The organism is Streptomyces sp. NPDC000410 (genome assembly GCF_040300305.1).
Taxonomy (GTDB): domain Bacteria; phylum Actinomycetota; class Actinomycetes; order Streptomycetales; family Streptomycetaceae; genus Streptomyces.
The window spans coordinates 115344-170949 of sequence record NZ_JBEPDM010000011.1 but is presented as its reverse complement, the minus strand read 5'-3'; the positions used below and the strand labels follow the sequence as shown (position 1 = coordinate 170949).

General features: G+C 70.7%; 50 protein-coding genes and 3 pseudogenes (1 of these 53 running past the window's edge). 30 read left to right on the top strand and 23 right to left on the bottom strand.

The annotated features are described in order from the left end of the window. Positions 1 to 165: 165 nt before the first annotated feature. From ABT342_RS15595 to ABT342_RS15580, 4 genes are all read right to left on the bottom strand, one after another. Positions 166 to 888 carry a 3'-5' exonuclease gene (locus ABT342_RS15595; protein WP_351572814.1) on the bottom strand — a complete coding sequence of 241 codons (723 nt, stop codon included), beginning with the start codon at positions 886 to 888 and terminating at the stop codon, positions 166 to 168. A 56-nt stretch (positions 889 to 944) separates the two neighbouring features. Continuing rightward, entirely contained in the window at positions 945 to 2189 is a 1245-nt protein-coding gene (locus ABT342_RS15590; RefSeq protein WP_351572811.1) for a DUF5919 domain-containing protein, read from the bottom strand. Positions 2190 to 2291: 102 nt separating this feature from the next. After that, positions 2292 to 3590: a copper amine oxidase gene (locus ABT342_RS15585; RefSeq protein ID WP_351572808.1), complete on the bottom strand. Its 1299-nt coding sequence runs from the start codon at positions 3588 to 3590 to the stop codon at positions 2292 to 2294. A gap of 37 nt (positions 3591 to 3627) precedes the next feature. Beyond that, positions 3628 to 4455 carry a TrbL/VirB6 family protein gene (locus ABT342_RS15580; protein ID WP_351572805.1) on the bottom strand — a complete coding sequence of 276 codons (828 nt, stop codon included), beginning with the start codon at positions 4453 to 4455 and terminating at the stop codon, positions 3628 to 3630. 128 nt (positions 4456 to 4583) lie between these two features. Here ABT342_RS15580 and glgX point away from each other — a divergent pair, with 128 nt between their 5' ends. Beyond that, a complete protein-coding gene (gene glgX, locus ABT342_RS15575; protein ID WP_351572803.1) occupies positions 4584 to 6704 on the top strand; it encodes a glycogen debranching protein GlgX in 2121 nt (706 codons plus the stop codon). A 136-nt stretch (positions 6705 to 6840) separates the two neighbouring features. Further along, positions 6841 to 9174, top strand: coding sequence for a malto-oligosyltrehalose synthase (gene treY / locus ABT342_RS15570; RefSeq protein WP_351572800.1), 2334 nt, complete (start codon positions 6841 to 6843; stop codon positions 9172 to 9174). Here the strand turns inward: treY and ABT342_RS15565 are convergent. Continuing rightward, positions 9171 to 10085, bottom strand: coding sequence for a LysR family transcriptional regulator (locus tag ABT342_RS15565; RefSeq protein ID WP_351572837.1), 915 nt, complete (start codon positions 10083 to 10085; stop codon positions 9171 to 9173). The genes treY and ABT342_RS15565 overlap by 4 nt on opposite strands. 107 nt (positions 10086 to 10192) lie before the next feature. On the opposite strand from ABT342_RS15565, the gene lpdA reads away from it, so the two are divergent. After that, a complete protein-coding gene (gene lpdA / locus ABT342_RS15560) occupies positions 10193 to 11611 on the top strand; it encodes a dihydrolipoyl dehydrogenase (RefSeq protein WP_351572797.1) in 1419 nt (472 codons plus the stop codon). A gap of 46 nt (positions 11612 to 11657) precedes the next feature. Here lpdA and ABT342_RS15555 read toward each other — a convergent pair. Then, positions 11658 to 12251 (bottom strand): annotated as a pseudogene (locus tag ABT342_RS15555) (MMPL family transporter); the annotation flags it as partial. A 465-nt stretch (positions 12252 to 12716) separates the two neighbouring features. Next, complete coding sequence (locus ABT342_RS15550) at positions 12717 to 13265, bottom strand: DUF1707 and FHA domain-containing protein (protein ID WP_351572794.1); 549 nt, start codon at positions 13263 to 13265, stop codon at positions 12717 to 12719. A 269-nt stretch (positions 13266 to 13534) separates the two neighbouring features. On the opposite strand from ABT342_RS15550, the gene ABT342_RS15545 reads away from it, so the two are divergent. Both ABT342_RS15545 and ABT342_RS15540 read left to right on the top strand, forming a co-directional pair. Next, positions 13535 to 14419 carry a GNAT family N-acetyltransferase gene (locus tag ABT342_RS15545; protein ID WP_351572791.1) on the top strand — a complete coding sequence of 295 codons (885 nt, stop codon included), beginning with the start codon at positions 13535 to 13537 and terminating at the stop codon, positions 14417 to 14419. A gap of 91 nt (positions 14420 to 14510) precedes the next feature. Then, entirely contained in the window at positions 14511 to 15737 is a 1227-nt protein-coding gene (locus ABT342_RS15540; RefSeq protein WP_351572788.1) for an MFS transporter, read from the top strand. Here the strand turns inward: ABT342_RS15540 and ABT342_RS15535 are convergent. Next, the gene (locus tag ABT342_RS15535) at positions 15726 to 17165 is read right to left on the bottom strand and encodes a GH1 family beta-glucosidase (protein ID WP_351572785.1); all 1440 of its coding nucleotides are present in this window, start codon (positions 17163 to 17165) and stop codon (positions 15726 to 15728) included. The two genes, ABT342_RS15540 and ABT342_RS15535, sit on opposite strands and share 12 nt — an antisense overlap. A gap of 102 nt (positions 17166 to 17267) precedes the next feature. On the opposite strand from ABT342_RS15535, the gene treZ reads away from it, so the two are divergent. Continuing rightward, on the top strand, positions 17268 to 19019 hold the full coding sequence (gene treZ / locus ABT342_RS15530; protein ID WP_351572782.1) for a malto-oligosyltrehalose trehalohydrolase: 1752 nt from the start codon (positions 17268 to 17270) through the stop codon (positions 19017 to 19019). Between the two features lie 67 nt (positions 19020 to 19086). On the opposite strand, the gene ABT342_RS15525 is transcribed toward treZ, so the two are convergent. Together ABT342_RS15525 and ABT342_RS15520 are read right to left on the bottom strand one after the other, a co-directional pair. Continuing rightward, the gene (locus tag ABT342_RS15525) at positions 19087 to 20208 is read right to left on the bottom strand and encodes a M24 family metallopeptidase (protein WP_351572834.1); all 1122 of its coding nucleotides are present in this window, start codon (positions 20206 to 20208) and stop codon (positions 19087 to 19089) included. 25 nt (positions 20209 to 20233) lie between these two features. Beyond that, on the bottom strand, positions 20234 to 21184 hold the full coding sequence (locus ABT342_RS15520; RefSeq protein ID WP_351572779.1) for a DUF1444 domain-containing protein: 951 nt from the start codon (positions 21182 to 21184) through the stop codon (positions 20234 to 20236). Between the two features lie 205 nt (positions 21185 to 21389). Here ABT342_RS15520 and nadE point away from each other — a divergent pair, with 205 nt between their 5' ends. Then, a complete protein-coding gene (gene nadE / locus ABT342_RS15515) occupies positions 21390 to 22220 on the top strand; it encodes an NAD(+) synthase (RefSeq protein ID WP_351572776.1) in 831 nt (276 codons plus the stop codon). Between the two features lie 18 nt (positions 22221 to 22238). On the opposite strand, the gene ABT342_RS15510 is transcribed toward nadE, so the two are convergent. Next, a complete protein-coding gene (locus ABT342_RS15510) occupies positions 22239 to 22862 on the bottom strand; it encodes a nucleoside/nucleotide kinase family protein (protein ID WP_351572831.1) in 624 nt (207 codons plus the stop codon). Between the two features lie 213 nt (positions 22863 to 23075). Between ABT342_RS15510 and ABT342_RS15505 the strand changes: the two genes are divergently transcribed. From ABT342_RS15505 to ABT342_RS15430, 16 genes and pseudogenes are all read left to right on the top strand, one after another. After that, positions 23076 to 23282 (top strand): hypothetical protein, encoded by a 207-nt coding sequence (locus ABT342_RS15505; RefSeq protein ID WP_351572773.1) that lies wholly within the window; start codon positions 23076 to 23078, stop codon positions 23280 to 23282. 516 nt (positions 23283 to 23798) lie between these two features. Further along, the gene (locus tag ABT342_RS15500; protein WP_351572770.1) at positions 23799 to 23984 is read left to right on the top strand and encodes a hypothetical protein; all 186 of its coding nucleotides are present in this window, start codon (positions 23799 to 23801) and stop codon (positions 23982 to 23984) included. A 2-nt stretch (positions 23985 to 23986) separates the two neighbouring features. Next, entirely contained in the window at positions 23987 to 24835 is an 849-nt protein-coding gene (locus ABT342_RS15495) for an immunity 49 family protein (RefSeq protein WP_351572767.1), read from the top strand. 323 nt (positions 24836 to 25158) lie between these two features. Further along, a complete protein-coding gene (locus tag ABT342_RS15490; protein ID WP_351572765.1) occupies positions 25159 to 25491 on the top strand; it encodes a hypothetical protein in 333 nt (110 codons plus the stop codon). Positions 25492 to 25502: 11 nt separating this feature from the next. Next, positions 25503 to 25811: a pore-forming ESAT-6 family protein gene (locus tag ABT342_RS15485; RefSeq protein ID WP_351572762.1), complete on the top strand. Its 309-nt coding sequence runs from the start codon at positions 25503 to 25505 to the stop codon at positions 25809 to 25811. Between the two features lie 52 nt (positions 25812 to 25863). Beyond that, on the top strand, positions 25864 to 26277 hold the full coding sequence (locus tag ABT342_RS15480; protein ID WP_351572759.1) for a DUF6507 family protein: 414 nt from the start codon (positions 25864 to 25866) through the stop codon (positions 26275 to 26277). Then, positions 26274 to 29435, top strand: coding sequence for a hypothetical protein (locus ABT342_RS15475; protein ID WP_351572756.1), 3162 nt, complete (start codon positions 26274 to 26276; stop codon positions 29433 to 29435). The genes ABT342_RS15480 and ABT342_RS15475 overlap by 4 nt, the downstream gene beginning before the upstream one ends. After that, positions 29432 to 30211: a hypothetical protein gene (locus tag ABT342_RS15470; protein ID WP_351572753.1), complete on the top strand. Its 780-nt coding sequence runs from the start codon at positions 29432 to 29434 to the stop codon at positions 30209 to 30211. The genes ABT342_RS15475 and ABT342_RS15470 overlap by 4 nt, the downstream gene beginning before the upstream one ends. Before the next feature lie 91 nt (positions 30212 to 30302). Further along, entirely contained in the window at positions 30303 to 31163 is an 861-nt protein-coding gene (locus ABT342_RS15465; protein ID WP_351572750.1) for an immunity 49 family protein, read from the top strand. Between the two features lie 12 nt (positions 31164 to 31175). Then, positions 31176 to 31343 (top strand): annotated as a pseudogene (locus tag ABT342_RS15460) (hypothetical protein); the annotation flags it as partial. A 118-nt stretch (positions 31344 to 31461) separates the two neighbouring features. Beyond that, positions 31462 to 31833: a toxin-antitoxin system YwqK family antitoxin gene (locus ABT342_RS15455; protein ID WP_351572744.1), complete on the top strand. Its 372-nt coding sequence runs from the start codon at positions 31462 to 31464 to the stop codon at positions 31831 to 31833. Positions 31834 to 31944: 111 nt separating this feature from the next. Then, a complete protein-coding gene (locus ABT342_RS15450; protein WP_351572741.1) occupies positions 31945 to 32193 on the top strand; it encodes a hypothetical protein in 249 nt (82 codons plus the stop codon). Between the two features lie 40 nt (positions 32194 to 32233). Further along, a complete protein-coding gene (eccD, locus tag ABT342_RS15445) occupies positions 32234 to 33553 on the top strand; it encodes a type VII secretion integral membrane protein EccD (RefSeq protein WP_351572738.1) in 1320 nt (439 codons plus the stop codon). 24 nt (positions 33554 to 33577) lie between these two features. Beyond that, on the top strand, positions 33578 to 34633 hold the full coding sequence (locus ABT342_RS15440) for a MinD/ParA family ATP-binding protein (protein WP_351572735.1): 1056 nt from the start codon (positions 33578 to 33580) through the stop codon (positions 34631 to 34633). Continuing rightward, a complete protein-coding gene (gene eccCb / locus ABT342_RS15435) occupies positions 34630 to 38628 on the top strand; it encodes a type VII secretion protein EccCb (protein ID WP_351572732.1) in 3999 nt (1332 codons plus the stop codon). Before ABT342_RS15440 ends, eccCb begins: the two co-directional genes overlap by 4 nt. Beyond that, entirely contained in the window at positions 38625 to 39902 is a 1278-nt protein-coding gene (locus ABT342_RS15430; protein ID WP_502965538.1) for a DUF6177 family protein, read from the top strand. The genes eccCb and ABT342_RS15430 overlap by 4 nt, the downstream gene beginning before the upstream one ends. Here the strand turns inward: ABT342_RS15430 and ABT342_RS15425 are convergent. Further along, positions 39903 to 40343 (bottom strand): annotated as a pseudogene (locus ABT342_RS15425) (ATP-binding protein); the annotation flags it as partial. Between the two features lie 158 nt (positions 40344 to 40501). Between ABT342_RS15425 and ABT342_RS15420 the strand changes: the two are divergent. Both ABT342_RS15420 and ABT342_RS15415 read left to right on the top strand, forming a co-directional pair. Then, on the top strand, positions 40502 to 41323 hold the full coding sequence (locus ABT342_RS15420) for a helix-turn-helix domain-containing protein (protein ID WP_351572726.1): 822 nt from the start codon (positions 40502 to 40504) through the stop codon (positions 41321 to 41323). Next, positions 41320 to 41565: a DUF397 domain-containing protein gene (locus ABT342_RS15415; RefSeq protein WP_351572723.1), complete on the top strand. Its 246-nt coding sequence runs from the start codon at positions 41320 to 41322 to the stop codon at positions 41563 to 41565. Before ABT342_RS15420 ends, ABT342_RS15415 begins: the two co-directional genes overlap by 4 nt. Positions 41566 to 41647: 82 nt before the next feature. Here the strand turns inward: ABT342_RS15415 and ABT342_RS15410 are convergent, their stop codons facing one another. Beyond that, positions 41648 to 42202: a winged helix-turn-helix transcriptional regulator gene (locus ABT342_RS15410; protein ID WP_351572720.1), complete on the bottom strand. Its 555-nt coding sequence runs from the start codon at positions 42200 to 42202 to the stop codon at positions 41648 to 41650. 92 nt (positions 42203 to 42294) lie between these two features. On the opposite strand from ABT342_RS15410, the gene ABT342_RS15405 reads away from it, so the two are divergent. Next, entirely contained in the window at positions 42295 to 43059 is a 765-nt protein-coding gene (locus ABT342_RS15405; protein ID WP_351572717.1) for a class I SAM-dependent methyltransferase, read from the top strand. A gap of 24 nt (positions 43060 to 43083) precedes the next feature. Here the strand turns inward: ABT342_RS15405 and msrB are convergent, their stop codons facing one another. Beyond that, positions 43084 to 43491, bottom strand: a complete 408-nt coding sequence (gene msrB, locus ABT342_RS15400; RefSeq protein ID WP_351572715.1) for a peptide-methionine (R)-S-oxide reductase MsrB — start codon at positions 43489 to 43491, stop codon at positions 43084 to 43086. Positions 43492 to 43504: 13 nt separating this feature from the next. Next, positions 43505 to 44899 carry a UDP-N-acetylmuramate--L-alanine ligase gene (gene murC / locus ABT342_RS15395; RefSeq protein WP_351572712.1) on the bottom strand — a complete coding sequence of 465 codons (1395 nt, stop codon included), beginning with the start codon at positions 44897 to 44899 and terminating at the stop codon, positions 43505 to 43507. A 109-nt stretch (positions 44900 to 45008) separates the two neighbouring features. Between murC and ABT342_RS15390 the strand changes: the two genes are divergently transcribed. Next, positions 45009 to 46244: a hypothetical protein gene (locus ABT342_RS15390; protein WP_351572710.1), complete on the top strand. Its 1236-nt coding sequence runs from the start codon at positions 45009 to 45011 to the stop codon at positions 46242 to 46244. 15 nt (positions 46245 to 46259) lie between these two features. Here ABT342_RS15390 and ABT342_RS15385 read toward each other — a convergent pair whose 3' ends face one another. Both ABT342_RS15385 and ABT342_RS15380 read right to left on the bottom strand, forming a co-directional pair. Next, positions 46260 to 46730, bottom strand: coding sequence for an indole-3-glycerol phosphate synthase (locus ABT342_RS15385; protein ID WP_351572707.1), 471 nt, complete (start codon positions 46728 to 46730; stop codon positions 46260 to 46262). Between the two features lie 106 nt (positions 46731 to 46836). Continuing rightward, positions 46837 to 47637 carry a pyrimidine reductase family protein gene (locus tag ABT342_RS15380; RefSeq protein ID WP_351572704.1) on the bottom strand — a complete coding sequence of 267 codons (801 nt, stop codon included), beginning with the start codon at positions 47635 to 47637 and terminating at the stop codon, positions 46837 to 46839. Positions 47638 to 47665: 28 nt separating this feature from the next. Here ABT342_RS15380 and zapE point away from each other — a divergent pair, with 28 nt between their 5' ends. Both zapE and ABT342_RS15370 read left to right on the top strand, forming a co-directional pair. Then, a complete protein-coding gene (gene zapE, locus ABT342_RS15375; RefSeq protein WP_351572701.1) occupies positions 47666 to 48754 on the top strand; it encodes a cell division protein ZapE in 1089 nt (362 codons plus the stop codon). A gap of 80 nt (positions 48755 to 48834) precedes the next feature. Continuing rightward, a complete protein-coding gene (locus ABT342_RS15370; RefSeq protein ID WP_351572698.1) occupies positions 48835 to 49260 on the top strand; it encodes an OsmC family protein in 426 nt (141 codons plus the stop codon). Between the two features lie 177 nt (positions 49261 to 49437). On the opposite strand, the gene ABT342_RS15365 is transcribed toward ABT342_RS15370, so the two are convergent. Further along, on the bottom strand, positions 49438 to 50565 hold the full coding sequence (locus ABT342_RS15365) for a S1 family peptidase (protein ID WP_351572695.1): 1128 nt from the start codon (positions 50563 to 50565) through the stop codon (positions 49438 to 49440). 170 nt (positions 50566 to 50735) lie between these two features. Here ABT342_RS15365 and ABT342_RS15360 point away from each other — a divergent pair, with 170 nt between their 5' ends. Beyond that, a complete protein-coding gene (locus ABT342_RS15360) occupies positions 50736 to 51638 on the top strand; it encodes a polysaccharide deacetylase family protein (RefSeq protein WP_351572692.1) in 903 nt (300 codons plus the stop codon). Positions 51639 to 51647: 9 nt separating this feature from the next. Here the strand turns inward: ABT342_RS15360 and ABT342_RS15355 are convergent, their stop codons facing one another. From ABT342_RS15355 to ABT342_RS15335, 5 genes are all read right to left on the bottom strand, one after another. Continuing rightward, a complete protein-coding gene (locus tag ABT342_RS15355; RefSeq protein ID WP_351572689.1) occupies positions 51648 to 52703 on the bottom strand; it encodes a MerR family transcriptional regulator in 1056 nt (351 codons plus the stop codon). Positions 52704 to 52706: 3 nt separating this feature from the next. Continuing rightward, positions 52707 to 53378 (bottom strand): HEAT repeat domain-containing protein, encoded by a 672-nt coding sequence (locus tag ABT342_RS15350; RefSeq protein WP_351572686.1) that lies wholly within the window; start codon positions 53376 to 53378, stop codon positions 52707 to 52709. Between the two features lie 73 nt (positions 53379 to 53451). Beyond that, positions 53452 to 53883, bottom strand: coding sequence for a GNAT family N-acetyltransferase (locus ABT342_RS15345; protein ID WP_351572683.1), 432 nt, complete (start codon positions 53881 to 53883; stop codon positions 53452 to 53454). 74 nt (positions 53884 to 53957) lie between these two features. Then, the gene (locus ABT342_RS15340) at positions 53958 to 54578 is read right to left on the bottom strand and encodes an SMI1/KNR4 family protein (protein WP_351572680.1); all 621 of its coding nucleotides are present in this window, start codon (positions 54576 to 54578) and stop codon (positions 53958 to 53960) included. A gap of 82 nt (positions 54579 to 54660) precedes the next feature. Continuing rightward, positions 54661 to 55606 carry the 3' portion of an ATP-binding cassette domain-containing protein gene (locus ABT342_RS15335; protein ID WP_351572677.1) on the bottom strand. 650 nt of this gene lie beyond the right edge of the window, so only the last 946 of its 1596 coding nucleotides appear in the window; the start codon falls outside the window, past its right edge; it ends in the stop codon at positions 54661 to 54663.

The window sequence follows — 55606 nt, the reverse complement described above, 5'->3', positions numbered from 1 at the left end:
CCACCCCCCAGGCCATGCGTTCGACAGGGGGAGAAAGTCATGCCAACTCCGGAGGCCGGGCGCCCCATTGCGGGACCACCAAGAAGGTAATGGGGAGAGCCCCCGCAACGGGGGCTGGGGCGGAGCCCCGGTTATCGGGAAGGGGCGGGGTGGGGGGAAACCCCGTCAGCGAACCGCCGCAAGCCGCTCGCGCACCGGCCACACCGGGTCCACCACCGCGTCCGCCTCCCCCTTGCGGCGCAGGAAGTCCTGGAAGTCCGCCGCCCATTCCGCGTACCAGCGCACCTGGCGGGTGTGCAGCTCGACCGGGGTGAGGGCCGCCACGGACGCGTGGCGGTCCGCTATCGCGCGGGCCACGCGGACCGCCGCCAGCGCGTCCGCGAGCGCCTCGTGGGCCGCGTCCAGCACGACCCCGTACTCCGCGCAGACCGCCTCCAGCGTGCGCTTGCCCCGCCGGTAGCGGTCGACCGCGCGGTCTATCGTGTACGGATCGACGACCGGGCCGATCCCCGGGGTGCCCAGCCGGTCGGACAGCGACGGCAGCCCGTGCCGGTCCAGCTCGGCCGAAAGAAGCGTCAGATCGAAGGCCGCGTTGTACGCCACGACCGGGGCGCCGCGGGTCCAGTAGTCCACCAGGGTCGCGGCGATCTCGTCGGCCACCTCGCGCGCCGGGCGGCCCTCCGCCGCCGCCCGCTCGCTGCTGATGCCGTGGATCGCGGACGCCTGCGCCGGGATGCGGATCCCCGGGTCGGCCAGCCATTCCCGCGTCCGGACGGGCTCTCCGTCCTTCACCTCGACGACCGCCGCCGTCACGATCCGCGCCTCCAGCGGCTCCGTCCCGGTCGTCTCCAGGTCGAATCCGATCAGCGGCTCATGGTGCCACGCCATGTGGTCCCCCCCTCGTCAGTGGTACTGACGAAAACTCTCGCACGGGGCACTGACAGTCAGGACACCGGGCGCGAGTCCGCCCACACCGACTCGAACTCCTCGCGGTAGGTCTGGAACAGGCCGTGCTCCGTGTCCTGCCCCGACCGCACCACCGACCGGCTCCCGCCCCGCAGCACCAGCACCGGCGCCTCCATGCCGCGTGCCCGGCGCAGATACGACTGCACGACCGCGACCCCGTCCGGCCCGTCCCCGTCGACCAGATAGGCCGTGAACCGGGGTGTCTCGTCGAAGACGTGGATCTCGAAGGCGCCCGGATCGCGCAGCTTCGAGCGCACCCGTCGCATATGGAGGATGTTCATCTCCACCGAGCGGCTCAATTCGCCCTTCTTCAGGCCGAGTTCCCGCTCACGCCGCTTGACCGCGCTGCTCGCCGGGTTGAGGAAGAGCAGCCGCACCCGGGCCCCGGATTCCGCCAGCCGGACGAGCCGCCGGCCGGAGAAGTTCTGCACCAGCAGATTCAGGCCTATGCCGATGGCGTCGAGCCGCCGGGCCCCGCCGAAGAGGTCCTCGGCGGGCAGCTGTCGCTGCAGCCGGACCCGGTCGGGATGGACGGAGACCACGTCCGCGTACCGGTCCCCCACCAGGTCCTCGACCGCGTCGACGGGCAGCCGGTCCGCCGACGGCACCCCGGCGCCGCTGCCGAGGATCTCCAGCAGCCGGGCCGCGGCCCGTTCCGCCTGGGCGAGCACCGCCTCGTTGAGCGCCCGGTTGCGGGAGACCACGTTGCGCGCGACCTCCAGCTCGTCCAGCGCCAGCTCCACCTCGCGCCGGTCGTCGAAGTACGGCTCGAAGCACGGCCAGTGCTGGACCATCAGCTCCCGCAGCTGCGGGAGGGTGAGGAAGCTGAGGACGTTGTCGTCGGCGGGGTCCAGCAGATAGCCCTTGCGGCGGCTGACCTCGCGCACCGCGACGGCGCGCTGCACCCACTCCTGGCCGGCCGGGCCGGCCGCCGCGACGACCCAGTCGTCGCCGTGCATGGGTTCGTAGATGGGCCGGAGCACCGCGGCCACGACGGCCCGCAGCCGCTGCTCGACCAGGTTCAGCCAGATGTAGGCCCGCCCGGCCCGCTGCGCGCGCGTACGCACTTCGCTCCAGGCGTCCGCGCTCCAGTCCAGCTCCGGCCCTATCTGCGATCCCGTGTCCACCGGCCGCGCGAGGGAGACCGCGCCGGGCGGGACGTCGGTGGAGTCCCCCTCGTGACTCGCGTCACCCGGAGGTAGCTCCAGCCCACCCGAGCTCACCGCGCCGCACCGCCTTCTGCTCCAGGACGCCCGTCTTCAACGATCAAGGAAGGGTACTCCGGGAGCGGGAGGCGGTGCAGCCGGATCGACAGGCTCCTTTCCTCAACTCCCCAACGCGGGTGCTCCGTTCTGTCCGGCGAGATCGGCCGGAGTGAGCGGATTCATAGCGGTTACGTCCCTGGGCGCGAGCTGGAAGCCCTGCCAGTGGACCGGCATCGGCTGCTGGTCCTCGTCCCGGGCGACGTGGTGGAAGCCGATGTTGACCCACACGACGGGGTTGGTCAGCGCCTCGCCGTTGACCCATTTGTCGACGCTGTCGGGGGCGCCCCGCCCGCAGTTGAGGGTGTTGTTGCTGGCGAACTGTTCGCAGGCGCGGTTCTGGGTGACGTAGATGTCGTGCCGGGTGAAGCCGCGCCCCGCGTGCTTGGCGGAGGGGCCCGGCACGATCTCGTACGAACGCTTGTGCCCGTCCTTGTTCTTGCCGGTCGCGCTCACCACCCGCCACCAGCGCATCGCCTTCGCGTCCCCGGCCAGCTCCCGGGTGACCGGCGTGACGGTGGTCCTCGTCTTCGGGCTGCCGTTGCCGGTGGGCGGGGTGACCGCCGAGTCGTACTGCTCGACGCGGTCCTTGGGGCTGCCGTCGAGGCCGAAGTTCAGCCGCCAGAAGACGTTGTGGCTGTGGCTGGTCGCGTAGTCCTTGGCGCCCTTGCCGATCGGCCAGCCGCGCCCGTCGCCCGCGTCGTAGTCGCCCGGCGAGAGACTGCCGGTGGCCCCGACGTTGGCGGATATGGTGCCGTCGGAGGCGAACCGCCACTCGGTGATGTACTCGTACCAGCCGACCTTGTTGACGGTGTAGACGAGCAGATCCTTGCCCTGGGCCTGCCAGACCTTGGTGCCCTCGTCGTTCGCCATCCGGTAGGCGTGGCCGCGCGAGCGCGTGGTCACGCAGAGGCCGTCGACCTGTCCGACGTCGGGGACCTTGACCTTCTTGATCGTGCCGCCGGGGCATTCGGTGGGCTTGAGCTTCTGTAGGCCGTAGCCGAAGCCGAAGCCGGTGAGGTCGTCGTACTCGGCCTGCCCGTCGTCGTACGGCACGTGCACCTGCGCCAGCTTGGCGCTGGTCAGGACCTGGATCGGGCGGGGCTCGCCCTTGGGCCGGTAGCCGACGTCGCCCAGGACGAGCCCGGCGGAGCTGTCGTAGCGCCAGCACATGCGCCAGGTGGTGCCGCCGTCCAGGGTCGCGGTGATGAGGTACTGCGTGCTGCAGGGCGGGGCCGGCGGGGGCGGCACCCGTGGTGCGGCGGTCACCGCGGGCGCGGCGCCGCCCAGCAGTACGGCGGCGGCGAGCACGGCCACCGCCCTACGGGCACGCGGGAATCGGCTCTTGTCGCTCTTGTTCATGTGGAGAAGAACTCCTCGGAACGTATGCGGGACGAAGTCAGGCGGAAGGCGCACGGGCGACGGTGCGGGCGCTCAGGTCGACGACCAGGTCCCGGGTGTCGATCCACGGCCCATTGGTGATCTTGGTGATGACGTGCACACAGCGGTGCACGCCGCAGGCGCCGAGTTCCCGCGGAACCCGCTCCTGGCGGTCCTCGCGGTAGACGAAGCCGCTCAGGGTGAGCGGCTCGGGCGAGGTGAGCTGCTTGCCGGTGGCGTCCTTGTAGTCCGCCTTGAGACCGGCGCCGAGCGGGCTCGCCAGGATCAGTTCGGCCGCCTCGCGCAGCTCCGCGCGGTGCGGGGACGGCTGTACGCCCTGCTGGGCGCCGCTGCGCTCCACCTTTCCCGTGGTGAGGTTGACGGTCGCGGTGACGAGCTCGTCGCGCTTGTAGTCGTAGTACGAGACGACGGCGCGGCGCGGCGGTGCGGCAAGGCCCGCCTCGGACGGCTCGGGTTCGGCCAGATCGGTGGTCAGCCGCTGCGGTCCCCGGCCGCCGGCAGCGTCCCGGGCCTCGCGCGCGGCCGGGGCCGTCGCCAGCTGTTCGGCGCGTTTCAGCTCGTCGTCGGTGAGCGGGTCTCGGCCGATGCCCTTCTCGCCCTCGTCGGCGGCGGCCTCGACGGTGCCCGGTTCAGGTGCCCCCTGAGCCCCCTGCGCCCCCTGGCCCGCCCGGCCCGCCTCCTGCCGCGCGGCCGCGCCGCCCGCCGGGCCGTCCTGCGCCCCTGCCGCGCCCGGCAGGGTGATTCCGACCATCACGGCGGTCCCCGTCACCGCAATGGCCGTGCCCGCCACCACCTTCCCCAGGTGGCGGCGCACTAATGTGCGCACATTTACCCCCTCTTAGCTGTGGTCACCCGGTAAGACGGGGGTACGTCCTAGGAGGTTGCCCTTCTTTCGGGGAGGATCTGTCCGAAGAGCCCCCCTGTAGCCGGATCAGAAGTGGAAGAGTCTTATCTATGCAGGTCTGGCCGGGACAGGCGTATCCACTCGGTGCCACGTACGACGGCGCCGGGACCAACTTCGCGGTCTTCTCGGAGGCCGCCCACCGCATCGAGCTGTGTCTGCTGCACGACGACGGCTCGGAGACGGCGGTGGAGCTGCGCGAGACGGACGCGTTCGTGCGGCACGCGTATCTGCCGGGGGTGATGCCGGGACAGCGGTACGGATTCAGGGTGCACGGCCCGTACGAGCCGCAGCGCGGGCAGCGGTGCAATTCCGCCAAGCTGCTCCTCGATCCCTACGCGCGGGCGATGAGCGGCCGGATCGCCTGGGGCGAGGCGGTGTACGGGTACCACTTCGGCAGACCGGACTCGCGCAACGACCTCGACTCGGCCCCGCACACGATGGCCTCCGTCGTCGTCAATCCGTACTTCGACTGGGGCGACGACCGCCCGCCCCGCACCGACTACCACCGCACGGTGATCTACGAGGCCCATGTGAAGGGCCTGACGATGCTGCATCCGGCGCTGCCGGAGGAGCTGCGCGGGACGTACGCGGGCCTCGCCCATCCGGCGGTGATCTCGCACCTGACGGAACTGGGCGTCACGGCGGTCGAGTTGATGCCGGTGCACCAGTTCGTGAACGACCATCGGCTGGCGGACACGGGCCTGGCCAACTACTGGGGCTACAACACGATCGGCTTCTTCGCCCCGCACAACGGCTACGCGTCCTGGGGAGACCGGGGACAGCAGGTCCTGGAGTTCAAGTCGGCGGTCCGCGCCCTGCACCAGGCGGGCATCGAGGTGATCCTCGACGTCGTCTACAACCACACGGCTGAGGGCAATCACCTCGGCCCGACGCTGTCCTTCCGCGGCCTCGACAACGGCTCGTACTACCGGCTCTCCGAGGACCGCCGCTACTACACGGACACCACCGGCACCGGCAATTCCCTGCTGATGCGCTCCCCGCACGTGCTCCAGCTGATCATGGACTCGCTGCGGTACTGGGTGACGGAGATGCACGTCGACGGCTTCCGCTTCGACCTCGCGGCGACGCTGGCCCGGCAGTTCCACGAGGTGGACCGGCTGTCGTCGTTCTTCGACCTCGTGCAGCAGGATCCGGTGGTCAGCCAGGTGAAGCTGATCGCGGAGCCGTGGGACGTCGGTGAGGGCGGCTACCAGGTGGGGAACTTCCCGCCGCTGTGGACCGAGTGGAACGGCATGTACCGCGACACCGTACGGGACCTGTGGCGGGGCGAGCCGCGCACGCTCGCGGAGTTCGCGTCCCGGCTGACGGGCTCGTCCGACCTCTACCAGGACGACGGGCGCCGCCCGCTCGCCTCGGTCAACTTCGTCACCTGCCACGACGGCTTCACGCTGCGCGATCTCGTCTCGTACAACGAGAAGCACAACGAGGCCAACGGCGAGGGCAACCGGGACGGCGAGAGCCACAACCGGTCGTGGAACTGCGGGGCGGAGGGCGATACGGACGACCCCGACGTGCTGGAGCTGCGCGGCCGGCAGACGCGCAACTTCATCGCGACCCTGATGCTGTCCCAGGGCGTGCCGATGCTCAGCCACGGCGACGAGTTCGGCCGTACGCAGCGGGGCAACAACAACGCGTACTGCCAGGACGGCGAGCTGTCCTGGGTGCACTGGCCGCGGTCGACCGAGGACGAGCCCGGATCGCTGCTGGAGTTCACCCGGGCGATGGTGTGGCTGCGCCGCGACCATCAGGTGTTCCGGCGGAGGCGCTTCTTCCACGGCCGCCCGGTGGAGGGGACGCACGACGAGCTGTCCGACATCGCCTGGTTCACGCCCGAGGGCGAGGGGATGACGCAGCGGGACTGGCAGGCGGCGCACGCCCAGGCCCTGACGGTGTTCCTGAACGGGAACGCGATCTCGGAGCCCGGGCCCCGGGGGGAGCGGATCTCCGACGACTCGTTCCTGCTGATGTTCAACGCGAGCGCGGACGAGCTGGACTTCGCGGTGCCGGTGAACCACGGCAGACAGTGGCAGGTGGTGGTGGACACGGCACACCCGGAGGGGGTGCCGCCGGGCCAGGGGCCCAAGGTGGCGGCCGGGGACCGGGTGCGGATGATCGGGCGGAGCCTGGTGGTGCTGCGAAGGCCGGCGTAGCCGGAGCGCGGGGGGCGCGTGCGGGCCCCGGCGGGCGCGGTCGGATTCGTCACACCAGGTGAACATGCGCCGGTCCGGCCATACCGTCGCATGAGCCGATGACAGAGATGCCCGGGATCCGGGTACGTACGTGTCCATGACGCCCACCGCCACGTACCGGCTCCAGCTCCAGCCGGACTTCCCGTTCCAGGCCGCCGAGGCAGCGGTGCCGTACCTGGCCGGCCTCGGGGTCTCCCATCTGCATCTGTCGCCCGTGCTGGAGGCGGTGCCCGGTTCGGCGCACGGCTACGACGTCGTCGACCACGCGCGCGTACGGGCGGAGCTGGGCGGCGAGGAGGGGTTGCGGGCGCTGGCCCGTACGGCGCGGGAGCACGGTCTCGGGCTGGTGCTGGACATCGTCCCGAATCACATGGCGGCGGCGCCCCGGTACAACCGCGCGCTGTGGGAGGTACTGCGGGAGGGACCGGACTCGCCGTTCGCACGGTGGTTCGACATCGATTGGGATGCCGGGGGCGGCAGGATCCTGCTGCCGGTGCTGGGCGGGCGGATCGGGGACGAGCTCGGCGCGCTGCGGGTGGAGGGGCAGGTGCTGCACTACGGGGAACAGATGTTCCCGGTGCGGGAGGGCACCGAGGGGCTGCCGCTGCCGGACCTGCTGGACGCGCAGTGGTACCGGCTCGGCTGGTGGCGGCTCGCCCGTACCGAGCTCAACTACCGCCGGTTCTTCACCATCTCGGAGCTCATCGGCGTACGGGTGGAGGACCCGGAGGTCTTCGCCGCCACCCACGCCAAGATCGTGGAGCTGGTACGGGACGGCGTCGTCGACGGGCTGCGCATCGACCATCCGGACGGGCTCGCCGACCCGGAGGAGTATCTGCACCGGCTGAACGAGGCGACGGGCGGCTGCTGGACGGTGGTGGAGAAGATCCTCACCCGCGAGGAGCGGCTGCCGCCCGCGTGGCCGGTCGCCGGGACGACCGGTTACGACGCTCTGCACCGGATCGACGGGCTGTTCACCGATCCGGACGGCGCCGAGGAACTCCTGCGCCAGTACCGGGACTTCGTCTCGCCCGCCGGGGACCGGGGCGGCTTCTGGGGCGCGACGGTGCGGCGCGCCGAGTACAAGGTCGTCACGCATGAGCTGGCCGCCGAGACCGAGGCGCTCGCCCGGATCGCGGAGGGGGTGTGCGCCGGGGATCTCACGGTGCGCGACTGTGCGCCGTGGGCGCTGCGTGCCGCGATCCGGGAGCTGCTGGTGCGGGTGCCGGTGTACCGGCCGTACCGGGTCGGCGGCGAGGCCGTGCTCACGCAGGACGCGGCACAGCGGGCGAAGGCGGTGTTCTCCGTGCCCGAGGAGGCGGCGGCGGTGGACGTGATCCGCGATCTGGCGCTCGGTCTCGGCCGGTGCGGCGACGGCACTCGGCAGGCGGCCTTCCGGGCGCGGTTCGCACAGACCTCGTCCGCGCTGCGCGCCAAGTCGGTGGAGGACACGGCCTACTACCGCTATACGCCGCTGATCTCGGCGAACGAGGTGGGCGGCGATCCGGAGCGGCCCGCGGTGAGCCCGGAGGAGTTCCACGCGTACTGTGCGCGCCTCGCGCGGGACTGGCCGGCCACCGGAACGGTGCTGTCGACGCACGACACGAAGCGCAGCGCGGACGTCCGGGCCAGGATCGCGGTGCTGTCCGAGTGCCCGGAGCGGTGGGCGCGGGTGCTGACGGGGCTGGCGTGGGCTCCGGCGCCCGATCACCATCTGGCGTGGCTCGCGTGGCAGACGGCCTTCGGTCTCGGGTCCGCGGACCCGGAGCGGCTCGGGCCCGCACTCCTCAAGTCGGTGCGGGAGGCGGGGCTGCACACCAGCTGGACCGAGCCGGATCCGGGGTACGAGCGGGCGGTGGACGACTTCGTGGCGGCGGGGCTGTGCGGGCCGCCGATGCGCACGGTGGAGCTCTTCGCGGGCGAACTCGCGGAGTACGTGCGGACCAACGCGCTCGGCGCGGCGCTGGTGCAGCTGACGATGCCCGGCGTGCCGGAGCTGTACCAGGGCACCGAGCGCGCGTACCTGGCGCTCGTCGACCCGGACAACCGGGACCCGTTCCGGGAGGGGCCGCCGGACGAGAAGACGGACCTCACCCGCGCGGCCCTGCACGTGCGCCGACGGCGCCCCGAGCTGTTCGGCGAGTCGTCGACGTACACCCCCGTGCCGGCGTCCGGCCCGGCCGCCGGGCACTGTCTGGCCTTCTGCCGCTCGGGCGAGGTGATCACGGCGGTGACGCGGCTGTCGCTGCGCCTGGACGAGGAGGGCGGCTGGGCGGGGACGTCGCTGCCCCTTCCGGCCGGGCGGTGGGTGGACCTCCTGTCCCCCACCCCGGCACGCGAGTTCACGGGCGGCGCCGAGGTGCCCCTCTCGGAGCTGCTGGCCGACCGGCCGGTGGCGTTGCTGGAGCGGGTGGCGCCGGACACGCCCTAGCAGTCGGCGTACGCCCTCGGCGCAGGCGTGGCGGATTCGGGTGTCCCGTACGGCAGGGAGCTGCGCAGCAGGTCGGTGAAGACCTCCGCCGCGCCCGTCATCGGGACGCGGGAGAAGACCGTGAGGGCCCGCCGCCACGGCGGGTCGACGTGCAGGACCACGCAGTCCTCGCCGACCGCGCCGGTGACGATGTGCGCGGGGGCGGTGGCCACGCCGACACCGGCCGCCGCCATGCGGACCGCCGTGGAGGTGTGCTCCGTCCGCACGGCCGTACGGGGTGAGAAGCCCGCCTGTCCGCAGGCCCAGTCCAGGAAACGCCGGCCGTGGACGAGGGGCTCCATGGCACACCGGATCCAGGTGTGGTCGGAGAGTTCCTCCAGGCGGACCGTGGAGCGGCCCGCGAGGCGGTCGTCGAAGGGGACGACGAGGACGATCTCCTCGTCGCCGACCCGCAGTACCGGGCCGGACCAGCGCTCGGGCGGGGGGCCGACGGCGAGGTCGGCCGTGCCGCGCTCCAGGGCCTCCTCCAGCGCCTCGGTGGTGGCGTACTCGTGCAGGACGAGCTCGACGCCGGGGTGGGCCCGGTGCCAGCGGGCGAAGACGTCGGGGAGGATGCCAACGGCGATGGCGTGGACGGTCGCGATGTGCAGCTCGCCGCCCTCCGCTCCGGCCGCGGCGCGGGCCGCCCGCTGGGCCTGCGCGGCGCTGCGTACGGCGAGTTCGGCGTGGGGCAGGAAGGCGCGGCCCATCGGGGTGAGCCGCACGCCCCGCGTCATCCGCTCCAGCAGGTCCCCGCCCACCGATTTCTCCAGGGCCTTGATCTGGTGGGAGAGCGCGGGCTGGGTGACGTGGAGCAGCTCGGCGGCGCGCGTGAACGACGAGTGCTCGACGACCGTGAGGAAGTACTCCATCTGTCGCAGGCTGCCCATGAAATCCGTCCCCCCCATAAACGCTGTGCATCAGATCCACAAGAACATTGCCTTGGACTCATGGCAAGGCCCGGGTGGAGGCTGGGTCCATGATCGAAACACAGGCACAGGACACCGACATCATCGTGATCGGCGGCGGCACCGGCGGCTACTCCACCGCCCTGCGCGCCGCGGCCCTCGGCCTGCGGGTCGTGCTCGCCGAGCGGGACAAGGTGGGCGGCACCTGCCTGCACCGCGGCTGCATCCCCAGCAAGGCGATGCTGCACGCCGCCGAACTGGTCGACGGGATCGCGGAGGCGCGTGAGCGCTGGGGGGTGAAGGCGACGCTGGACTCGGTGGACTGGTCCGCGCTGGTGGCGACCCGGGACGACATCGTCTCCCGTAACCACAAGGGGGTCGAGGGGCATCTCTCCCACGCGGGCGTCACCGTCGCCCGGGGCAGCGCCCGGCTGACCGGCCCGCGCACGGTCGTCATCGAGGGGTACGGGCAGGTCACGGCCCGCCGGGGCATCGTCCTGGCGACCGGCTCGCGGCCCCGGATGCTGCCGGGACTCACAGCCGACGGCCGGCGCGTCGTCACCAGCGACGACGCCCTGTTCGCGCCGGGACTTCCGCAGTCGGTGCTGGTGCTGGGCGGGGGCGCGATCGGGGTCGAGTACGCCTCGTTCCACCGTTCCATGGGCACCCAGGTGACCCTGGTCGAGGCCGCCGACCGGCTCGTGCCGCTCGAAGACGTCGACGTGTCACGGCACTTGACCCGGGGCCTGAAGAAGCGCGGCATCGACGTACAGGTGGGTGCGCTGCTCACGGAGACGGAGCTGCTGGACGACGGGATAAGGGCCACCGTGCGGACCGCGCGCGGCGAGACGCGGACGGTGGAGGCCGAACGGCTTCTGGTCGCGGTGGGCCGGGTGCCCGTGACCGACGGCCTGGGGCTGGAGAACGCCGGTCTGGCCACCGACGAGCGCGGCTATGTCGCGCCCGCGGACTGGGACCGGCTGGAGACCGCCGTGCCCGGCATACACGTGGTGGGCGATCTGCTGCCGCCGCCGTCGCTCGGGCTGGCGCACGCCTCGTTCGCGGAGGGCCTGTTGGTGGCGGAGACCCTGGCCGGTGTGCCGTCCGTACCGGTGGACTACGCGGCCGTCCCCCGGGTCACGTACTCCTCGCCGCAGACCGCGTCCGTCGGGCTGAGCGAGGCGGAGGCCCGCAACCGCGGCCATGAGGTGGCGGTCAACACCATGCCGCTGACGGCTGTCGCCAAGGGCATGGTGCACGGCCAGGGCGGGGTGGTGAAGGTCGTCGCGCAGGAGGGCGGCCAGGTCCTCGGCGTCCATCTCGTCGGGCCGAACGTCTCGGAGATGATCGCCGAGAGCCAGCTGATCGTCGGGTGGGACGCGGAGCCGTCCGATGTGGCCCGGCACGTCCACGCCCACCCGACGCTGTCAGAGGCGGTGGGCGAGACGTTCCTGACGCTGGCCGGCCGGGGGCTCCACCAGCAGGGGTGAGGGCCCTTCGACGGGACGTGCGGCGGGCCGCACCGGCCACCAGCCCGGCCAGGGACAGCGCGACGGCGAGGCCGGAGTCGACGACCGCCCGCCCCGAGGTCGCGGCGGCCAGCTCGACCGCCGCCGCGTGGCCGATCGTCCCTCCCGAGCGCTCGCGCTCCTCCCTGGCCCGCTTCAGGTAGAAGAGCGAGTAGTCGACGCCGACGGCCATGCCCAGCATGAAGATCACGCTGAGCGCCGCGCCGCCCGCGTCGGGGAAGGCCCAGGACGCCAGCCCGTACAGGCCCACCGCGCCCGCGAACGCCGTCAGCGCCAGCAGCACCGGGATCCCGGCGGCGAGCACCGCGCCGAAGACGACGAACAGGATCACGAACGTCACCGGCAGGCTGATCATCTCGGTGCGCTGAAGGTCCTGCCCCTGCTTGTCGTTGACCGCGGTGGAGATCGACGCGCTGCCGGTCTGCTCGATGCGCAGGTCCTTGTGAGCGGCGCGCACGGCGGCGGTCTGCTCAAGGAGCGCGTCGACGTCCTCCTTGGCGGTCTCCTTGTCGCCGCGCAGGGTGACGGTGACGAGGAGCGCGTCGCCGTTCTTCGACGCCACCGGCTCGGCCACCGACACGACGGCCGGCAGCCGCTTCATCCGCTGCCCGATCTCGCGGGCGGCGGGACGGGGGTCCGTGCCCTCGATGAGGACCTTCTCCACGGGCACCGGGGTGAGCCCGCTGCCTGCGGCCATCGCCTCGGCCCGCCCGGCCTCCCCCACCCAGAAGTCCTCGAACGTCCCCTTGTTGGTGCCGACGGCCATGCCCGCGCCGACGCACATGACGACGAACAGCAGCCATCCGACAATGGCGCGTCCCGGGTGCCGGGCACCCCATCGCGCCGTACGAACGGTGACGGGTCCTCTGCCCGGCATGCGGGCACCTCCCTGCGACGGCTGACCTCCGATGACAGTGATCAGCGTCCCGCCGGAGGCCACTCCCGGTCACTGGTGCCGGGCACCGTATCGACAGGGGGGTTAGCCCCACCATGCCTACGGCAGAGAGGAACCGGCAGAGAGGAACCGGCAGGCAGGAACCCCACCACGCGTGCGGGAGGGGCAGGTTCAGCGTGCGGCGAGGCGGAAGTTCATCCGACCGAAGCTCACCATGTCGCCGGCCTGGACCACGACCGAACCGGTCACCCGGTGGCCGTTGACCGTGGTGCCGTTGGTCGAGCCGAGATCGCGCAGCACCCACAGGCCGTCCCGCAGGGCCAGTTCGGCGTGCAGGCGCGAGACCGTGTCATGGCTGAGCCGCAGTCCGTTGGACGGGTCCCGGCCGATGCGCAGGGGGTGCGGTCCGGGCTCGGGCAGCAGCAGCGGGGGCAGCTTCTCGGCCCGCCAGGCGCGGCCGAGGCGCACGGTGAAGGCGGACATCCGGCCGACCGCTCCGAAGAGCTTCTTCGAGAGACGGCCCTCGGTCCGCAGATCGGCGGTGAGCGCCCGCAGTTCATCGGGGCGGCGGGCGGCCAGCGCCAGCTCCATGCGCCGCAGAAACGTGTCGTGCGACAACTGACCCTGGGCGGCACCCTCTCTGAGCACCCCGAGCACACGGTCCCGCTCCGCGTCGGACAGCCGCGCGGGATAGGTCTGGGACTCGAAAGAGGACGTCACAGAGCTGATTGTCCTTCCGGGAAGCCCAAGGTGTCCAGATGAGAGCGGAAGGACCGATCAAGATCACTTCCGAAATCCCCTGGACGCCCGCCGCAGGAGCCGCTTAGTGTGATCAAGACGCCCGTGACCGACGGAAGGAGGCGAGTGCAGTGCAGACCACACGATTCCCGCGCTCCCGCCCCATCCGCCCGGCGTTCACTGTCTGAGGCTGGCTCAGACCGTCTGACCGGGAGCGCACCACCTCAGTATCTTTCCCGGAGGACATCCTCATGACCGATCTGGTCATCCGCGCGCTCAGCGAGAGCGACGCACATCTCTTCGACACCCTGCCCGACCCCCTCGGCGTCGGCCGCGCACTGGCCCGCGCCACGCACCGCCCCGAGTGGAAGCGGGTGGCCCTGCGCGACGGCAAGGTCGTCGCACGGGGCGCCTGGTGGGGCGGGCCCGACGACACCTCACCCGTCAACCTCAACTGGTTCGACGTCGCCGACGGCGAGGAGGACGCGGGCGCCGAGCTGCTGCGCACCTCCCCGTTCCAGGTCGAGTACGAACTGATCCTGCCCGCCGGCTGGCGCGAGGACCCGGTGACCCTGGCCGCCGGTGAGGCGCGGCTGCGCGTCGCGAAGGCGGCCGGGATGGAGGTGCTCGTGGAGCGCTTCCAGTACCGGTGGACGCCGGAGTGCGGCCTTCCGGAGCAGCCCGGACGGCTTGAGTTCCGGCCGGAGCCCGACGACGCCGTGATCTTCGACGTCATGCGCCGTGTCCATACGGGGACGCTGGACGCGCACGCGCTGCGCGCCATCGCCGAGGGCGGTCTCGATCAGGCGGCCCAGGAGGAGATGGACTTCTTCCACTGGTGCCCGTCGCCGCGCGAGTGGTGGCAGCTGGCGTACACGCCGGACGGCGAGCTGGTCGGCCTGCACATCCCGGCGCACAACCCGTCGGGGCCGTGCGTCGGCTACATCGGGGTCGTACCGGAGCAGCGCGGCCACGGCTACGCGTACGACCTGCTCGTCGAGTGCACGCGCTTCCTGGCCGAGCACGGCGCGGAGTTCATCGCGGGTGCCACGGACCAGACCAACGTCCCGATGGCGGCGAACTTCGCGAAGGCCGGACATCCGGTGGTGCAGGAGCGGATCCATCTGACCGTCTGATCCGTTGATCGGGCGTATCGATCAGGTGTATTGATCGGGCGCGAGGGTGTCCGTAGGCTCCGGGCACCCCCGAGCTGATGGCGAGCCGCCGATGACCACGCAACAGCTGCGATCCGAGCCTCAGGTCCGCGTCGGCGGTGGCTGGATATCAGGCCTCGTGCTGGCCAACCTCGGTCTGTACATGGCCTTCCTCACCCCGATCCAGGTGCTGCTCGCGGAGCAGATCGACGCGATCGACCCGTCGGGCAAGGAGATCGCGCTCGGCTGGGCCACCGGTGTCGGCGCGCTCGTCGCCGTCGTCGTCAACCCCCTGGCGGGTGCCCTGTCGGACCGTACGGGCAGCCGCTTCGGCCGCCGCCACCCGTGGATCCTGGGCGGGGCGGCGGCCGGGGCGGCGGGGCTCGCGGTGACGTCGGCGCAGTCCACGATCGTGGGGGTGACCCTCGGCTGGGCTCTGGCGCAGGTCGGGCTGAACGCGATGCTCGCGGGCGCCAACGCCGTCGTCCCCGACCAGGTGCCCGTGCACCAGCGGGCGGCCGTCTCCGGCTGGATCGGGATCCCGCAGACGCTGGGGCTGGTCGTCGGCGCGGTGCTGGTGACGATGGTGGTGACGGGCACGGCGGCCGGATATCTGCTGCTGGCGGCCCTCGTGGTGGCGGCGGCACTGCCGTTCGTCGTCCTCACCCGCGACGCACCGGTGCCGCGCGAGGCACGGCGGCCGGTCCGCCTCACGGACATGTGGGTGAGCCCGCGCGCGTATCCGGACTTCGGCTGGGCGTGGCTGACCCGGTTCCTGGTGATGCTCGGCAATGCCATCGGCACGCTCTACCTGCTGTATTTCCTCAAGGACGCGGTGGGTTACGCGCATCCGGACGAGGGCGTGCTGATCCTGACGCTGCTCTACACGGCCGGGTTCGTGGTGACGGCGATCGGCGGCGGGGTCGTGTCGGACCGCTGGGGGCGGCGCAAGGCGCTGGTGTCGGTGAGTTCGGTGGTGATGGGCGGGGCGTCGCTGCTGCTGGCGTTGTGGCCCACCTGGCCGGTGGCGACGGGCGCGGCGCTGCTGCTGGGTCTCGGTTTCGGGGTGTACATCGCGGTGGACCAGGCGCTCGTCACCCAGGTGCTGCCGAGCGCCGGGGACCGTGCCAAGGACCTGGGGGTCATCAACATCGCCAATTCGGCGCCCCAGGTCCTCGGTCCGGCGCTGGCAGCGCCGATCGTGGCGTACGCGGGCGGGTATGCCGGGCTGTACCTCACCTCCACGGTGGTGACGGTTCTCGGCGGGGTGCTGGTGTGGCGGATCCGTTCAGTGCCGTGATGCGCGCTGGGCGCGGATCACGTCCCGGTACCAGGCGTAGGACGCCTTCGGCGTGCGCTCCAGCGTCTCGTAGTCGACGTGGACGAGGCCGAAGCGCTGCGAGGCTCCCTCGACCCATTCGATGTTGTCGGTCAGTGACCAGACGAAGTAGCCGCGTACGTCGACGCCCTCCTCGGCCGCCCGGTGCAGGGCCCTCAGATGGCCGTCCAGGAAGGCGATTCGGCGGTTGTCGGCCGTGTCGGCGGAGTCGTCGTACGAGCAGCCGTTCTCGGTGATGTGGACGGGCGGGAGCCGGTCGCCGTAGCGCTCCTTGAGGTCGACGAGCAGCTCGCGCAGTCCGTCGGGGACGACGGGCCAGCCGAAGTGGGTGCGTTCGACGCCGTCGATCTCGCGCAGGCCGAAGGGGAGGCCCGTGGGCATGCCGAGTCCGGCGTACGAGTCGAGGGCGTCCGGTGCGGGGGCGCCGACGAGCATAGGGCTGTAGTAGTTGACGCCGTACCAGTCCAGCGGCTGGGAGATGACGGTGAGGTCGTCGGCGACCGGCCCCGGCATGAGGGCGTCGAAGCCCTCGGGGTAGCGGCCGGTGAGGAGCGGGTCGGAGAACAGCCGGTTGGTGAGGGTGTCGTAGATCTCGGCGGCGGCGCGGTCCTGGTCGGTGTCGCCGGCGGTGCGGACGGGCGAGTGGGAGACGGCGATGCCGATGTTCCCGGCTCCGGCCGCGCGCAGGGCCTGGACGGCGAGGCCGTGGGCGAGCAGCTGGTGGTGGGCGGCGGGCAGGGCGTCGAAGAGGAGCTGCTTGCCGGGGGCGTGCTCGCCCAGCGCGTAGCCCAGGAGGGTCACCTCGGCCGGCTCGTTGACGGTGATCCACATGGGGACGCGGTCGGCGAGTCGTTCGGCGACGACGGCGGCGTACTCGGCGAACCTGGCGGCCGTGTCGCGGTTCAGCCAGCCGCCCGCCTCCTCCAGGGGCAGCGGGGTGTCCCAGTGGTAGAGGGTCGGCGCCGGGGTGATGCCGTGGGCGCAGAGCTCGTCGACGAGGCGGTCGTAGAAGCCGAGCCCGGCGGGGTTGACGGGGCCGCTGCCGCCGGGGACGACGCGGGGCCAGCTGACCGAGAACCGGAAGGCTCCGGCACCGAGGCCGGCGAGGAGGGCGACGTCCTCGCGGTAGCGCTCGTGGAATCCGGTACCGCGGGCGGCGTCGGCGCCGTCCTTGATACGGCCGGGCTGCGCCGCGAAGGCGTCCCAGCCCGAGGGGCCCTTGCCGTCGGCGTCGGCGGCGCCCTCGGTCTGGAAGGCGGACGCCGAGGCGCCCCAGAGGAAGCCGGGCGGGAAGGCGGGCAGCGCGGTCGCCGAGGGAGTGGCGGGGACCGGGGGTATGGGGTGTCCGGAGGGCACTGGTGATTCGGGAGGTACAGGAGGCGGAGTCATGGCGGGACACTAGTACCGGCGAGTAGACCGCCTCCAGACCCCGTTCTTGCCAGGATGGGTGCGAGTACTGCTGAGTGCCGTCGACACGACAGGGGATCGCCAGTGCTGTTCGAGGTGTGGGCACCGCACGCGCAGGACCGGGTCGAGCTGTGGCTGGAGGGTGCGCGGCGGGAGATGCGGCCCGACGGGGTGCTGGCGGGCTGGTGGCGGACCGAGGCCTCGGCGGACGACGGGGCGCGGTACGGCTTCCTCCTCGACGACGGGCCCCTGTTGCCCGATCCGCGCTCGCGCCGCCAGCCGGACGGTCCCGACGGGCCGAGCGCGGCCGTCTCCCCGGACGCGTACGTCTGGCGCCACGACGACTGGCCGGGGCCCGGGCTCGCGGGTGCCGTCCTGTACGAGCTGCATGTCGGCACGTACACGCACGAGGGCACGCTCGACGCGGCGGCCGCGCGGCTGGGCGAGCTGGCGGAGCTGGGCATCACCCATGTGGAGCTGATGCCGGTGTGCCCCTTCCCGGGGACGCACGGCTGGGGGTACGACGGCGTGTCACCGTGGGCGGTGCACGAGCCGTACGGCGGGCCCGAGGCGCTCAAACGCTTCGTCGACACCGCGCACGGCCTCGGCCTCGGGGTGGTCCTGGACGTCGTCCACAACCACCTCGGTCCATCCGGCAACCATCTGCCCTCCTTCGGGCCGTACTTCACGGACACCCACCACACGCCCTGGGGCTCCGCCGTCAATCTCGACGCCCCCGGCTCCGACGAGGTCCGCGCGTACTTCCGCGAGAGCGCGCTGTCCTGGCTGCGCGACTACCGCATGGACGGGCTGCGGCTCGACGCGGTCCACGCGCTCGCCGACGGCCGGGCGCTGACGTTCCTGGAGGAACTGTCGACGGCCGTGGACGCGCTCGCCGCGGACCTCCGCAGGCCGCTGTTCCTGATCGCGGAGTCGGATCTGTGCGATCCGCGGACGACGAGGCCCCGCGAGGAGGGCGGGCTCGGACTGCACGCGCAGTGGAACGACGACTTCCACCACGCCCTGCACACCGCCCTCACCGGTGAATCCCGTGGCTACTACGCCGACTTCGCCCGCGCCCCGCTCGCCGCGCTCGCCAAGACCCTCGGCCACGTCTTCTTCCACGACGGTACGTACTCGACGTTCCGCGGCCGTTCGCACGGGCGGCCCGTCGACGTCACCCGCACCCCCGCGCACCGCTTCCTCGGCTACGCCCAGACCCATGACCAGATCGGCAACCGCGCGCTCGGCGACCGGCTCTCCTCCCACCTCCCCCCCGGGCTGCTGGCGTGCGCCGCCGCGCTCGTGCTGACCGGGCCGTTCACGCCGATGCTGTTCATGGGCGAGGAATGGGGCGCCCGTACGCCGTGGCAGTTCTTCACCGACCACCCCGATCCGGAACTCGCGGAGGCCGTACGGCAGGGCCGGCGGCGGGAGTTCGCGGCGCACGGCTGGGCGGCCGAGGACATCCCCGACCCGCAGGACCCGGCGACCCGGGAGCGCTCCTGTCTGGACCGGAGCGAGCGCGAGCGGGACCCCCACGCCCGGCTGCTGGCCTGGCACCGCGAGCTGATCGCGCTGCGCCGGGGCCAGCCGGACCTGGCCGATCCGGATCTGGCGGCGGTGCGGGTGGCGTACGACGAGGAGGCGCGCTGGTTCGTCTTCCGGCGCGGGGACCTGCGGGTGGCGGTCAATCTGGGGAAGGACCCGGCCGCGATCGGCCTGGGCGGGCGGGGCGGGCGGGTTCTCGCCGCGTGGGGCGACGTACGGCCGCCGGGTGAGGACGGCCGTCTGCTGCTGCCGGCGGAGTCGTGCGCGGTGCTGGCCGACGGGTGAGCACCCGTGCGCGCTGGGGGGTGTCCGGTGGATCAGGCGCGAGCCCGGCATCATCCACCGGACACCCCTAGTCGACGATCGCCAGCTCGCGCGGGGTGTTGTTGAAGCGGCGCCCGCCGCTCTCCGTGACCGTGACGATGTCCTCGATACGGACGCCGAACCGGCCCGGCAGGTAGATGCCGGGCTCGACGGAAAAGCACATGCCGGGGACGAGCGGCTGCTCCTCGCCCTCGATCATGTACGGCGGCTCGTGCGTCGTGACCCCGATTCCGTGCCCGGTGCGGTGGATGAAGTACTCGCCGTACCCGGCCGAGGCGATGACCTTACGGGCCGCCCGGTCGACGTCCTGGCAGGTGGCGCCGGGCCGCACCGCGTCGCATCCCGCCTGCTGGGCGGCGCGTACCACGTTGTGGACGTGCTGTTCCTCGTCGCTCGGCTCGCCGACGTGGACGGTGCGGCTCGTGTCGGAGCCGTATCCGTGCTTCAGGCCGCCGAAGTCGAGGACGATCATGTCCCCCCGCTCGATGGTCCGGTCGCCGGCCTCGTGGTGCGGGTTGGCGCCGTTCGGGCCGGAGCCGACGACGGTGAAGTCGACCTGGGAGTGCCCGAAGCGGAGCAGCAGGCTCGCGAGGTCGGCGGCGACGTCGCTCTCCCGGCGCCCGGCGAAGCGGACCTTCAGGATCTCGTCGTACGCCTCGTCGGCGGCGGCGCCCGCGGCCGCGAGCCGTTCCAGCTCCCGCGCGTCCTTCACCGCGCGCAGCATCGGGAGGGCCTCGGTGAGCGCCACGTAGGACGTGTCCGGAAGCTGCCGCTGCAGGCCGAGGAGGTGCATCGCCCACGCGTTGTCACTGACCCCGAAGCGGCCCTTGCCGTCGAGCAGCGGTGCGGTGACGGCGTACGGGTCCTGGCCGTCGGTCCAGTCGCGCAGGGTGAGCGCGGGCGCACCGGCGGCGTGCGCGGCGTCGGGCGCCTCCAGGGTGGGGACCACCAGGACCGGGTCCCGGCCCTCGGCGAGGACGAGGAAGGTGAGCCGCTCGGTGGCCACGGGCTGGTAGCCGGTGAGGTACACCAGGTCGGGGCCGGGGGCCACGAGCAGCCCGGAGAGCCCCGCCTCGGCGGCGGAGCGGGCGGCGCGCTCCATGCGGGCGCGGTAGTCGTCGGCGGTGAAGGGCGCGGGCGTACCGCTCATGCTGGTCATGGATGATCCTCCTCGGTCAGCTCTCGTCTTCGACAAGGCGCTCGAGCAGCTCCTGGAAGTCCTCACCGACGACGATGCGCAGCCCCTCGCCGTCCGCGTCGCGGTCGCTGAGCTGGGTCAGCGTCCCGGCGCGCCACCAGTAGACGTACGGGGTTATCGCACCGGGGGTGTCCTCGTACCCGGAGGCGGCGAACGCGGCCATGGCGTTGAGGCTCGGGATCACCCCGGCGTCCCGGATGACGTGGAAGGCGAGCTGGTGCCGGAAGGGCAGCGCGACAAGCGCGCCGTTCTCCGTGATGTGCTGCCCGGTGAGCTGCCGTACGAGCGCGTCGAGGGCGAGGACCCGGCTCGCGGTGTAGAAGGAGTTGCCGACGACCACCTCGAAGGTCATGCCTCCGGTGTCCATGATCGTCTCGTGGCCCTCGACGGGCAGCGCGCGGAGGTTGTCCATGGCCCGCTCGCGCAGTCCCGGTACGTCCCCGAGCGGTTCGAGGGCCTCGTCGGAGAGCATCATCACGCTCTCGGGGAGGTCGAGCGCGAGGATCTCGTACAGTCCGGGCGCGAGGGTCCGGGCGTAGCCGAAGGTCGTGGTGTCGAGACCGTCGACGCCGATGACCCGGGGGTAGAGCTGCGCACGGATCTGCTCGGGCGAGAGGGTGTCGAGCGCGGACGGGGCGTCCATGGTGCGCAGCACCATGCCCACGTGCTGGCGAATGACGTCGGGCCATACGCGCGGGCCGCGGTCGTCGTTGTGGCAGACCGCGGCGAGGTTGCCGAGTCCGAACTGCCGCCCGGAGCTGTCGGCGACCACATCGGCGTAGACGGTGACCTCCAGGCCTTGCTCGGCGAAGGCTTCCCGGACCTGGCCGCGGAAGAGCGCGCTTTCCCGCTCCGAGAAGAAGGCGAACTCGGCGTCACGGGGTACGTCGTCCCCGTCACGCTTCGGTCCGCGCCGGAACAGCCCCACTTCAGCCCCCGCTCCTCGTGTGTGCTCAGGTTTCGAGCGTACCCACCGGCGGGGCTCCAGGGGGCGTCGGGCGGATCATGGCCCGGTGGACCCGGGGACGTCCGGCCATGACCTGCCGGCCACCCCTCAGTAGGGTGGGCGCGACAGCACATCGTGAAACACCCCATCGTGAAGCGCCCCATCGTGGAACGGACAAGGAGCAGACGTGAGCGAGCCGGCGTCCATCGCCCTTCAGCAGGAGATCGCCCGGGAACTCCAGGTCGCCGAGACCTTCGAGGCCGAGCGGGAGATCGAGCGCCGGGTGGCCTTCCTCGCCGAGCGGCTGACCGCCACCGGGCTGCGCTCCCTCGTGCTCGGCATCAGCGGCGGCGTCGACTCCACCACCACCGGCCGGCTGTGCCAGCTCGCCGTCGAGCGGGCCAGGGCCGCCGGGCACGAGGCCCGGTTCTACGCGATGCGCCTGCCCTACGGGGTCCAGGCCGACGAGCACGACGCCCAGCTCGCGCTCTCCTTCATCCGGGCCGACCTGGTGCTGACCGTGGACATCAAGCCCGCGAGCGACGCCGCGCTCGAGGCCTCGCTGGCCGCCGACCTGGGCTTCCGCGACGCCCACCACCAGGACTTCGTGCACGGCAACATCAAGGCCCGGCAGCGCATGATCGCCCAGTACGCGGTGGCCGGGGCGCACGACGGCCTGGTCGTCGGCACCGACCACGCCGCCGAGGCGGTCTCCGGCTTCTTCACCAAGTTCGGCGACGGCGCCGCCGACCTGGTCCCGCTGACCGGCCTGACCAAGCGCCGGGTGCGCGCCGTCGCGGACGCGCTGGGCGCGCCCGCCGAGCTGGTGTGGAAGACCCCGACGGCCGACCTGGAGACCCTCGACCCGGGCAAGGCCGACGAGGACGCGCTCGGGGTGACGTACGACGACATCGACGACTTCCTGGAGGGCAAGCCGGTGGACGAACGGGCCTTCGAGACGATCGTCCGCCGCTACCGGCTCACGGAGCACAAGCGGCAGCTGCCCGTCGCGCCGTAGTCCGTCGGGCGAGCGCCCTCAGCTCATCGTCACCAGGAGGTGGGCCCTGTCGCGGCCGCGTGCCACCAGCCGGGCGTTGGCCTCGTCGGAGTGCTCGACCCAGCGCTCGGCATGGGCCCTCTCCTTGCCGTGGCGGATGTGGCGGTCGACGAGCCGGGGAACTCGCCGCCGGTCGTCGAGCCATAGGAACCACGCCTCGTCGAGGAGTGCGGCGATCCCCGCCCAGGGCCCATCGTCGTGCAGCAGGTAGTTGCCCTCGGTCACGACGAGGGGGACATCGGGGGCGACGGGGATGCTCCCGGCGACCGGCTCCTCCAGGTCCCGGTCGAACGTCGGCGCGTATACGGTCACCCCTGGCTCGGGCGCCCGCAGCCGGGCGAGCAGCGCCGCGTACCCCTTGGCGTCGAAGGTGTCGGGCGCCCCTTTGCGCTGCGCCCGCCCGAGCCGGTCCAGCTCGGCCTGGGCCAGGTGGAACCCGTCCATGGGCACGAGCACGGCCAGCCCGCCGAGCCGCGCGACGAGCTCCGCCGCGAGGGTGGACTTGCCCGCGCCCGGGGCGCCGGCGATCCCCAGGACCCGCCGCTGCCCGGGCCTGGCGAGCTGCCGGGCGCGGGCGGTGAGCTGCTCGGTCGACGGGTTCATGGAGGCATTGTGCCGGGCCGTGCTCTGGAGAGGCATGAGAGGCATGGTGCCGAGCGGCCCTGCGCTTGAACCGACCGGCCGGGGCGGCCGATCATGCACGCATGAGACCAGAAGTACAGGCGTTTCGTCGCTGACGGCCCGCTCCCCGACTGGGACACCCACGAGGACGAGATCGAGCGCCGCACGGAGCAGCTCCTCGCGATCACCAGGCCTGTGACGGCCGAGGAAGCGACGGCGCTCGTCGCCTGCTTCGGCCCGGACGACTGCTACGGCGTCGCCTGGACGCTGCTGCACCTGATCGAGACGGGCCCGAACCCGGTCCTGACGACCCGGCCTCCGCAGGACGGCAACGAATGGCACCTCGGGCTCTGGCAGCGGGCGGTGAACGCCGGCCTGGTCACGGACGGTTCGGCGGAGTAGTCCGGGCGGCCGGTTCCTCGGGCAGCGGCACGGGGCCGCCCCGACAGGACCGGCCTCCACCAATGCCCGCTCCCGCGCGCCGGGAGGCCGGGGGCCGCTGGGCGCCGAGGTTCTGTCCGTCCTACCGGACGGAGTTCTGGTGTCGGATCGCAGCCGAAGAATTCGCCGAAGCTGATCGCCACGCCTGCGGCGGCGGCCCTCGAGCGCCTGAGGCGGACGCGCCTCTTCTGTCGTTGTCGACGCGGCCTTCCAGGGAACTCTGTGATCGACAAGCCATTGCTCTCCGTTGTGCGGCAGTGCACCACGAGTTGGGCCGTGCAGTCAGCTGGCTCTCCACGTCTGGTTTCAGCCAATCGAGACCGCAACGTTGCACCTGCAACGGCTAGTTGCAATACACGTGGCCGTCGAGGCCAAGGCCAACGTCAGGACCGAACTGGACTCGCGTCGGCTCCCCCAGGGCGGCAGGGCCATGCAGGGGTCGAGGGAGTACTTCTTCGAATTCTGCGGGAGGTGCACGTGCGAAGCAGGCAACACCCCAGTGAGGGCGAGCTGGCCGAGGCTCTGGAGGCCGCTCTCAAGGAGGGAAAGGTGGACTACATCCTGGTTAAGGGGAGGTCCGATGGCGGCCTGTACGGTGGCTATGAGATGGAGAAGTTCGACATTCGGGAACTCGACGAGAACGGGGATGTCCTGTGCCACTGAGCGTGGCTCGGCACGGAGGCACGGGGCCTGACGACGAGGCGTACGCCGAGGCACTGGGCGAGGAGCTCGCCGAGACGATCTCGTCCTTGGAGCGCTCGCCGGGCCTGATTGACAGCGTTCTGGGCGAGGCCACGATGCATGCCCAAGCGCGTCTGGCGGTGAATCCCGATGCGTCCCTCCTCGAGACATGGGAGGCCGTGGTCACGGCAATGCAGGTGGGTTCGGCGATGTTCGCCGTGGCCAGCCATGGAGAGGGCACCGTAGAGTGCCGTATCGCCGACGAGACGCGCACCCTGCGGGCGACAGGGCCGCGACTGCACTCCGATCCCGGCAATTGGGTCACGGCGTTCTGGCTGGCGATCGTGTGCCGCGAGCAGGCCCGGATGACACAGTTGTGCGAGATTCCGCTCGATGTGTTGCGTGCTTCGGGCACGGAGTACGACGAGTTCGTATACCTCTGGATCGACGCCCTCCAGGCGTATTGGCTGGAGCGTCCGGGACTGGTCGACAAGCTGGTCGCGGCGATCGACGCCTCTTACCCGGCGAGCATCCACGTCGCGGACATGGAGCTTGTGTTGCACATCCTCTACCAGCCGGTCAACCTCTTCCACCAATTCCTCCGCAAGGACCACGAAGGCTTCAACCAGGCCCTCCTCGAGGCCTTGCAGTTCCACAAGACGTACTGGACCGCAACGGAAGAGCGGGAACGGAGCGTCGAGGGCTATCTGGCTCTCGGACCACTCGCCATCGCGTGCCTCGCGTACGACGCCGGTTTCCCGATCGAGGTCGAGTCGGACTACCTCCCCAGCGAGCTCCTCAACCGCGCCTGGCTGGGTGAGTTCCCCACGTGATCGCATGCAGTGGGATACGCCCCTGACAGTGCGTGACAGACGCTCGGCACGTGACAGATGAGGTGACAGATAGCCATGGCAGCCCAGGACTCCGACAGTCAGCTGCTGGAGTCGGTCTCCGTCCGACGCCGGCAGTGCGGCCTGTCAACCCGTCAACTCGCCGGTCTGATTCCAGTCATACCTTGACTGCAACGTCGCCACTGCAACGGGTGGTTGGTCTATATGATCGGTCATCAAGTGTCTGGAGTGACAGGCGTTCAGGCTGTGAGCGAGTGTTGCTGCCTCGCAGCAGGCGTCATCCAGCAGACCGCTCGGGGGTGGACATGAAGTTCGACATGGGCAGTACGACGCTGGGCTCTCTGGCGAACAGCACGGTGGGGTCCAGCGATGATCTCGGTGGGCTGATCCAGCTGTTGATCGCGGCGGCGGAGCCGCTGGAGGGGAAGTTCAACGGTACGGGGAAGGTCGCGTTCGACTCGTTCAAGAACCGCTCGGACGAGATCACCACGGCCCTGAACGGGTCGCTGCAGTCGATCCTGGGCGGCCAGTCCGGGATGGACGTCGCTTTCGGTACCGGTGACCAGGAGTCCGAGGACAACGCGAACCAGCAGATGGCCTCGGCCAACTTCGACGCGGCCCGGTTCTCCGGGCGATAGGGGGAACGATCATGACGAGTCTGGACCGTCGCAGCTACGACACCGGCGCTTCAGTGGATGTCCAGGGCGGACTCCAGGGGATCATCGCCTGGCTGGAGCTGGTACTCGAGGACCGTGACCGTGCCGTGAAGGCCGCGATGGCGGACTTCCAGGCGGACGGGGTGTCGGAGGAGTACCACGGCAAGGAAGTCCGCTGGAACAACGCCGCCAACGAGGTGCGCAACATCATCCAGCTGGTGCGCGGCACGCTGGAGCGGAACGACGCGACCGCTCAGTCGACGTTGGCGAGAGCAAAGGCGGCCGTCGACGCCATCGGCTGACACGTCGGTGCCGGTCAACTGGCGACCGAGTTCATCACAAGGGGGGACGGAAATGACGGGTTGGGATATCCAGTCCGGCGGTGTGAAGGGCACGCTCGCGGTGACCGATGTCGCTGTCGGCTCGCTGCCCGCGCAAGTGACGGCATTCGCCACGGATCTGGAGAACGCCGCCAAGCAAGCCGGAACGCTCAGTCAGGACGGCTCCGACGGCGACGGCACCCCGGGCCTCGTCGGCAACGCGCTCATGCAGTTCGCGTTGGCCCGCCATGAGCAACTCGTGTTCATGCAGCTCCGCGCGAGCAAATCCGTCAACGGCGCCGCGCTGGCGCTGGCCGCGTATGAGGTCGGCAACCTCGAAATGGCCCTCCAGGCACAGCAGGAAGCCCTCAAGGCTCCGGACATCCCTGAACTGAACCTGCCTGGCGTCACCGGTGCGGGCGGGGCCGGCGGCGAGGCTGCCAAGTGATCAAGCCGGAGGAGATACCCCACTTCACCGGCAACCTCGACCTGCTGGAAGCCACCTACCAGGCCCTGGCTGCCGACGGCTCAGGATTCAGGTCGACCGGATCGGACATCCACACCCGCTTCCAGGGGCTCGCGTCGTTCTACGAGGCACCCGAAGCCGAGCAGCTGTTCGCCACCACGGCCCCCGTCCAGACGACCGGCGAGAACCTCGGCACCGACGTGGAGAGCGTGGCCCGTACGCTCTCCGAGTACGCGAACGAAGTCCGTCCGCTGGTGACCAGGCTGGAGCAACTGCGCCAAGAGGCCAACGCGTTCGTCGCCGATGTCAAACGCAACGACCTCTGGTTCGACCAGTGGCAGCGCGATCAGGAGAAGATCGACAAGAACGCCGAACTCGTCAACGGCGTCAAGGACGTGCAGATCGCGTTCTGGGACGCAGAGCGCAGAGCGGCCAACAAGATCTACTCGCTCTTCAGCTGCATCCGATTCCGTACCGACGACGGCTCCCACAAGCCCGACATGTACGGCTACTCCGCAGAAATGCTGGAGGACGCCGAGCTTCCCTGGGGCACGATCGACCAACGCACCGTCCTGCCCGGCAACTTCGAGCTCCACGTCAAGGAGTTCATATGGGACGGCCTGATCGTCGACAACATCTGGGGATCCATCGAGGGTCTCGTCTCCCTCAAGGACGGTGAGACGTGGGAGGCCCTCGGGCGAGTGCTCCTCGGAGCGCAGGACACCCTGAAGGATCCCCACAACGAGCACGCCGGGGACATGGGAGACGACCCCTACATCCAGGAAAGCCGTCAGCACGCCAAGGAGTTCGCCAAGGGCCTGGTGGCCTGGGACATGTGGGACGAAAACCCGGCCCGCGCCTCGGCCACAGTCGTCTTCAACGTCCTCACGCTCGGAGCGGGCCCGCTCAAGGCAGGGAGCGCGGCCAAGGCCGGACTCGGAGCCAAGGCCGCGCGGACCACGGCGACGGTCGGCGAGGTACTGGACCCCATATCGGCCACGGCCAAAGCGGTGGGCGCGGCAGCTCCCAAGGTCGCGGAGGTCACGGCGGGCCTGCGCAAGTCCATACCCGCCCTCACAGGCGCGGACGCGACGACTGTCCGGCTGCCCAACGGCGACATCCTCCGCACCGTCAACGGCGAATACGTCATCACAAAGCCGGACGGCAGCGCCGCAGGGAAGGCGCCTGGGGAGCTGTCGGCCGCCGACCGGGCGGCGCTGGACGATGCCGCGCGCTCCACGAATCGGACCCCGGTGGATGTCGGCGCCGTTGGCGGCGGCCACGGCAGTTCGGGCCTGCCGCCCCGCAGCGACCACAAGGCTCCAGCAGGTCTTGGCAACATTCCCAATGGAACAGGCCGTGGAACGCAGGGTGCGACGGAAGCCGCGCATACAGGCGACTCCGGAGGACCCACTTCCGATGCCGGCGCGCCCAGCAACGGTCGCGACGGCGACAGCAACCACAACTCGCCAGGCCGACATGGCAACGTCAGCGACCATTTCCCGATCAACAGCCTGGACAACACCCCCGCCGGTGGCCGCCCCACCGATAGCGTGCCTGCCAGCAGTCACAATGAACCGGATGCTGTCCAGCACGGCACCAGTAGCAGCGGAGGCGATCAGGCCCCCAGGGCTACCGGACCTGACGTCCCGCCTCAGTCCCACGAAGGCGGATTCGGTGGTGCGGAGTCGACTGTGCCCGACGGCCCGCGTGGCAATCTCCCCGACGGCTCCTGGGCAGGCGAGAACGGCCTGGCTCTGGACCGGGCGGCCAATTCCGCTGCAGACGACTTCATGCGCAGGTCCGCTGAGGCGGAACCCCGCATTACCGAATCGATGCAGACCATTACCGACCGGGTGGCCGACGGGCGGCTGATCGGCCTCGAGTACCGCCTCAAGGGCGAGGACTCCCTTAAGCGTAAGATCGCCACGGACATGCTGGAAGACATCGGCATGGACCCCGGCCAGGTGCTCGGCGACATCAAGGACTCCATTCGCTACACGATGGAGGTCCCAAGCCACAGCTATGGCCGTGGAGTGCAACAGGCGATCAACGACCTGCAGGCCAAGGGGTTCGAGAACGTCACGTTCAAGAACACCTGGGATTCCCCCGGCTACAAGGGCATCAACTCGACGTGGCGTGACCCGATCACCGGCCAGGTCTTCGAGTTGCAGTTTCACACCGCGGAAAGCTTCGCGGCCAAGATGGACGGCCACGTCCTGTATGAGAAGGAACGCCTGCCTGGAGTCACCCCGGACGAGCTCGTCGCGATCAAGGCAGAGCAGGCCGAACTGTTCGGGAAGGTACCGGTACCGCGTGACGCGGGCGCCATCGGTATCAGCTCCCGCAGCGTCGACGACGCGGCATCCGTGGTCGGCAAGAACCCCGACTCGGCGGCGGACGAAATCAGGTCAGTGTCTGATGACGTCGGGGGTCTTGGAGGCGAATCGGCAGATGCTGCAGACGGTACCAGGCATCTGGGCGACGACACCGTCGACGAAACGAGCAACCCATACACCCAGGGATCCAACAGCGGTTGGGGAGGCGCTGGTTGGGTCCAGCAGCCCTCGGCGTATGCGGCTGGCGTGTACGACTCGCTTCGGGCCACGCCCAACCATGTCGATGTCCCAGCGATGGCCCGTAGCACCGGTGTCAACGAGGCCGTCATCCGGCAAGTGAAGAGCCACATGATCAGGCAACTGCATGACGTGGTCATCCGGCCCGGGGAGTGGAAGCGTGGTCTGTTCACGCCTCGCGACGACATCGCGGCCCTGTGGGACGGCGCCCGAAAGGGCACGCTGAACGCGAACCAGATCACGGAATTCAGAAACCTGATGACGCACGAGTACGTGGAGAGCCAACTGATGAAGGGGGGCCTTCCGTACCTGTACGACGCGACGGGCCTGTGGAGGTGGAGTGACGAGGGCGAGTTCGATGGCAGGAGGTCTCCCAAGAGCCTGTCCGCAGCTGGCGCGCACGACCTGGCACCGAATCCTGTACGGGGTGGTTTCGGGACGCAGTGGCAGAAACTCGGCCTCAGGCACCCCAAGACGGTTCTAGCCTCTGACTTGTCCAACATCGATGACTTCGTCAAGGATATTGTGCAGGAACTGCGAGCCAAGGGGGTGAACCTGAAGTGACCGAGAAGTCTTCACGCAGGGTTTTGGAGCGACTGCGTGCCGTTGACTGGGGCGACGATTTCGCGGCCTCCGACCATTCCAATTCGCGTGCTCTGCTCATGCGCGAATACCTGCGACGAGCGGCTCTGTGGGCGCGGGCTTATGGCGCGGAGCAGTCCTGGCCGTTCTTCGACATCGCGGAGCACGTCGATGCGGAGATCCAGGCATCTCCCGAAATCACAGCCGAAGTGGAAGAGGTCCTGGTCGGGCTGGCCCCGACATCGCTGCAGCGGACCTGCCGAGCCGCTGTCAGGTGGGCGGCGCTCCGTGACGGTCATGACGACCTGCCTGCCGATCTGCCGGACCCCTATGAACCGCTTCTGCTCATGTACGAACGGGGCGGCGGGTACTTCCTGGAGGAGTATCTCGACCTCAATGGGGTGATGATCCGGCTCGGCAATGTGGAGAGCAACGCTTCCGCCACACCCTTCCTCACGCTCGCCCCCGCCACCCTCGACGCACTCGATGCCGAGGGCCAGATCACGTACTACGCGAAGATCAGCGAGAGCCACCCCCGGCGAAATCCGCGCGGAATCGTCCGGCGCCGAATCGACGAGGACCAGACGTATGACGAAGCCTTCACCCGGCATCTCCGCTGGGAGCCGACCGAGTATCTCAGGCTGTACAACCTCGGTCACAACGACATCGACCATGTGAAGATCACAGAGATCGAGGCTGCCGCGTTCATCGAATCGGTCACGACGAAAATCCTCGGCTCCCCTTCAGCCATACCGTGAAGGTGATTCTGAGTCGGCAAGTTGGCCGCGACACAATACCTAGGCTATGGGATCTCGATATTCGGGAACTCGACGAGAACGGGGATGTCTTGTGGCACTGAGCGTGGCTCGGCACGGTGGCCCAGGGCCTGATGACCAGGCATATGCCCAGAGCCTGGGCAAGGGGCTCCTGAGAACGATCTCGTTCCTGGAGGACTCGCCCGAGATGTTCGACGGAGCTCTGGACAAGGCGACGCTCCATGCCCAAGCGCGTCTGGCGGTGAATCCCGATGCGTCCCTCCTCGAGACATGGGAGGCCGTGGTCACGGCAATGCAGGTGGGTTCGGCGATGTTCGCCGTGGCCAGCCATGGAGAGGGCACCGTAGAGTGCCGTATCGCCGACGAGACGCGCACCCTGCGGGCGACAGGGCCGCGACTGCACTCCAATCCCGGCAATTGGGTCACGGCGTTCTGGCTGGCGATCGTGTGCCGCGAGCAGGCCCGGATGACACAGTTGTGCGAGATTCCGCTCGATGTGTTGCGTGCTTCGGGCACGGAGTACGACGAGTTCGCATACCTCTGGATCGACGCCCTCCAGGCGTATTGGCTGGAGCGTCCGGGACTGGTCGACAAACTGGTCGCGGCGATCGACGCCTCCTACCCGGCGAGCATCCACGTCGCGGACATGGAGCTTGTGCTGAAGATCCTCTACCAGCCGGTCAACCTCTTCCACCAATTCCTCCGCAAGGACCACGAAGGCTTCAACCAAGCCCTCCTCGAGGCCTTGCAGTTCCACAAGACGTACTGGACCGCAACGGAAGAGCGGGAACGGAGCGTCGAGGGCTATCTGGCTCTCGGACCACTCGCCATCGCGTGCCTCGCGCACGACGCCGGTTTCCCGATCGAGGTCGAGTCGGACTACCTCCCCAGCGAGCTCCTCAACCGCGCCTGGTTGGGCGAGTTCCCCACGTGATCGCATGTAGCGGCGGACGGGGTGCCGGAGGAGTACCAGGACAAGGAAGTCCGCTGGAACAACGCCACCAACGAGGTACGCAACATCATCCAGCTGGTGCACGGCACGCTGGAGCGCAACGACGCCACGGCTCAGTCGACGTTGGCGAGAGCGAAGGCCGCCGTCGAGGCCATCGGCTGATGCGTCGGGCCGGCAGGCGACCAATTCATAACCAAGGGGATAGAATGACGGGTTGGGATATCGAGCCCGGCGGCGTGAAAGGGCACGCTCGCACTGACCGAGACAATTGGATTCCCCGATGGCCGAGGTAGCACGAATTGATATCGATGACCACGAGGTCGACATGGACTACGGAGGGCGCCTTCTGTACAGGGGGGAGCTGTTCACTGGCGAGGTGGCGGAGCACGCAGGGACTGTTCTCGTCAGCCTGGACAACTACGTGAACGGCCTTCAGCACGGCCTCAGTCGCGAATGGTACAAGGACGACACCCTTCGTTCTGAAGGGACAGCTCGGATGGGACGTCCCTTTGGAGTTTCGAGAGAGTGGCACCCGAACGGCACACTCGCCGCCGAACGGGAGTTCGGCGGGGATGGGCTGGCCATGGTGGCAGACCGCGCATGGGATGACCAGGGACGCCAGACGAAGAACTGGCAGAAGGATGCCGAGTAGCTGATGTCATGGGTTGATCCACGGGCGGCAACGGTGCAGACCTGCGAGGCAGTGATCAACGCACACAGCAGGGCCGTCGGCATGATGGCCCGCGCACAGAGCGTGGTGTGAATGGCCCACGACTACGACAGTCAGTTGCTGGAGTCGGTCTCCGTCCGACGCCGACGCTTGCGTAACGCCCTGTTGTTCGGCGGCCAGCGGGGGCGCCGGGTCGCAGACGAACGGATCGGGAAGGTCTTCGCCGGGATCGTGATCGCGGCCGTGCTCTGTGCCGGCTGCGTCGGCTGGTCGTTCGTTTCGCATCGGCTGGCCGGGAAGCAGGCCGCAGTCCCGGGCCCGGTGGCGACTTCGGCTCGATGATAGGTTCGGTCGGTTAGCGAGCGTGGGGGGGGCGGGCCGCGTGCGGCGTAGTGAGTTGAGCCGGGTCACCCTGGTGGGTGAGCGGCGGCGCATCGATCTCGTACTGCCCTCCGATGAGCCCGTGGGGCGGCTCGTGCCCGAGGTGATACGGCTTCTCGACGACGGCGACGGGACCGTCCGTGCGCGGCCGCTGCTGCGGCATTTGGTCACCGTGGACGGTTCGGTGCTCGGCCAGGAGGCCACGTTGGCGTCCGCCGCCGTGCAGGACGGCGCGGTGTTGCGGCTGGTCAGGGCTGAGGATGTGCCGTCGGCAGCGGTGGTGCATGACGTCACCGATGAGGTGGCCGAGGATCTGGGCGTACGCGCGTGGCGGTGGGGGCCGGAGGCGCGGCGGGGGACGGCCGGGGTGGTGGCGGTTCTGCTGGCGGTGACCGTGGCCCTGCTGGCGCAGCGGGAGTTCTCCGCGGGAGCCATGGGAGTGGCGTTGCCGGTCGCAGCCGTGTTCTGCGCGGTCTGTGGTGCTCTGGCGGGGCGACTCGGAAATCACGGGCTGGTGACCGCACTGGTGACATCCGGTGGGGCGCTCGGGGTCCTGGGCGCGTGGATGCTCGCGGATGAGCATGCCTGGGCAGGGGTGGCCGGGGTCGTGGCACTGACGATGCTCCTGCTCGGGTGGCTTTCGCCGCTCGGGCGGGGCGGAGTGCTCGGGGCCGGCGCGCTGGCGGTCACGGCCGTCGGCTGGGAGATCGTCGCGGCGGTGCAGAGCAGCCCGGGACGGCTGGGGACCGTACTGGCGGTGGCGTCCACCGTCGTACTGGGTGTCCTGCCGCGCATCGCGCTCATGGGTGCCGGGCTGTCGCGGCTGGACGACCAGCGGTCGGGCGGTGCCTCGGTGAGTCGGCACCGGGTGGCGGATGCGCTGGCGGCCGCGCATCGCGGGCTCGTGCTGGCGACCGCGGTCCTGGCGGTGTCGGCCGTTGCCGCCGGGCTGCTGGTGGTCCAGGAGAGCACAGTGTGGACGGTGGGGCTCACGTGTGTTCTCGCCGTGGTTCTGCTGCTACGGGCGCGCGCGTTCCCGCTGGTGGCCGAGGTCGTCGTACTGCTCGCCGCGGGGCTGGTGCTCGTGGTGCGGCTCGTGGTGCTGTGGCTGGAGCGATCCAGCGCTTACGGGCCGCTGGCCGTATTGGGCCTTCTCGCGATCGTGCCCCTCGCGGTGCTGGCGGTGGAGCCTCCTGAGCATGTACGCGTACGGCTCCGGCGTATCGGGGACACCATCGAGTCGGTCGGCGTGATCGCGCTGTTCCCACTGGCGGTCGGGGTATTCGGCGTGTACGGGCGTCTCCTCGACACCTTCCGGTGAGTACCAGTGAGTAAGGGGTACGACGTGTCCGGAGGTGGCTGGCAGCAGGACGTGCTGCGGGAGTTGACTCAGGCAGGTCAGGCAGCCGTGCCCGGAGCGCCGGAGCCCCTACCGGTACAGCAGCCCTCACCCGCACCCCGGCCGGTACCCGTCCCCGCCCCCGAGTCCGTCCCCGTTGTCGACCCCCGCCTCGCCTTCGCCCGCGGACGCCCTCAGCACGGCGACTCCATGGCCCGCCGCACCGGCCGGACCCTGCGCAAGCTGACCGCTTCCTCAACGGCACGCGAAGTCGCCGAAGTCACCCTTCTTGCCGAGCAGTTGCAGCAGCCCGTGACGACGGGGCGGCACATCGCGGTGACGAGCATCCGCGGTGGCGCCGGCAAGACGACGGTGTCGGCGTTGCTGAGCCGTACGTTCAGCCATTACCGGCACGACCCGGTGCTCACTCTGGAGGCCGATACGGCGTTGGGGACGCTGCCGGTGCGGCTGGGGGCCGAATCCGTCCGCTGGTCGTGCGCGGATCTGGCGCGGATCCTCAGTCCCGCGATGCAGTTGACGGACGTCACGGGGTATCTGGTGCCACTGGAGCAGGGCGGCTGGCTGCTGCCGGCCGGGCAGGGGCGGGTCGGGGCCCAGCTCGACGTACGTACGTACCGGCTCGTGAGTCTCGCGCTGCGGCGCTATTTCGGGGTGACCGTCGTGGACTGCGAGTCGTTGCCGGGTGAGATCGCCCGTACGGCTGTGGACACGGCCCACGGCAGGGTGCTGGTCGCACCCGCCACCGTCGAGGGCGTTTCCGGAACCCGCGCGGTGCTGGACTGGATGGCCGGGCTGCCGCGCCCCGCGCTGCCCGGCACCGTGGTCGCGCTCACCGCCGTCTCCCCGGACATGACGACCGACATCAAGGCGGCCACGAAGCATCTTGAGGAGGTGGGGGTGCCGGTGTTCGGGATCCCGTATGACCGTCATCTGGCCGCGGGCGGGCCGGTCAGCACCGGTCTGCTGGCGCAGGCGACACGGGAGGGTGTGACCCGGCTGGCGGCCGAGGTGCTGCGGCGCGCGGCAGGTGTACGACGGTGACGTACCGGCTGATCCATCGACCCGCACGCTCGACGCGCCCCGTCCCGGCTGCCACCGCGCGCATGATCGAGGCGCCCCCGAACCTGCCCGAGGGCAAGATCGGCAGCGCGGCGACTTCGTTGCTGCCCATGGCGGGTGTCCTGGGCTCGGTCGTGATGATGACCGTGCTGCGCTCGAGCCAGTTCGCCGCCATCGGCGCGATCGTGCTCGTTTTCGCCCTGCTCGGCGCTGTGGCGCTGTTCCTGTCCCAGCGGGGCAGGGCGCAGCGCACGCGGCGGGCGCAGCGGGAGCGGTATCTGGAGTATCTGGAGGAGTTGCGCGAGGAGTTCGCGGTCCTGGAGCGGGAGCGCCGGGCTGCGGCCCGGTTGCTCGATCCGCCGCCCGAGGCCTTGTACGACATCGTGCGCGACCCGGCCCGGTTGTGGGAGCGGCGCCGTCTGGACGCCGACTTCCTGCGGGTCCGGGTCGGGACGGGTCAGGTACGTCAGCGGGACCTGGTGATCGGGCAGCAGAGCGGCAGCAGTGTGCTGACCCCGCCGGACCCGTTCATGCTCAACGAGGCACACGCCTTGATCGGCCGCTTCCGGGTCGCCACCGACTTCCCGCTGACCGTGCCGCTGGACCGGGCGGGAAACATCAGCGTCGTCGGCGACCGGGAAGGCGTCGTACGGGTCGCCCGTACCCTCCTGGTGGCGACGGCGGTGGCGCACGCACCGGACGATGTGGCGCTCGCGTTCGCCTTCCCCGAGGTTCGGCAGGACGAGTGGGCATGGGCGAAGTGGCTGCCGCACGTACGTGACCACGAGGAGCATGCCGCGCTCCGGATCGCTCCCGGCATGCCGCAGCTGGGCAAGCTGCTGTGGCGGGATCTGCGGCGTCGTGCCTCATACGCCGCCGAAGTGCGGCGCGGCCTGTCGAGCCGGGAAGCGCTGCGGATGACCGAACGGCTTCTCGTCGTCAGCGACGCCTACGGGGAGACGGCGACCGAACTCCCGCGCCCCGATGAGGCGGTATCCCCCGCGGACATGGGCGTCACCGTGCTGCATCTGCTGGAGGACCGGCTGCACGAGCCGGACCAGGTCAACGTACGCATCACTGTCAGCGGCGACCATGTGACCGTCGAGGACGTACGAGCCCCAGAGGCCCCAGGGGCCCCGGAGGGCGCCGAGGCACCCGCCGCACACGGCACGCTCGACGCGCTCACCGTGCCAGGTGCGGAAGGACTCGCACGCATGCTCGCGCCGCTGCGGCTGAGCGCCGAGTCCCTGGCCGAGGGCACCCCCGTCTCCGGCCCGGTCGACTTCGCCCACCTCCTTGGCCTCGACGATCCCGCGGACCTGGATCTCGGCGCCTTGTGGGCGCAGCGTGAAGACCGGGCCTTCCTCCGCGTGCCGATCGGTGTCAACGACCGCCACGAACCGGTGCTGCTGGACCTCAAGGAGTCCTCCGAACTGGGCATGGGCCCGCACGGGCTGTGCGTGGGCGCCACCGGCTCCGGCAAGAGCGAGCTGCTGCGTACGCTCGTACTCGCCCTGACCGCCACGCACCCACCCGAGGACCTGGCGCTGGTCCTGGTCGACTACAAGGGCGGGGCGACCTTCGCACCGTTCGCGGATCTGCCGCACGTCGCCGGGGTCATCACCAACCTGGAGAACCAGGCCGGGCTGGTCGAGCGTGTGCATACGAGCCTGGCCGGTGAGGTGAGGCGACGCCAGCAGGTACTGAAGGACGCGGGAAACGTGGCCGATATCGGGCACTACGCGGCACTGCGCGGCTCGAAGCGGCCCGATCTCGACCCGCTGCCCCACCTCCTCGTCGTCATCGACGAGTTCGGTGAACTGCTCACCGCCAAACCGGACTTCATCGACCTGTTCCTCTCCATCGGACGGATCGGCCGGTCCATCGGCGTCCATCTTCTCCTCTCCAGCCAGCGCATCGAGGGCGGAAAGCTCAAGGGCCTGGACACGTATCTCTCGTACCGGCTGGGTCTGCGCACCTTCTCGGCGGACGAGTCGCGTACGGTGCTGGAGACCACGGACGCGTTCCATCTGCCGCCACTGCCCGGCTTCGGCTATCTCAAGGTCGACACGTCCACGTACGAGCGGTTCAAAGCCGGTTACGTCTCCGGCGCGTACCGGGGTCCCGTCGCCACCCGTACCGTCAAGAGGGACGAGCCCCTCGCGCTCCCCTACCCGCTCTTCGGCACGGCCCCCGCAGCGGACACCGAGGGCGAGCCGTCACCCCGGATGCGGGAACGCGAGACCGGCCCGACTGTGATGTCGGTGATGGTCGAGCAGATGCGCAACGCCACGGCCGGCTCCGCACGCCGGATCTGGCTGCCCCCGCTGCCCTCCGCGCTCACGCTCGATGCCGCGTCCGGACCTGTACAGGCGGGCGTGGAGGGCCTCCGGCTGAGCCGCGGCACAGGCACGATGAAGGTGCCACTCGGAGTTCTGGACGACCCGGGCCGGCAGTGGCAGGGCCCCTGGACCCTCGACCTCACCGTCGCCGGCGGGCATGTCGCCGTCATCGGCGGACCGCAGTCCGGCAAGACCACCCTCCTACGGACCCTCGCCCTCTCCCTCGCGCTCACCCACACCCCGCGCGAGGTGGCGATCTACGGCCTGGACCTGGTCGGCGGCGGCCTCAGCGCCCTGGCCGGGCTCCCCCACGTCGGAGGGATCGCCGGGCGCGTGGACCGCGAGCGGGCGGCACGCACCGTGGCCGAGGTCCAGGCCATGCTGACCGCGCGAGAGGAGCTCTTCCGCGAGTACGGAATCGACTCCATCGACCAGCTCCGGCAACTGCGTGCCCAGGGCCGGGTCCCCGAGGCCGGCTCGACCGACATCGTGCTGCTCGTCGACGGCTTCGGGGCGCTGCGCGACGACTTCGCCGAACTCGACGACGCGGTCACGGAGCTGCTGCGGCGCGGCGGCGGCTACGGAATCCATGTCGTGGCCGGAATGCTGCGGTGGAACGACGTACGCATCGCCACCCAGTCGATGTTCGGCACCCGCGTCGAACTGCGTCTCAACGACGCGACCGACTCCGGAATCGACCGCAAGCTCTCCGAGACCCTCGCCTCCGACGAGCCGGGCCGCGCGCTGACCGACGGCAAGCTCTTCGCCCACGTCGCCCTGCCCCGTATCGACGCCGTGCCCCGGACCGAAGACCTCGGCCCGGCCCTGGAACGGGCCGCCCGGACGATCCGGGCGGCGTGGCACGGTGAACTCGCCGCCGCCGTACGCGTGTTGCCCACCCGGCTGCCCGCCGCGGCGCTGCCCTCACCCGCCGTCGAACCGAAGCGCGTCCCCATCGGCCTCGATCAGGATGCCCTGGACCCCGCCCTCCTCGATCTCTTCGAGCAGGATCAGCATCTGATCGTCCTCGGCGACAACGAATGCGGCAAGACCAACCTCCTCGCGCTGATCGCCCGGCAGCTCATCGAGCGGTACGGCGAGGACGAACTGGTCTTCGGCGTGATGGACCCGCGGCGCGGACTGCGCACTGTCGTCCCGGAGCCGTATCGCGGCGGCTACGCCCACAACGCGAAGCTGGCGGCCGCCCTCGCGACCGGCATCGCGACCGAACTCGAGAAGCGTCTGTCGCGTGACGCGGCCCTCGACACCGACCTCCCGTCCTTCACGGGCCCGCGCATCGTCATGCTCATCGACGACTACGACATCCTCACCACGGGTGGCCAGCAGCCCCTCGCCCCCTTCCTCCCGTACGTCTCCTCCGCACAGGACATCGGGCTGCACTTCGTCGTCGCCCGCCGTGCCTCGGGCTCCTCCCGCGCCCTGTACGAACCGTTCCTGACCACCCTGCGCGAGACGGGTGCGGCAGGGCTTGTGATGAGCGGTGACCGCTCCGAAGGCCAGCTCTTCCCCGGTCTGTACGCCGCCGCGCAGCCACCGGGCCGTGGCGTCCTGGTCCGCCGGGGCCGCCGCCACCAGACAGTCCAGACCGCCCTGGCCCCGGGGAGCAGCTCATGACCAAGGACGTCATCGCCCTGACACCGGCCATGCCCGACATCGCGACCCTGCTCGCCGGGCTCCACGCCGGCGGCCCGGACCTGAGCGTGGCCACCAGCGGGGACGGAGCTGTGATCCATCTGTGCGGCGACGGGGGCCGCCCTCTGGTCTCCGTCGAGGCCCCTGTCCTCATCCACACTCCGGGCGAGATCGAGCGCCTCCTCGGCATACAAGGCGCCGGCATGCCCGTCTGGTGGACCGAGGCGCGCGCCTCCACCGCCGTCCCCGAAGCCGAGCGGCTCGCGGGCTCGTTCGCCGGTCGCCTCACCGCCGTCCTCGGCGGCCGCACCTGGCCGCCCGAGGCCGCCCACACCGAAGTCGTCCCGCTCACCTCGGACATCACGGCGCTGCCCGCTCCCGACGAGGCGCTGCCCACCGTCGATGTCCTCACCGACCGCGCCGCCGTCGTCCTCAGCGACCGGCCGGTCGTCGCCATGACCAGCTGGCTGTCCGATGTCCTGCGTACGTGCGCCGCGAGCGACCGCGCGTTGCAGATCGTCACTGCTCCTGGTGTACGCCTCACCCTCCCCACCCGCACCGCCCTTGGCGGCGCGCCCAACCGCTGGGTCGTCCAGGACGAGGAGTGCGGCTACTACGACGGCCTCTCGGGAGCCGTACTGCGCTGGCAGGACGGCGCCTTCGCCCCCGCCAGGACGGGGACGGGCACGCCCGTCGCGGCCAAGGCATTCGCCCAGGCTCAGGATTCAGGCGAACGTCAGCTGATCGTCTCGCTCCGGACGCGCCACCGCGCCGACAGCGGGCTCGTACTCGGCGGGGCCCTGGAAACCGCCTGGCAGCACCTCACCGGCGAAGGGCCCGGCGGGTGGGGCACCGCCGAACCGATCGGCCTCCCTTGGTCGGCACGCCAGCTGACCGAACTGGCCCGCAGCCGCGCCCCGAAGCCGACCTGGCTCCTGGCCGTCGGCACTCCCGATCGCCCGGCCCTCGCCACGTGCCGGATCAGCCGCACCACCGCCGGGGTCGAGGAGGACATCACCGTCACGGTCGGTCACGGCCCCGACGAGATTCCGCCTCTCGACGCGATCGAGCCCCTCGCCAAGGCTCTCGCCACACACCACGGCCTCACCACGATGCTCACGTCGCTACGACCGGCCCGCCGCGATCTCACCGTCCCGCCTTGTCTCGGAGCACCTCCCGTCCCGGTCTCCTACACACGGGGCTCCGCGGGCCACTACCCCCTTGGCGGCTGGGCCGACCTCCAGCGGCTGATGTAGCAGGTCCAGTTCCGCTCGTACGGTCTTCCCCACGGGTACGCGGTCGACCACCGCCCACCGGTCGGCGAGCGCGGCCACGAGAACGAGCCCCCAGCCGCTCTCGGAGCCGGGCGATGGCGGGGCGGCCTCGGCCGGGTCCGGTGGGCGACGTTCGGTGCGGGTGTCGGAGACCTCGATGCGGAGGGTGGCCGACGGGGTGTGGGTGAGCCGCAGTTCGAAGTCACGGCCGGGTACGCGGCCGTGGGTCACGGCGTTCGCGGCCAGTTCGGCGACGAGGACGGCGGCGATGTCGGAGGCGGCTGAGCCGTGGGGGATGCCCCAGGTGTCGAGCTGGTGGAGGGCGAAGCGGCGGGCGAGGCGGGCGCCGCGTGGGGTGGAGCTGAAGCGTTGGGTGAACACACGTACGGTGACCGGCTGTTGGTGGGTGCTGGGGAGCGTCATGGGCCCAATGTGGCGGGCTCCGGGGCCCTTTCTCCAGGTGGGCCGTCCGTACTCTGCGTCAGAGTACGGGCACGTGGGGTGGACGGTACGCGTAACTGCCCGTAACCATGGTGGAGTCGGAGTGGGCGGCGGGGCGGGTGCGCGGGAGGTGGCCAGACATGGCGGAAGGTACGGAACCGGAGTCCTCGGACAGCATGAAGACGTTCGGCGCGGTGCTTCAGGCGCTGCGTGAACACGCGGGCTACACCCGGGAGGACTTCGCCCCGCTCGTGCGGTACTCCACCCACACGGTGGAGTCGATCGAGCTGGGGCGGCGACTGGCGGAAGAGATCTTCGTGGAGCGGGCGGAGGAAGCTACCGGGAACACGGGGGCGCTGCGGCGGGCGATGAAGTATCTGGGGCGGCAGCCGGGGCTGGCGGCGTGGTTCCGGCGGTGGGCGCTGATGGAGGCGAAGGCGCTGAGTCTGTGCACGTACGAATGCCGCCTGATTCCTGGCCTGTTGCAGACGGAGGCGTACGCGCAGACGCTGTTCGATGATCAGCTGCCGCCGCTGGGAGACGATCAGATCGAGGCCCAGATGGTGGCGCGGATGGAGCGGCAACGGCTGCTGCGTGAGCGACCGAACACCGCGTACAGCTTCATCCTCGAAGAACATCTGTTTCTGCGGCGCACGGGCGGACCGGAGGTCACCCAGGGCCTCATCGACAACGTCCTGGGCCTCGCCGAGCTCAGGAACATCGAGGTCCAGGTCATGCCGCTGGTGCGGGAACACCACTCGGGACTGGCAGGCCCCATGCGGCTGCTGGAGACCCCTGAGAACAAGTGGTTCGCCTACTGCGAGGGGCAGGAGAGCGGCCAGCTGATCGCCGACCCCAAAGTGGTCAGCGTGCTCCAGATGCGGTATGCCAGGATGCGGTCACAGGCTCTTTCCATGGAAGAGTCGGTGAGCCTGTTGCGGCAGATGCGAGGAGCGCTATGAGCACCACAGAACTGGCCTGGTTCAAGAGCAGCTACAGCGGCAGCTCCGGCGACAGCTGCGTCGAAGTCGCCCTCTCCTGGCACAAGTCCAGCTACAGCAGCGGCTCCGGCGACGACTGCGTCGAGGTCGCCACCTGCCCCACCACCGTCCACGTCCGCGACTCCAAGGACAACCAGGGCCCCCAGCTCGCCCTCTCCCCCACCGCCTGGACCGGCTTCGTCGCGTACGCCGCCCAGGACTGACGGAGCCGCCCGGGCGGCCCACGCCCGGGCAAGTCACAACCGGAGCCTTGCCGTAGCTGGTCGCGACCAGCCGATCACGCGATCATGAAGGAGCTGACCGGACGGGATCCACGGTCGTAGCCGGTTCCGGGCCCCCCTCTCCCCGCGCGGCGATCAGCGGTCCCAGTACCCGCGTGCCCGGCCCCACCCGCCCGCCGGGGCCGGGCAGTTGGGTCGTGTCGGCCACCGTGAGCGGCTCCCGGCAGGCGTCGCAGGCCACGACCGGCGTGGTCAGCTGCCCGCAGGTGTCGTGGCGGATCCGGGCGGGCGGCCCCGCGGGTTCCGCGTACCACTTGTCGCCCCAGGCCATCAGTGCCAGCAGGACGGGGTAGAGCTCCCGGCCCTTCTCCGTGGCCACGTACTCCTCGCGCGGCGGGCTGTCCTGGTACCGCTCGCGCGTCAGTACGCCCTCCTCGACCAGCCGGGCCAGCCGTGCGGCGAGGGTCTTGCGGGACAGGCCGAGGTCCTCCGTCAGCTCGTCGAAGCGGCGGATGCCGACGAGGACGTCGCGCATGATCAGGGCCGTCCAGGCGTCGCCGAACAGATCGGTCGCGCGGGCGATCGAGCACGCGACGCCAGAGAGAGGGGTACGGGTCACGGGCCGATCATATCGCCACCGGGTTTCCTCAGGGAACTTACAAATGCTAGGTTTACTCAGGGAACCTGATCCGACATGTCGAGGAGCCCGCCATGGCCACCGCCCCGCACATCGCACTCGACACGGCCGGACCGGCCGTCGACGGCCGCCACATCCGGGCCCTGACCTTTCAGTCCGTACGCATGGAGTACCTGCGCCACGTGCTCTCGGAGACCGGCCTCGCGGCAGCCGGCAGCCGGGCGCTCGTCGTCGGCAGCGGGCGCGGCGTGCTGGCCCGCGGCCTCGCCCGGCTCGGGTTCGAGGTCGTCGCCGCCGACCCGTCGCCCGCCGCGACGGCCCTCGCCCTGGACGCGGACGACGGGCCGGGCATCACGTACCTGACGACCCCCGCGGAGGACCTCGACCTGGCGGACGGCTCCTTCGACCTCCTGTACTGCGCCGACACCCTGGAGATCACCGAACGGCCGGACGCGGTCCTCGCCGAGGCGGCGCGCGTACTGCGTCCCGGAGGGGCCTTCGTCTACGACACGGTGAACCGCACCCCGGTGTCCCGCCTCATCTACCTGGGCGCCTTCCAGGCCTTCCCGGGCACCCGGATCATGCCCCGCGGCCGCTACGCCGCACACCGGCTGCGCCGCCCGGCGGAGCTCGCCGAGGCCCTCGACCGGGTGGGGCTGTCCGCACAGGACGTCTCGGCGTTCAAGCCGCGCGACGTACGCGGCCTGGTGCGCGCGACGCGCGGGCGCAGGCGTGGCACGCTGACCGACGCGCAGCTTCCGGAGCTGGTCGACATGGTGCTCGAACCGGAGGGCAGCCCGGTGGTGACGTACCTGGGGCACGCGATCCACCGGGCATGAGCAACGCCGCGGGAATGCTGCCCGTCAGCCCTCGGACGGCTCCAGCCGCAGCGAGATCGAGTTGATGCAGTACCGCTGGTCCGTGGGGGTCGGGTAGCCCTCGCCCTCGAAGACGTGCCCGAGGTGCGAGCCGCAGCGCGCGCAGCGCACCTCGGTGCGGACCATGCCGTGCGAGCGGTCCTCGATCAGCTCGACCGCGTCCGTGTCCTTCGGGTCGTAGAAGCTCGGCCAGCCGCAGTGCGACTCGAACTTCTCGCCGGAGGTGAACAGCTCGGCGCCGCACGCCCGGCAGGAGTAGACGCCCTTGGTCTTGGTGTCCGTGTACTCGCCCCGGAAGGCGGGCTCGGTGCCGGCCTGGCGCAGGACCTGGTACTCCTGCGGGGTCAGCTCGGCGCGCCACTGCTCGTCCGGCTTCTCGACCTCGTACGCCATGCTCGCTCTCCCTCTACTCGGCCAGGCGGGCCAGGATCCGCGGTCCGAGATCCGTCACGTCGCCCGCGCCCATGGTGAGAACGAGATCGCCGGGGGCGGCCATTCCCGCGATCACGTCCGGAACGGTGGCCTTGTCGTGCACGGGGGTGACCCGGGCGCCCGCCGCCGTCGCGGCGTCCGTGATCAGGGCGCTGGTGACGCCCGGGACCGGGTCCTCACGGGCCGGGTAGATGTCGAGGACGACGGAGGCGTCGGCGAGGGCGAGGGCCTGGCCCATCTCGGTGCCGAGTTCCTGGGTGCGGGAGAAGAGGTGGGGCTGGAAGACGACGAGCAGGCGCCGGTCGCCCGCGGCCGACCGCATGGCCTCCAGGTCGGCGGTCATCTCGGTGGGGTGGTGGGCGTACGAGTCGATGACCTGGACGCCCGCGGCCTCGCCCTTGAGCTGGAGGCGGCGGCCGACGCCGGTGTACGCGGTGAGGGCGTGCGCCAGCTCGGCGGGGGCGATGCCCGTGGCGACACCGGCGGCGAGGGCGGCGGCGGCGTTGTGGGCGTAGTGGCGGCCGGGGACGGAGACCGTGAACGTGATCTTGTCCCCGTCCGGCAGGGCGACGGTGACCTCGCTGGTCATGCCGTTCGGGACGATCGCGAGGATGCGGACGTCCGAGTCGGCGCCCTCGCCGACGCGGACGACGGTCAGGTCGCCTTGGCCACGGACCCGGGCGGCCAGCTCGCGGGAGCCCGCGTGCTCGCCGACGACCAGGGTGCCGCCGGTCGGGATCTTGGCGACGAAGGCCTCGAAGGACTCGTAGATCTCGTCCATCGACGCGTAATTCGCGTGGTGGTCGAGCTCGACGTTGAGGACGATCGCGACGTCGGGGTCGTACTTCTGGAAGCTGCGGTCGCTCTCGTCTGCCTCGGCGACGAAGATCTCGCCCTCGCCGTGGCGGGCGTTCGTCCCCGGTCCCGCGAGGTCGCCGCCGATCGCGTACGACGGGTCGAGGCCCAGCTCGGTCAGGGCGACGGCGAGCATCGAGGTCGTCGTGGTCTTGCCGTGCGTACCGGCGACGGCGATCGTGCGCCCGGTGCGCATCAGGGCCGCGAGGGCGTCGGAGCGGTGCACGACGGGCACGCCGAGCTCGGCGGCGCGGGCCAGCTCGGGGTTGTCGGAGCGGATCGCGCTGGAGACGACGACGCAGGAGGCGTCGTCGGCGAGGTGCTCGGTGGCGTGACCGATGTGGACGCTGGCGCCGAGCGCCCGCAGCGCCTCGGCGGTGGCGGACTCGCGTGCGTCACTGCCGGCGACCTTGGCGCCCCGCTGGGCGAGGATCTTCGCGATCCCTGACATTCCGGCGCCGCCGATGCCGATGAAGTGCGGCCGTTCCATGGCGTGGGGGATGCCGGATGCCATGCGTGTCTCCCAGGGTGCGACGTCGTGCTCGTCTCGTGCGAAGCCCCCAGCGTAGTTCCTCTCGGACGGCTGCTAGCTTCGGAGCCTGATCGAACGGGGGAACGAGAACGTGGTACTCGAACAACGTGCGCAGAAGGCCGTCAATGTCCTGCTGTGCATCGTCGCCGTCGCCGGTACGGGCTTCGGCGGCTTCCAGGCGTGGTCGGCGCTGTCCGACCGCCACGCCATCGATTCGGCGTGCGCGGACCTCGTACCGGCGGGGAAGGTGATGCGCCTCCCGTACGCCGGAGGGGGTATCGAGGCCCGCTCCGAGGGGATCGAGGAGTTCCGTGGCGTCTGCTCGGTGTTCAGCACCGAGGCCGGGGACACATTCGGCCTGGACCAGGGCGAAGGCAAGCGCATGTACTTCCAGGCGTACGCCGGTCTCGAACCGGATGCCGCCGGCGAGAAGGTCGACGACGGGCACGTCATCGACTTCGAGGACCGCCCCTATCTGGACGCCCCGCTCGGTGGCGGCATCCCCGGCCACCTCACCGCCAACACGGTGCGGGTGAAGCTCGCCTGCGGCGACGGCGTGAAGCACGAGGGCCGTCCCGTCAAGAACGTGGTCGCGGCCGCGGTCTCGGTCAACGACGGATACGGCCTCGTGTTCGCCACCCAGCGTCAGATGCAGGGGACGACCCGTGACCAGCTGGCCTCCATCGCCGTCGACACCGCCAACCGGCTCGCGGACCGGCTCGGCTGCCCGGACCGGCTGCCGCAGCCGCCCACCGGGATCAAGCCGGTCCAGGGCGATCTGAAGAGCGACGCGTCCGCCGTGGGGACCTGCGCCTGGTACGGCAGGTCGAAGCTCGCGGGGTCCGGGGACTGGCTGCCGGACCAGGTGATCGAGACCGGGACCGACCCGCGGGGGTGGAAGGAGAAGTGCGGCCTGGTGATGAGCCGGACCGCCGCCCAGGAGACCTGGAGCAAGTACCACGGCAAGCGTGGCTACTCCCGGCTCGACGAATCGCCCGACGAGAAGGGCGCCTGGTGGGCATCGACCCAGAGCTGGTTCGGGGAGTCCGCCAAGGACGTCGTGCTGGACGGCGGCTTCGAGACGATCCGGGCCGAGCCGGGACGGGCGGGCCGCTCGGAGAAGTCCCCGAAGTGGTGGGCGTCCTCCGTCTGCGACGGCGAGCCCGCCGTCCACACGCTGAGCCTCGGCAACCGGGCGTACGGCACCTACGCGGCGCGCTCCTTCGAGCCGGTCTTCCGTGCGTACGTCGACGATGTCACCCGTCGCCGTGGCTGCACGGACGTCAGGTTCCCCGCGCACGACACGTTCACGAAGGGCCCCGCGTGATCTCGTGACCGCGCCCTACTCGCTGTGCGCGAAGAGCTTCAGCACCGGTACGCCGACCTTGTGCCGCGCCCGCGACGCCCAGTCCCGGTGGAAGAACTCCTCGACGTAGTGGGGCGCGGTCAGGACGATCACCTCGTCGGCGCCGGACTCCTCGACCACGGCCTTCATCTTGTCGAGCGGATGGTCCTCGACGACCTCGCCCACGGCCTGACAGCCGGCGGCCCGCAGGGCGGCCAGGGAGTGCTCCAGCGCGAGCTCGGCGGGCCGCCGGGCCTCCTCGCCCTCGGGGACCTCGCCCTCGCGGACGGCATCCTTCAGCTCACCCATGGCGACGTCGTCGATGGCGCGGAGCAGGAGGTCGGCCTGGTCGCCGCGTGGCTGCATGAGCACGATGAAGGAGATCGTTTCGTCGCCGTGCAGGGTCGTGACGAACTCCACGTCGACGGACGTGAGGGGCTTCTCGATCATCAATACGCTTGTGAACACGTCAGGAGCCCTTCTGCGGAAACCATCCTTCCCCGTGCCCGCACGGGGTCTGCGAGATTAAGTCTGCCCATCCGGGGCTAACCGGAACGAGCAATTCCGCTGATCGTCAGATCCGACGGTAGCGGGTGAAGAGGAACCCGGCCTCCTCCAGCAACGACGCCAGCGCGAAGCGCTCCGGGACCACCACCGACGGGCCCCCGGCGATGCGCTGGGCGTCCCCCGCGGTGAGCGTCGGCGACACCGTCAGACAGAGCTCGTCCAGCACCCCGGCCGCGATGAACTGGCCGAGCATCCGCGGCCCGCCCTCGGTGAGCAGCCGCCGCAGGCCACGGTCGGCCAGGGCCCGTACGGCGCGTACGGGGTCCACGCCGGCCCCGTCCCCGGCGATCACGACCTCCGCGCCCGCCTTCCGGGCCGCGGCGACACGGTCCGGGGGCGCCGCCGCGCCGGTCAGGAGCAGGGTGGGGACGAGGGGGGAGGTGAAGAGGGGCAGGGTGAAGTCCAGGTCGAGGCTCGCGCTGACCACGGCGATCGCGGGGGCGGGGCCCTGCCCGGCGGCCGCCCGGCGCTCGGCGAAGTCCTCCCGGGCACGGGCGGGGCGGTAGCCCTCCAGGCGTACCGTTTCCGCACCGACGACCACCGCGTCGGCCAGGGCGCGCAGGGTGCCGAAGATCCGCATGTCCATGTCGGAGGAGAGCGGCTGCGAGCGCCCGTCGTGCTGGGCGGCCCCGTCCAGGGACGAGACCATGTTGGCGCGCAGCCACACCCTGTCGCCGGCGGGGTACGCGTAGGCGTCGGCGAGCTCGGCCAGGGTCCACTCCCGGTCGGCCATCGGCTCGGTCGTCGATTCGGCCATCGGCTCGACCGTCGGTGCTGTCGGGTCGGTCACAGGGAACAGGCGTCGCATACCGTGCAGTCTGGCACGGCCCGTAGAGTTGGGGACTGTGTCGACCAGCTCCCCCTCCCCCATAACCGAAGCGGCGCCGCTGTCCCTGTGCGCCCGCGAGCCCCATGTCCCTGCCGACCGACTGGTCGCCGAGATGGTGCCGCCGCCGCGCTTCGACTCCGTCCGCTTCGAGACGTACGTCCCCGACCCGAAGCAGCCCAGCCAGACCGAGGCGGTCACCGTGCTGAGCTCCTTCGCCGCGGGCCTGGGCGGGGCGCACGCCACCGGGAGCGGCAGGCGGCGCTGGTTCGCGAAGAAGCCGGCGGCTCCCGTCGCGCCGCGCGGGGTCTACCTGGACGGCGGGTATGGCGTCGGCAAGACCCATCTGCTGGCCTCGCTCTGGCACGCCACCCCGGCCGAGCCCTCGCTCAAGGCGTTCGGCACGTTCGTGGAGCTGACCAATCTGGTCGGCGCGCTCGGCTTCCAGCAGACGGTGAAGACGCTCAGCGGGCACCGGCTCCTGTGCATCGACGAGTTCGAGCTGGACGACCCGGGCGACACCGTGCTCGTATCGACCCTGCTCGGCAAGCTCGTGGACGCGGGTGTCGCGCTCGCGGCCACCTCCAACACACTGCCCGGCAAGCTCGGCGAGGGCCGGTTCGCCGCGGTCGACTTCCTCCGCGAGATCCAGGGGCTCTCGGCCCACTTCCGGCCGCTGCGGATCGACGGCGAGGACTACCGGCACCGCGGGCTGCCGGAGGCCCCGAAGCCGTTCTCGGACGAGCAGGTCGGCAAGGCCGCGCACGCCACCGAAGGCGCGTCGCTCGACACCTTCCCCCTGCTGCTGGAGCACCTGGCGCGGGTCCACCCCAGCCGGTACGGGGGACTGACGGACGGGGTGCGCGCGGTCTGCCTCACCGATGTGCGGCCGGTGCCCGACCAGTCGACGGCGCTGCGGCTCGTCGTGCTCGCCGACCGGCTGTACGACCGCGAGGTGCCGGTGCTGGCCTCCGGGCTCCCCTTCGACCAGCTGTTCAGTGAAGAGATGTTGAAGGGCGGGTATCGGAAGAAGTACTTCCGGGCGATCTCCCGGCTCACCGCCCTGGCGCGGGACGCTAAGGGCCTCGTGGACCAGTAGGTTCCAGTAGGTTCGGTGACGTAACCGACGTATCCATGGTTATTCAGCGTCAATCCGTCACCACCGAAGGGAATCTGCTCATGGCCACCACGCGTCAGGCGCACACGGTCTGGGAAGGCAACCTGCTCCAGGGCTCGGGCACCGTCACCTTCGACTCGTCCGGCATCGCCAGCCAACCGGTCTCCTGGCCCGCCCGTTCCGAGCAGGCGAACGGCAAGACCAGCCCGGAGGAGCTCATCGCGGGCGCCCACTCCAGCTGCTTCTCGATGGCGCTCTCCCACGGCCTGGCGGGCGCCGGTACGCCTCCCACCCGACTGGAGACCAAGGCCGAGGTCACGTTCCAGCCCGGTGAGGGCATCACGGGGATCCACCTCACGGTCAGGGGCGAAGTTCCCGGCCTCGACGCGGACGGCTTCAAGTCGGCCGCCGAGGACGCCAAGAAGAACTGCCCGGTGAGCCAGGCGCTGACGGGCACGACGATCACGCTGGACGCCGAGCTGGCGTAGCGCCCGGCCCCGCGAGGGCCGGTGACCCGCATGGGGCCACGTGTCATATCGGTGACGCGTGGTTCACCCATGCGGGTCATGTGTTTCCGCGCGGGCGGCGACGGCAAAGGGAATCGCCGCCCGGCGCGGGCGGCGATTCCTGTACGTGCGGTGCGGTGCCGTGGGTCGTGACCGGTGTCAGCCGATCTCCGCGCCGACCGCGTCCAGTGCGGTCGTCACCGGCTGGAAGAAGGTCTCGCCGCCCGAGGTGCAGTCGCCGCTTCCGCCGGAGGTGAGGCCGACCGCGGTCCCGTCCCGGGTGAACAGGGCTCCGCCGCTGTCTCCGGGCTCCGCGCAGACCGTCGTCTGGATGAGCCCGGTGACCGTGCCCTCCGGGTAGTTGACGGTGGCGTTGAGTCCGACGACCTGGCCTCCGTGCAGCCCGGTGGTGCTGCCCATCCGGAAGACCTCCTGGCCGACGGCCGCGTCGGCGGCCCGCAGGATCGGCAGGTCCCGGCCGCCGCCCAGGTCGACGGCGCTCGGGGCGTCGGTGCCCGGGTCGTCGTACGTGACGAGGGCGAAGTCGCCGTCGCCGGGGAAGACGCCCGTCTGGACCGTGCCGACGGGTGCTCCGTCCGGGGTCTCGGACCACTGGTCGGTCGCGACGGCGCAGTGGCCGGCGGTGAGGAATCCGGGCCGGCCGTCCTGGGTCGTGACGTTGAAGCCGAGCGAGCAGCGGGAGCCGCCGCCGAAGATGGCGTCCCCGCCCTCCAGGAACGGCTTGAACTCACCCGCGGACTTCTGGATCCGGGCGACGCCTTCGCCCAGCGAACCGACCGTGGATTCCAGCGTGTTCCACCGCTCGCCGGTGACCGTGCGGTCGGCGGTGACCAGGATCTGGTTCGTCCGCGGGTCGACGGCCCACGCCGTGCCCGGGACACTGGCGCCACGGGAGAGCGTGGCGGTGGCGGACCTCAGTGCCGCCGAACTGTTCCGGACGCTGCGGACGACCGCGCCGGACCGGGTGACCTGGTCCTTCGCCTTGCTGTCGTCGCCCGCCACATTGACGACCAGCCGTTGCTTCTCGGCGTCGTAGTACGCCCCGCCGTAGGCGGACTCGCCGAGCCGCGGGCCCAGCTGCCGGGCGAGCTCGGCGGCGGAGGCGGCGCTCAGCTTTCTCGGGGTGACGGGCCCGTCCCCCGACCCGGACCCGGGCCCGGCCTGCGAGGCGTTGGCATGGGGCAGCAGTACGGCAGCGACGGCGACGGCGACCGCCCCGGCTCCCGCGAGTACGGCCGTCCGCTTGGGTATGCGCCTGTGACTCAACTCTTCGCCTCCTGTGTGGGGAACAGGTCCGGCCCTTCATACGGATGGCGCGGGAAGGTCTGTTCATCTCCGCTGCGAGAAATTCCGATCGACGGCCGATTGACGGCCGATTGACGGCCCGTCAGGCGAGGCATTCCAGGTATGGCCGGATGATCGTATATTTTCCGTGGGTGACCATTTATGTACGAAGATTGACGGCGCTGGCTCTCCTCGGGGCCGCCCTCACGGGCTGTGGCGGCAGCGGCGGCCCACCGGTCAGCGCCCCTACGCCCCTCCCCAGCCCCTCCGTACCGGCGGCCCCCGCTCCGAGACCCGCCGCGCCGGTGAAGCCGCCCACCCTGGCTCCCGGACCGGCCGGTCTCACGCCGGTCTTCGCACGGTCCTCCTCGGCCTCCTCGGCCACCTCCGCCGCCTCCGCCGCCTCGGAGAAGACGGTCGCTCTCACCTTCGACGCCGACATGACGGCGGATCAGGGGCCACGGGCCGCGCGCGGCGAGCGGTTCGACAACCCCGCGCTGATCGCCACGCTCCGCCGGCTGAAGGTCCCCTCCACCATCTTCATGACGGGCCGCTGGGCGCAGGAGTACCCCGGCCAGGCCCGGTCCATCGGCAACGACCCGCTCTTCGAGATCGCCAACCACTCGTACAGCCACTACGCCTTCGCGTCCCCCTGCTACGAGCTTCCGGAGATCGGCAAGGAGAACATGGCCACGGACGTCGAGCGGGCGTTCACGGCGTTCCGCGGGGCGGGGGCGCAGAATGTCGTGCCGTACTTCCGCTTCCCCGGTGGCTGTTACGACGACGCCGCGCTGCGGGCCCTGGCCCCGGCGAAGGTGACCGCCGTGCAGTGGGACGTCGTGGGCGGCGACGCCTTCGCCCGGGACCCGGCCGCCGTGGCCGAGCAGGTACTCGCGGGTGTCAGGCCCGGGTCCGTGGTCGTCCTGCACTGCACCCGCAGCGCGGCCCCGGTCACGGACGCGGCGATCCGGCGCATCGTGCCGGAGCTGCGCGAACGCGGGTACCGCTTCGTGAAGGTATCCGAGCTGATGGCAGGCCAGGGCAGCGTCTCTTGACGGGGCGGGTCAGCTGATCGGATGCGGGCCGGGTCCTGCGTGAACGGCCCCGCCGTTCCGTTCTCGTGCGTCGCGTATCCCGAGAATGTATGCCGCGGTGAGCGCGACGGCACGGTCTTCGTCATGTGACAGATCCGCGAGGGCACGCGCCGCTGTGATTCCCGGAATGTCCGCGAGCGCCTGCGTCACCCGTCGGCGCGCAGACGGTTCGACGGTGCCGTGGGCGAGGCGATCGACGAGCCCGGCAGCGATCTGATCCGCCAACGCGGGACGACTCGCCAGCGCGCTCAGCGCATCGGCCGCATCGACGTCGTTCTTGTCCTCGACGACCATGTCGATGAGCGTCGGGACCGCGTCGGCCACTACACGTTCCCCGAGCGCCAGAGCCGCATACCTGCCGACCACGATGTCGGGGTTCGCGAGGGCGTCCCGCAGCAGTGCGGTCGCCTCATCGCCCGGAATCTCGGCGATGGACCGGACGGCACGTTTCCGCACCTCGGCCACTGTTGAACCGAGGCCCTCCGCCAGCGGCGCCAGTCCCCCGTCGCCCGATTGCGCCAACGCCCACCGCAGGGCTCCGGCGACGTTCGGGTCGGTCTCGCTCAGCACCGCCTCGGCCAGTGCTTCCACTGGTACGGGGACCTCTTCGACCGAGGCCAGGGCCGCGCGCTGGCGTGTCCCGGCGCTCTTCGACCCCAACGCCTGGAGGAGTGCGACGGCCTGGAGGACGTCCTCCCAGCCCGCCGGTTCCGCGGCACCGATCCGACGGAGTCGCGTGAGCAGCTCCGTCTCAGCGGCGATGCGCTCGCGCGTCTGGCGGATGAGGTCGTCGACCAGCTCCGTAGGCGTGAATCCGGGATCATCGAGCGCGCGCCCGACTTCACGCAGCGACAGCCCCAATGACCGCAGGCTCTCGATATGGAAGATCCGCCGGATGTCCTCGCCTGAGTACTCCCGATAGCCGGCGCCGGTACGCCCCGTCGGCCGCACCAGGCCGAGCGCGTCGTAATGCCTGAGCATGCGGGCGCTGACCCCGGACCGTCGTGCCACATCACCGATCAACACGGCCTATCGTCCCTCCTGGCCGGTCGTGCCGAGGGCCACGACGCGCTTCGCCTCCTCGATGGCGAACTCGAATCCGGCATCCGGGTCGCGCAACAGCCGTTCCGTGGCGATCGCGTGCGCGCGCACGCGGGGGTCGAGATCCGCCATCGCGGCGCGGAGAGTCGGGACGATCTCCTCACCGAGCGCGATCAGCGCCCGGCTGAGGCTCAGCTGCGTCTCACGTTCGCCGCGCCCGAGCTGTGTCGACAGTACTGCGGCCAGCTGGGGTTCTTCACCTGCGGGTACGAGCACGACCGCTGCCCGCCAGGCGCTCCGCGCCACCTCGTCGTCCGCGTCGGCCAGAAGCTCCGGTGTGATCGCCGGCCACGCCTGCCGATCCCCGATCTTGGACAGCGTGTGCAGTGCCTGGCTTCGTGCCTGCGCACGCTCCGAGCGGACTTCACGGAGAAGCTCCGGGACCGTCATCGCTGCCGAATGGCGGGTGAGTGCCCAGGTGAGCATTTCCCGTACGTGGAATTCGGGTTCGATCGCGCATCGTTCGATGAGTTTGTCGATGAACCGCGGGTCAGGGGTCGTGCCGACCGCCAGCGCGGCCCTCAGCCGCGCTGACGAGCGGCTGTCCTCCAGCCCCTGGAGAGCTCGAATCGTCTCCGTGTCCTGTTTCGGCATGATCATCGGGACCACCTCCTCGACAGAGCGAAGAGCTTGTCACCGTGTCAAGGTCAAGCGGGAGCACGCCGTGAGAGGCTCACCGACCGCCCAGCGACATCCACCAGTCAGGCTTCTGCAACGGGGCGAAACCGACCTTGGCATAGACCCCGTGCGCGTCCGCGGTGGCCAGCATGATGCGACGCAGTTTGTACGGGGCGAGGTGATCGCGCACCGCGGTGACGAGCGCGGTTCCCAGCCCCTTGCCGCGCGCTTCCGGGCAGATGTACACGTCACACAGCCAGGCGAAATCGGCCAGGTCGGTCACCACCCGGGCATAGCCGAGCTGCCGGCCGGAGGACCGTTCGTAGACGCCGAAGTTGAGGGAGGAAGCGATGGCCTGGTCCTGCTTCTCCCGGGATCGGTCGCGGGCCCAGTACGCGTCCTCCGACAGCCATTGATGGACCAGTGCGGGATCGATCCGTGCGGTGTCGGTGGAAATCTCATACTCGGCGAGGAGGTCGGCAGTCATGGCTGCATCAAAGCAGTTCCGACTCCGCTCCACCGCTGATTTTCGTTCTGCCCGGTTCCCGTACGGCATATGCCTTATGCCGTATGCCTTCCGCCGAACGTGCCTGCGTAGGGGTCGGGTTCACCGGTCATGGGGTCAAGGCCCGAGTGGAATCTTGCCTCCTGCACCCGGTGGTGGACGAAGGTTCCCACCCGCCCCCACAGCGACAGGTCACTGAGCGGACACTCGTCGAACTCGGCGGTCATCAGCCTGCGGAGGAACTCGGCCATGCCGCATTCGAAGAGCGCCCAATGTGGTGATCCGTGCCGACGCCAGACCACCACCGGCCACTCGTCCGGATCCGGGCCGGTCATCAGCCAGCCCAGCTCGTTCGCATTGCATCCGCTTCCCCAGGGCAGCACGTGGTCCGCGCTCAGCGGGTGCCCCGGAACGCCGCCGTCCCTGTCCCACCGGTCGCGCAGGTCCTCGGTGTGCCCGGATATCGATCCCGCCCAGCCCTTGCCGCTCGGCAGGGGCGGCATGATGCCCAGGTCATCGATGGAGCCGCCACCGTAGACAGCCATGAACTCCCGGTAGTCGCAGGGCAGCGAGGTGCCCAGGTGCGCTTCGACCGCTGTCCAGTCGACGTGCTCGTCCGCACCGTGGTCGTTGGGCAGGATGCGAAGCAGCGCGTCGACATCGGCTCGGTCGGCCATCTCTCCTCCTGGTTTTCCGGGTACGGCGCACCGTATCGGGACGCACTGACATTCAGCGCTCCCCCCGCTTCCCCCGCTTCCCCTAGTCGTCGCTCATCCGGCACACCCCGGCCGCGACCGCCGCCGCGAGCAGCACCGCCGCCGCCAGCGGGCCCACCGGATGGTGGACGACCCCGGTACCGGACCCGGTGACCAGCCCCCGCACCGCGGCCTGGGCGGGGGAGCCGGTGGTGACCAGCGCCAGCAGCGTGGCGAGCGCCGTCGCGGCGATCGACCAGCCGCGGCCGCGCAGCAGCGGGCGCGTGCACAGTGCCCCGACCGCGGCCCCGGTCAGCACGCACACCACGGCGGCGAGCAGCCCGGCGCCCGCCGCCGGCAGAAGCGGGACCTCCACCCGCTGATCACCGCTCATGGGCTTGCTGATCAGCGCCACCACGGCGGTGCCCACGGCCCCGAGGGCCACCGCCCATCCCGTGGCCGCCGCCAGGGCGGCGAGATACGCGCGCGGCCGCCCGGTCACCGCCGCCGCGATGCCGCGCGTCGCGGCGGGCTCCTGGTTGGCACAGACCCGGACCAGCCAGGCGGTGACGGGCAGCAGTGCGGCGGCGGCGTAACCGAGCGAGTCGAGGACGGGCTGCCCGGACTGGACGCCGACGGCGAGGAAGGCGGCGTAGAGGAGGACGGGGGCGAGCCAGCGCTGGGAGCGCAGGAGGAGATCGGACTGGTAGCGCAGGAGCGGGATGCCCGGGGGCGCGGCGCGGTCGTCGCGCCCGCGGCGGGCCGTGTCTGGTCCGCCGCGCCGGGGCTCCGCCCGGGGCACCGGTGCCGGGGGGTTGTGGGCAACGCCCTCCGTGGCAGGCGGCGCCACCGCCCGTACGTGCCACGGCGGGTGGGCCAGCAGCAGCGCGCGCAGCACCGCGCCCGACTCCGCGACCGGGACCGTGAGCGCGAGGCCGCCGTCGGGGGCGGGCTCGGGGAGCGGGAGGTCGTCGGGCAGCGCGGCTCCGGGCAGCGGGGGTACGGCCTCG

Bases quoted from the DNA above. Each gene is read 5' to 3' on its own strand.
- ABT342_RS15540 (WP_351572788.1), top strand. From the start codon at position 14,511: ATGACCACGCAACAGCTGCGATCCGAGCCTCAGGTCCGCGTCGGCGGT.
- lpdA (WP_351572797.1), top strand. From the start codon at position 10,193: ATGATCGAAACACAGGCACAGGACACCGACATCATCGTGATCGGCGGC.
- ABT342_RS15380 (WP_351572704.1), bottom strand. From the start codon at position 47,637: ATGCGACGCCTGTTCCCTGTGACCGACCCGACAGCACCGACGGTCGAG.
- ABT342_RS15430 (WP_502965538.1), top strand. From the start codon at position 38,625: ATGACCAAGGACGTCATCGCCCTGACACCGGCCATGCCCGACATCGCG.
- murC (WP_351572712.1), bottom strand. From the start codon at position 44,899: ATGGCATCCGGCATCCCCCACGCCATGGAACGGCCGCACTTCATCGGC.
- ABT342_RS15485 (WP_351572762.1), top strand. From the start codon at position 25,503: ATGACGAGTCTGGACCGTCGCAGCTACGACACCGGCGCTTCAGTGGAT.
- ABT342_RS15510 (WP_351572831.1), bottom strand. From the start codon at position 22,862: ATGAACCCGTCGACCGAGCAGCTCACCGCCCGCGCCCGGCAGCTCGCC.
- ABT342_RS15595 (WP_351572814.1), bottom strand. From the start codon at position 888: ATGGCGTGGCACCATGAGCCGCTGATCGGATTCGACCTGGAGACGACC.
- glgX (WP_351572803.1), top strand. From the start codon at position 4,584: ATGCAGGTCTGGCCGGGACAGGCGTATCCACTCGGTGCCACGTACGAC.
- msrB (WP_351572715.1), bottom strand. From the start codon at position 43,491: ATGGCGTACGAGGTCGAGAAGCCGGACGAGCAGTGGCGCGCCGAGCTG.
- ABT342_RS15420 (WP_351572726.1), top strand. From the start codon at position 40,502: ATGGCGGAAGGTACGGAACCGGAGTCCTCGGACAGCATGAAGACGTTC.
- ABT342_RS15585 (WP_351572808.1), bottom strand. From the start codon at position 3,590: ATGAACAAGAGCGACAAGAGCCGATTCCCGCGTGCCCGTAGGGCGGTG.
- ABT342_RS15535 (WP_351572785.1), bottom strand. From the start codon at position 17,165: ATGACTCCGCCTCCTGTACCTCCCGAATCACCAGTGCCCTCCGGACAC.
- ABT342_RS15565 (WP_351572837.1), bottom strand. From the start codon at position 10,085: ATGGAGTACTTCCTCACGGTCGTCGAGCACTCGTCGTTCACGCGCGCC.
- ABT342_RS15370 (WP_351572698.1), top strand. From the start codon at position 48,835: ATGGCCACCACGCGTCAGGCGCACACGGTCTGGGAAGGCAACCTGCTC.
- ABT342_RS15405 (WP_351572717.1), top strand. From the start codon at position 42,295: ATGGCCACCGCCCCGCACATCGCACTCGACACGGCCGGACCGGCCGTC.
- ABT342_RS15340 (WP_351572680.1), bottom strand. From the start codon at position 54,578: ATGGCCGACCGAGCCGATGTCGACGCGCTGCTTCGCATCCTGCCCAAC.
- ABT342_RS15350 (WP_351572686.1), bottom strand. From the start codon at position 53,378: ATGATCATGCCGAAACAGGACACGGAGACGATTCGAGCTCTCCAGGGG.
- ABT342_RS15480 (WP_351572759.1), top strand. From the start codon at position 25,864: ATGACGGGTTGGGATATCCAGTCCGGCGGTGTGAAGGGCACGCTCGCG.
- ABT342_RS15490 (WP_351572765.1), top strand. From the start codon at position 25,159: ATGAAGTTCGACATGGGCAGTACGACGCTGGGCTCTCTGGCGAACAGC.
- ABT342_RS15345 (WP_351572683.1), bottom strand. From the start codon at position 53,883: ATGACTGCCGACCTCCTCGCCGAGTATGAGATTTCCACCGACACCGCA.
- ABT342_RS15450 (WP_351572741.1), top strand. From the start codon at position 31,945: ATGGCCCACGACTACGACAGTCAGTTGCTGGAGTCGGTCTCCGTCCGA.
- ABT342_RS15525 (WP_351572834.1), bottom strand. From the start codon at position 20,208: ATGAGCGGTACGCCCGCGCCCTTCACCGCCGACGACTACCGCGCCCGC.
- ABT342_RS15455 (WP_351572744.1), top strand. From the start codon at position 31,462: ATGGCCGAGGTAGCACGAATTGATATCGATGACCACGAGGTCGACATG.
- ABT342_RS15415 (WP_351572723.1), top strand. From the start codon at position 41,320: ATGAGCACCACAGAACTGGCCTGGTTCAAGAGCAGCTACAGCGGCAGC.
- treY (WP_351572800.1), top strand. From the start codon at position 6,841: ATGACGCCCACCGCCACGTACCGGCTCCAGCTCCAGCCGGACTTCCCG.
- ABT342_RS15545 (WP_351572791.1), top strand. From the start codon at position 13,535: ATGACCGATCTGGTCATCCGCGCGCTCAGCGAGAGCGACGCACATCTC.